Source organism: Sphingomonas sp. Leaf5 (genome assembly GCF_001421155.1).
GTDB lineage: Bacteria > Pseudomonadota > Alphaproteobacteria > Sphingomonadales > Sphingomonadaceae > Sphingomonas.
Map to the genome: position 1 here is coordinate 1 of NZ_LMJZ01000005.1, position 57,671 is coordinate 57,671.

The window sequence follows — 57,671 nt, forward strand, 5'->3', positions numbered from 1 at the left end:
CGGCGCACGATCCAGAATCGTGTCGTACAACCGCATCACCTGCGCACCCGCACTGTCCGCATCCGTTACGAACACACCATCGATAAATTGAAAATATTCCATTTCTTCGGCAACGTCGTTGCCTTCCGGGCCGTTAATCCAGATCGAAATATCGTCAATACGCACTATATTATTCGTGAAAAAACTCTCGAACATTCCAGTATCGACATCGTCACCACCGACTAGCAGATCATCCCCGATACCGCCGTACAGAAAATCATTGCCACCTTGTGCTTCAATCTCGTCATCCCCGACCCCGCCCCAAATCGTATCGTTTCCTTCGGAACCGTATAAGCGATCGTCCAGGTCAGATCCGAATAACCTCATGTCCTCGGAAAATATTCTTTCCAGGATTTCATCGTACGAACTCGTCTCGACTAACGTCACGAGATCGACAGCAGGAAAATTCAAACCGCTGATAGCGAACATTTTGGTACCGTCGCGGTATTCGACGATATCCGTGATCGTACCGGCAATGATTGCTCCGTCTGATCCGATGGCCATTCCGGCTACCAGCATTTCATCATGAAATCCGCCATCGAACCGCAATTCGATGCTGTTCGCCGTCTTCACAGCCAGGACAGGAGCCAGGTAACCGGCGAGTGCCGTCTCGTACATATCCAACGCAACGATCGGGTTCGCGATGATACTGATCATGCTGTCGCTTTCGCCCTACGCACAGGAACTACATGCACGTCCCTGGCTATTTTATTTGCAATTTTTTGTCATAACAAATGGTTACGAACGGCCGACATATGTGAAAATCAAATTTCACACTGAATCTGACTAAACCAATGAGTATCAAATCAAGGTACCCGCTCCTACCCCAACCAGGTCGCTACCTTCGGCAAAGAACCTCCCGCGCCCTGCCTCGCTTTCGAACCGACAGCGACACGAGCCTCCGTGACCCCGGCAACGACGCCCATACCCGGCAACCCACGCTCGCCGGTCGCCGGGCACCTCGGGGTCGAGACCTACGTCCTGGGCACGTTCCATCCAGCGCTGACGCGGCTGCCGAACGGCAATCTGCTGATGATGGTCTGCATTGCCGAAGCGCTGAAGAAACCGAAATTTGACGGCCGTATCCACAACATCCGCTGGTGCGACGGCGCGTATGTCCTCGACGCATGGCCGCTCGACACCAGCGATCCGCGCAAGTTCCTTCCGAACGACGGGCGGTGGCGGGTCATGGCGCTGACCTCGCTGTCGTGGCTGTTGCCGGTCGGACTGACGTCCGACGGGCTGACGGTCGTCGCGTTCCTTTACGGCCGAGCCGTGCACCACAGGGTGATTTCCAGATGTACGGCGTCGAGGATGCGCGGATCAGCAAGGTCGGCGGTCATTGGCTGATGACGACTTGTTCGGTTAGCCCGGAACGCCCTTCGACCACGCTCTACACGTCGGACAACGGCCTCGACTGGACCTTTGCCGATATCGTGCTCGACCATCAGAACAAGGACATGCTGATCGTCGAAAGACAGATCGATGGGCACTATTGGGCGCAGACCCGACCCTTGGGCGACCTCTATTTCGCCTATCCACCGGCAGCGAGTGGCACCGGGCCGCCGATCAACCTCGCCTTTTCACCCGATGCACGCCACTGGACGCCGTGCCTGCGCCCCGGCATCCGTCCGCCCGACGCGATCATCGCCACCGCGCGCATGGGCTGGGAACGCCGCCGATCCCGACCGATCGGGGCTGGCTGACGCTGTGGCACGGCGTCTATCGCACCTGTTGGTCGACCCTCGAGCCACTGACCCGAGCCGCACCATAGCCACCGACCATGCCCCGCTGCCCGAGGCGAACTCCGATCCGACCCGAGATATGGAAGGTCAGATGTACGTCCGCGATGAGGTATTGCCGATGGTGGCGACCATTATGTCGTTGCGTCGAGCGAGGCGGACCTCGCGTGCCGGATCACGCATATTCCAAAGAGCCGGTTCGCGTAGACTGCCCTCGATCGCCCCTGCGGTCTCCCCCCCCCCCAAGCAAAACTACCCCCGCCCTAAATCCCCACTCTATTGATCGGCAATACGATCCCGGCCATTCTCCCATCAATTACAGGGAGATTACGCATGGCATTGTCGTTGGCGCTGATTCTGGCGCAGGTCGCCACGCCGGTGGCACCCGAACCGGTCGCGCCCGCTACCGCCACGCCCGCACAGGCCACACCCACCCAGGCCACGCCCGAGACCGACGCACCACAGGACCCGCCGCGCGCCGATACCGGCCGCCTCGCCCCCGCACAGGGTGGCGGGGACATCGTCGTCACCGCGCGGCGCCGGGTGGAAACGGTGCAGAGCGTGCCGATCGCCATCTCGGTCATCGGCGGCACGACGCTGGCCGATACCGGGGCATACAACGTCAACCGCCTGACCCAGCTGCAACCGACGCTGCAATTCTATTCGACCAACCCGCGCAATTCGGCCGCCAATATCCGGGGCTTGGGCGCGCCCTTTGGTCTCACCAACGACGGTATCGAACAGGGCGTCGGCATCTATGTCGACGGCGTCTATTACAGCCGCATCGCATCAGCCACGTTCGACTTCACCGACACCGAACGGATCGAGGTCCTGCGCGGACCGCAGGGCACGCTCTACGGCAAGAACACCACGGCGGGCGCGATCAACATCACCACCCGCAAGCCGAGCTTCACCCCCGAAGCCCGCGTGGAACTCACCACCGGCAACTACGACTTCATCCAGGCCAAGGCATCCGCCTCCGGCCCGATCGTCGATGGCAAGCTGGCCGCGCGCCTCTCCGCCTCGGTCACCTCGCGGCGCGGCACGATCCGCAACACCGTCCTTGGCGGCTATGCCAATGCACAGGACAACCAGAGCGTGCGCGGCCAGTTGCTGTGGACGCCCGCGCCCAGTCTCGACGTGACGCTGTACGGCGATTATGGCCATCAGAACCCCGATTGCTGTGCGCAGATCTATGTCCGCACCGGCACGACGCAGCGCCCGCTGAACCGGCAATATGCCGCGCTCGCCGCCGCGTTCGGCTATGCGCCGCCCTCGACCAACGCCTTCGACCGGCTGACCGACCTCGACACGCCGCTGCGGGCGCGACAGGAGCTGGGCGGGGTCTCGCTGGTCGGCAATCTCGATCTGGGCGGGGCGACGCTGACCTCGGTCAGCGCGTGGCGTTTCTGGAACTGGGACCCGTCGAACGACCGCGATTTCACCGGCCTGCCGATCACCACCGTGTCGGCCAATCCGTCGCAGCAGCGCCAGTGGAGCCAGGAACTGCGCATCGCGTCGAACGGCAAGCGTGCCGTCGATTACGTCGCCGGCCTGTTCTATTTCCACCAGACCATCGATACGCAGGGGTTGCAGGTCCAGGGGCCGGCCGCCTCGCGCTTCCTGCTCAACCCCGGCAATGTCACCCCCGGCAGCGCCGGCTGCGCCACCGCGACGACGGCGGCGTGCAACCCGGCGGTGCTGAACGGCCTGACCGCGCGCAACACCATCGGCTTTTCGAACACCAGCGCGGCGGTGTTCGGCAAGGCGACATGGCACATCACCGACGCGCTCTCGATCGCGCCGGGCGTGCGCGTGAACTATGACAAGAAGACCGGCGATTACGTGTCGGTCGTCACCACCGGCAGCGGATCGACCACGCTGACCAACGACCAGCGCGGCGTGCTCGCCCCGCAGTCGTATCGCCCCGATTTCGACGACTGGAACGTGTCGGGCGACGTGACCCTCGCCTATGACGTGGCGCGCGACGTCCATGCCTATGCGACCTATGCCCGCAGCTATAAATCGGGCGGCATCAACCTGTCGGGCCTGCCGCTCGACGGCAGCAACAACCCGATCCTTGCCGCCGCGCAGGTAAAGCCCGAACGGGTCAATCACTACGAACTGGGGCTGAAGACCCAGTGGCTCGACCGGCGGATCACCGCCAACCTCGCCGCCTTCTGGACCGATATCGGCGATTATCAGGCGACGGTGACCAACGGCCAGCTGGGCGTACTGCGCGGCTACCTCGCCAATGCCGAAGCGGTGCGGACGCGCGGGATCGAGCTCGACACCGCCTTCCGCCCGACCGAGCGGCTGAACCTCTATGCCAACGCCGCCTATACCGATGCGAAATATGTCCGCTTCATCGACGCCCCCTGCCCGCCCGAATTGTCGGGCGGCAGCGCGCCGGCGGCGGGGCAGCAGACCAGCCCGGCGGGCACCGCTGGCGGCATCAGCCCGTCGGCCTGCGACGTATCGGGACAGCGGCTGCCCGGCATCTCGAAATGGGCGTTCAGCTATGGCGCCGAATACACCCTGCCGGCCAGGATCGGGGCCACCGACGGCAACGCCTATCTCGGCTTCGACGGCAGCTATCGCTCGCGCTTCTCGTCCAACCCGTCGCCCTCGGCCTATACCTATATCGACGGCTACAGCCTCGCGAACTTCCGCCTCGGCTACCGCGCCGATGCCGGGTGGAACGCGTTCCTGTGGCTGCGCAACGCCTTCGATCAGAATTACTACGAACTGCTCGCGACCCAGTCGGGCAATACCGGCCTGATCGTCGGCCAGCCCGGCGATCCGCGGACATACGGCGTGACGATCTCGGCGTCGTTCTGAGCGAGACCCCATGCGTACCCCCGCGCAGGCGGGGGTACGTCGATATGCGACAAAGCCGGTTATCCCTTTTGCGGCGCGATCGCGCCGCAAAGGGGATAACCCGTCACCGCTCGGTCAGCGCATAATCCTGCACCAGCAAGCCCGCAGGGACATGCCACGCTTCCGAAATCGTCCGGATCATCGGCAGCGTCAGTGCCCGACGGCGGTTCATGATCTCGCTCGCGCGCGACGGACCGATCAATGCGGCGAGTTGCGCACGGGTATAGCCGTTCATCTCCATCGCCGCCTCGATCGCCCGCACCGGGTCGAGCGGCTCGATCGGCCAGCGCCGGCGTTCATAGGTTTCGACCAGCGTCACCAGCACGTCGAGCCGGTCACCGGCTTCGGTTCCGTCCTCGGCACCCCACAACGCTTCGATCTCACGAAGCGCGTCTTCATGATCGGCATCGCTCCGGATCGGGCGAATATGCATGGTCGCATTTCCTTCCATCAAAACAGGTTCACCGTCAGGGCGTCGATCCGGTCATACTCGGCATGGGTGCCGATGAACTTCACGAACGCGATCGACCGTCGCCAATCGAACGCGACGATCATCCGGTAATTGCCGCCGGCGATTTCGAACCGCACCCGTTCCCCGTTCAGCGCCTTTGCCTTCGCGAAATCGGCGATGACGTCCAACGGGTTCTGCCATGCCGCAGCAGCGGCCACTTCATGCCAATGTTTCAACGACGCTTCCGTGGTGGGATGCCGTTCCCAGAACGCAATCAATCGATTCCGGGCGATGATCCGCATGAGGAAGCCATAACATTTCCCAATTTGGGAAACAAGCAAATTTCCCAATTTGGGAAATTTGTTGTCGATCCCCCCGTCCCCCACGCACCGGAACCCTTGCGCCACCCCACTCGCTCGGCCTCCATGACCGACGAACCCACCCGCCCCGGCCGCGCCGTTCCCTCTGGCCGTCTGTCGCGCCTGTCCGGCTTCGGGCGTCTGGCCGGCGGCATCGCCGGGGGCGTGCTGGCCGAAGGGGCGCGGCGCCTCGCCAGCGGCGAACGCCCGCGCATGGGCGACCTGATCCTCACCCCCGCCAATGCCAAGCGCATGGCCGACCGCCTGTCGCACCTGCGCGGGGCCGCCATGAAGCTCGGGCAGATGATCTCGATGGACGCGGGCGACCTGCTCCCGCCCGAACTGGCCACGATCCTCGCCCAGCTGCGCAATCAGGGTCAGCCGATGCCGCCCGCGCAGCTCGACCGGCTGCTGATCGCCGAATGGGGCCCCGACTGGCGCGGCAAGCTCGCGAAGTTCGACGCGAACCCGATCGCCGCCGCCTCGATCGGGCAGGTCCATCGCGCCGAATTGAAGGACGGCCGACGCCTCGCGATCAAGGTGCAATATCCCGGTGTCCGCGAGAGCATCGACGCCGATGTCGACAATGTCGCGACGCTGCTGCGCGTCTCCAACCTGTTGCCGCGCGGCCTCGACCTCAAACCGCTCCTCGCCGAGGCCAAGCGCCAGCTGGCCGACGAAGCCGATTATCTGCGCGAGGCCGACGCCATGCGCCGCTATGGGCAGCGGCTTGCCGGCGACCCGCGCTACGTCGTCCCCGCGCCGGTCGATGCGCTGACCACGCCGCGCATCCTGACCATGGACTATATCGACGGCACCCCGATCGAGGGGCTGGCGACCGCGCCGCAAGCCACGCGCGACGCGGCGATGACCGCGCTGATCGATCTATGCCTGCGCGAACTGTTCGACTTCGCCGAAATGCAGACCGATCCCAATTTCGCCAATTATCGCTGGCAGGCGGACGGCGGGCGCATCGTCCTGCTCGATTTCGGCGCGACGCGGGCCGTCCCGCCCGACACCGCCGATGCGTACCGCCGCCTGATCGCCGCCGGCCTGGCGCACGACCGCGACACGATCCGCGACGTGGCGGTCGAAACCGGCTTTCTGGGCGCAGCGGCGGTCGCGGCGCATCGTGGCGCGGTCGACCGGATCATCGCCGCGATCGACGACGCGATGGCCCGCCCCGGCCCCTTCGACTTCGGCGACCGCGCCTTCGTGCCGGTGGTCCGCGAGGAAGCCCGCACCCTCGCCACCGACCGCGCGACGTGGCACGTACCGCACGTCGAAACGCTGTTCGTGCAACGCAAGATCAGCGGCACCGCCCTGCTCGGCGCACGGCTGAAGGCGCGGGTCGACGTGCGGGGCATGGCGGCGAAGGCGACGGGTCTACCTGTCGACATGTAGACTGTTCGACCAGAGCGGTTTCCGATCGGCTTGGGATGCTATTTCGGAATGTCCGGAATGGAGAGGATAGTGGACTGCGTGACGATACCGACTCTCGGGAAAGGAATCGTGTTTCGGGACCAGCCATTTTCAATCCGTTATACCATTTCAATACGGCAGGTTATGCGGTTGGACAGTGGCCCACCTATTGCGAGGCTCCGGACAGAAGGATCGATCCGAAGGAATCGGCAGGCAAGACTGTCTCAACGATCGCTTTTCCTACGCCGATACGTAGCGGCATGGGTGCATTGGTCGGATTACGTGCCATGATCGCAAGACTGCCATCAAGGTTCTGGAATGCCAGTACGTCATCATAACCTGTCCAGCTGACTGCCGATACTCGTCGTGCGCCAGCACGTACCAGGCCCGCCAGGTGCTTCAGCAAATAATACTCATGATTCCATTTATAGGTCCGCGTCGACTGATCTACACTGAGCAGTGAGTTCTGTGCCCATCCCCAGCGACTGATACCGCCATTCACTAGAGCGACGTTCCAATAATTGTACCCGCTGCACCCGTTCGTCAGATAATGTTTCATAAGATTCCACGCGTAACCCGCGTAGCGCCAGTCGTTCTTTCCGTCCCCGCATTCCTGCTCGCTCATATAGAAACGTAGCGTAGGATGGTTATGGTTCAGGAACGGAATGGCACCCCGCCCGGCCCATTGGACGCCAACTCCGCGGATGACGGCTGCTGCGGCTTGGTCCTCGTAGACAGCCTCGAACAAACGATCGTCGGGACGTTCCAAAGTCCCGAAAAATACCTCTACGCCCCGCCGCTCCATCTCGCGTCCCAGATGCGGCAAGAAGCGGGCGAGACCTGCAGGTGTCCAGCAACAGCTGGGGAATGGTTGCGCGGAATTGAACTCGTTCTGTGGCATGACCATGCCGATCCGGATGCCGCGCTTGGCATATTCGTCGATGAATTTACCGAAGTAGAGAGCGTAGGCCGCGAGGTAGCGATCGTCCTGAATGAACATATCGGTGCCCTCGGCCCCACGCTGCTCGGGCCGAAGACCATTGTCTGGCCTACCGGGTCGATTGGGGATGGAAGCATAGTGCCCGTTGACTTTCATCCACGCTGGCGGGCTCCACGGTGATGCCCATAGTTTAAGATCCGGACGTACCCGCTGTGCTCGTTTGATAAACGGAACAAGCGTCGTATCGTCGTGCGCGACACTGAAATTCTTCAGTGCGAAATCATTTGGAGTTTCGTCGTAGGAATACCAATCACGCGCGAAGTCATTGGCACCGATTGGCATACGGCAAAGTGAGAACCCCATGCCGGAGTCGCCGAAAAGTTCTGCGAAGATCGCGTCTTGATCGCTTCGCGGTAGAAGGCTGATCGCATCCCAGCCCATTTCGTTGAAACAGGCGCCAAAACCCTCCATCGCCTGCAGCAACGTATCAAGCTGCAACTCGACATCACCCGGCTCGTCCGTTCGGGCGGAAATTCGGACCTGATCGGCCAAGCGCCATGGCTGCGATTGGTTAGTTACCACCCAACGGTTCATCGGAAGCGCATATGTCGGGTTGATGCGCGTGTCGGCGACGGCAGGTTTCGGCAATACGGCTGCAATGCTGCCCGCAGCAGCGCCAGCGACGAACGTCCGGCGATCAATGCCTGAGGTGCGTTCCGTACCAGACATCTTTTTACTCTGTGTCGTCAGATATTTAGGAATCGTCGCGGCCAGATGTCATCTGACCATATTTAAGAACCGGGTCAATGAACATACCGGTACGGCGAGCAGAGGCGGCGTGGGAAAATTGGACATGCTGCTGGAACGGTTTCCGATCAGGCTGGATCACCGGCACGGAGGCGATTTCGGTTCGTGGCAAGGCGGAGAAGGGCGCGATGCCGAAGCATCGTAACCGACGGGCAACGCCGCCCCGGACGACATCCTTATACCCCGCCAATCCATGCGGCGGCAGGGCCAGTTGAAGCGTGTGAATCGCTGCTACGTCAGGAAACGTCAGCCATAACGGCTCAACGTCCAGGATAGGACAGGCTGTTCCTGTACCGGTCGTCGATGTCGGCTCGCAAAGCTTCCCGATCGATATCGGGACGTGGTTTCGCCTTGAACTTGCGGTGCTCCTCGACCGGAGCCCGGTATGCAGTCGCCATCACCGTCTCCTTTCGGTCATGCTGTATCTCGTCGCCATGATGAACACCTCGACAAAAGGTCGAAACTGCCGACAGGGCGATCGCCAGGGCCTGCAGGTTCGGATCGGTCGAATTTTTCGAAAAGGCTTTTCCTACACGCCCGATCCGCGTCATGCTCGCCCGGCCTGCCGGTCCGCCCGCCCCCGCACCGGCCACCCGCACACCCTGCGTTACGTGGCACCTTCGCAACCTTCGCCCGCCCAACCGCTTGCTGGACGGTCCATGGCGTACCCGGTATCGAGTAGGGATACGCCGGACGACGGACAAACCGGGGGGGGGGGCGATATGACGGGGCAGGTCGGGGAACCGGCGCGACGGATCGAGGGGTGGAAGTCGATCGCCGCCTATCTCGGCCGCGACCGCTCGACCGCGATCCGCTGGGCACGCGAACGCGCCTTGCCGGTCCATGCCCTGCCCGGTGGCCGCGCCCGCAGCGTCTATGCGCTGGCCCATGAACTCGACGCCTGGATTTCGGGACAGGAGGCGCTGCCGCCCGACCCGGTGCCCGGTGCCGTCGCGGACCCTCCCTCCAAACCGCCCCGCACCCCGCCACCGATCCCCGCCATTGACCCGCTGGCGCTGCCCCGCCCGGCCCCGCCGCGCCGCTGGCCGATCGTGCTGGGCGCGCTGGCGCTGCTGGGGGTGAGCGTCGCCGGGATCGGGTGGATCGGCCCCTCGCCCGACCGGCTCGACGCGCCGACCCATGCGCGCTTCGTCGCCGCCCGCGACGACGTGGCGATGCGCAGCGCCGCGCGCCTGCACGCCGCCACCGCCACGCTGACCCGCCTCGCCCACGACCATCCTCGCAATGTCGAGGTGCAGGAGGCGCTGGCCGAGGCGTGGGTGCTGACCCGCGAATTCGGATCGGCCTCCGACACGCTCTGCATCGGCCGGGCCCGCGCGGCGGCGGCGGCGGCCCGCGCCATCGATCCGCACTCGGCGGTCGCCGACCGGGTCGACGGGGTCATCGCCTATTGGTGGGACGGCAAGCCGCAACTGGCCGGCAAACTGTTCCGCCGTGCGATCGCCCATGCCCCGGGCGATCCGCTGGCGCATCTATGGTATGCCAATATCCTTGCCGACAATGGCGAAGACGCCGCCGCCCAGCGCGCGTTCGACGCCGCGCGGACGCTGGCGCCGGGCGCGCCATGGCTGCTCGCCGATTATGGCTGGGGCCTGTGGTCGGCGGGGCGGACGGAGCAGGCGCAGGCGCTGCTCACCACCGTCGCCACCCAGTATCCGACGCTGGCCAGCGTCCACGACGCGCTGAGCGTCACCGCGCTCGCCGCGGGTGATCTCGCCGGCTATGCCCACCACCTGGCCATCCGTGCCCAGGTGCGCGGCGAACCCGAACTCATCGCCTATAGCGCCGCGCTCCGGCGCACGATCGACAGCGACCGGCGCGCCGGCATCGGCCCCGGCGCGACCTATGCGGTGATCCTCAGCCGTGCGGTGTCGATCACCCAGAATGACGACCTGCCCGACCATAGCTGGCCGGCCTTCGTCGCCGCGGTCGCGGGCGACCGGGCGGCGCTGGTCGCGATCCTCGACGATGCGCGGGCGCGTGGCGAACGATGGGGATCGGCCGGATTCGTCCGCCGCATCCGCGCGCATTTTGCCGGCGACGCGCGGATCGATGCCGCGCTGCGGGCACTGGCACAGCCACGGATCGACACCGCCTGACCGGTCGATCCACCTGATTCCCCACCGATTTCGCGGTATCACCACCCGATGCGACGCTTTGCGACATCTTGCCACCGGACGATTCCGGTGCGGCGGGCCTAGCATCGAACCGTTCGGTAACGACCGGTTCAGGGGAGCGATATGGCGGGGGTACGCACGGTCGTTTCGACCGAATGGGGGAAGGTCGCGGACCATGGATCGGGGGATCCTGGCCGCGACCTGTATTGGCAGGGCCGCGTCGATCAGGCGGACGAAGCCGCCGCACTGATCGACGCGGGCGGTCGCATCCTCCGCACGACGGCGGCCTGCGACGCGCTGCTGGTCACCGGTGGCGACGGCGTGGCGCGCTGGACGCTGCTGCCGTGCGAACAGGCGCGGGTCGACACCGTGCTTGCCCGTGCCACCGCGCGGATCGCGCCGGAGGCGGCGGCGTTACGCTATCACGCCGCCCCCGATCGCGCGCCGCTGATCCTGATCGCGCGGCCGGTGCCATGGGCGATGCGGCTGCTGCACGCCACGCCCGGCGCGGCGGTGGTGACGCTGATCGACCCGGCCGAGCGTCCTGCGCCGGCACCCCAGCTGTGGCGCGAGGCGTTCGACCTGACCCCCAGCGAGGTCGCGCTCGCCGCGCTGCTGATGGCGGGCCATTCGCTGGAATCGGCGGCGGCGGCGCGCGACTGTCGCCAGACGACGCTGCGCGTCCATCTGCGCCACATCTTCGCCAAGACCGGCGTATCGCGGCAGGCCGATCTGATCAGCCTGCTGGCACGGATCGGGCGGGGATAGGGGCGATATTCGATCCACCAGCGTGGATGCGGCACCGGCCCGCTCCCCCACCCGGCCACCCATTCAGAATATGCTGTGGGTGGCCGGGTGGGGGAGCGGGCCGGTGCCGCTTTGATCCAGCTTCGCTGGATCAGATCAACGATCTCAGTCCGAACCGAAGATGTCGCGCGTGAACAGCTTGTTGCCGATATCGGCCAGTTCGGGCGCGGCGCGGTTGGCGATCACCACGTCGCACTCCGCCTTGAACGCGTCGATGTCCTTCACGACCTTCGATCCGAAGAAATTGTCCTCGTCGAGGCTCGGTTCGTACACGACGACCTCGATCCCCTTCGCCTTCACCCGCTTCATGATCCCCTGGATCGACGACTGGCGGAAATTGTCCGATCCGGCCTTCATCGTCAGGCGGTACACGCCGACCTTTTTCGGGCGGCGGGCGATGATCTGATCGGCGAGGAAATCCTTGCGGGTGCGGTTCGCATCGACGATCGCGCGGATCAGGTTCTGCGGCACTTCCGAATAGTTGGCGAGCAGCTGCTTGGTATCCTTGGGCAGGCAATAGCCGCCGTACCCGAAGCTCGGATTGTTGTAGTGCATGCCGACCCGCGGATCGAGGCCGACGCCCTCGATGATCTGCTTGGTGTCCATGCCGCCGGCGATCGCATAGCTGTCGAGTTCGTTGAAGAAGGCGACGCGCATCGCGAGATAGGTGTTGGCGAACAGCTTGATCGCCTCCGCCTCGCGGCTGTCGGTGAACAGCACGGCCACGTCCTTCTTCTCCGCACCCTGCAGCAGCAGGTCGGCAAAGATCTTCGCGCGTTCCGACCGTTCGCCGACGATGATCCGCGACGGGTGGAGATTGTCGTACAGCGCGCGGCCTTCGCGCAGGAATTCGGGGCTGAACACCACGTTCGGGGCGTTCAGCCGCTGGCGGACTTCATCGACGAAGCCGACCGGGATGGTCGATTTGACGATGATCGTCGCCTGCGGCGCGGCGGCCGCCGCCTTGCTAATGACCGCCTCGACCGAGCTGGTGTTGAACTTGTCGGTTTCGACGTCGTAATTGGTCGGGGTGGCGACGATGACATAGTCGGCACCGTCCAGCGCCTGCGCGGCATCGGTGGTCGCGGTCAGGTCGAGCGTGCGTTCGGCGAGGAAGCGTTCCAGCTCGGCATCGCCGATCGGCGACTTGCGGTCGTTGACCAGCGCGACGCGGTCCTCCGAAATGTCGACGGCGACGACATTGTTATGCTGTGCCAGCAGCACCGCGTTCGACATGCCGACATAGCCAAGTCCGAAAACCGCGATCTTCATGTTCGTAGCACCCTTTGCCCGCCCGGCGCATCGCCGCATGAGGAAACCGCCTAGCCCCGGAACGGGCACGCAACAACCCCCCTGAACGCGGGGTCACGGACGGCGAAGCGCTTCGATCCGGGGCAAATTCCGGTTTTCCGGATCAAAAAATGTTGCATTGCAAAAAAGCGGTGCCGGCCGGGGCGGCCGGTGCCGTGACAGGCACCGACCGCCAGCAAGCCGCTACAGCACGAAATCGCCCGCGCCGAGCGACGTCGCGTACACCAGGAACGCGAAGTCGGCGACGCCGTCCCGGTTGCTGTCGCCCTGTACCAGCAGATAGCCGTCGGCCGCGACCTGATACCGTAGTTCATAGGTCGTGTGGGTCGTCGTCGTGAACGCGGCGGTGCCGATGAAGGTGAACGCCTGGTTCCCGCTGGCGCTCGACGGGTCGATCGTCGCGAGGTCGATGCGATCGCCGTCCGCCGCGACGAAATCGGTGATCCGGTCGAGCAGATCGGCCGTTCCGAAGTCGCTCACCTTGGTAAAGACGAAGCGATCCGCCCCCGTACCGCCGGTCATCACGTCGCCGCCGGTGCTGCCGGTCAGCACGTCGCTGCCCGTACCGCCCTCCAGCGTATCGTTGCCGCTGCCCGACGACAGCGTGTCGTTGCCGTCGAGGCCCCGCAGCAGATCGGTGCCGCTGCCGGTTGTGATGACGTTGTTCAACGTGTTGCCGGTGCCGGTGAAGGCCTTGCTGCTGGAATAGGTCAGTTTTTCCAGATTGGCACCCAGCGTGTAGCTGACCAGCGAGGTGGTGACCGTATCGGTTCCCTCGCCAACCGCCTCGACGATCACGTCGCCGATATTGTCGACCACGTACGCGTCGTCGCCGGTGCCGCCGGTCAGCGTGTCGACCCCGGTCCCGCCACTGAGCGTGTCGTTGCCGGCACCCCCGGTCAGCGAGTCCGCATATTTGCCGCCGGTCAGGGCATTGGCGAGGTCGTTGCCGATGCCGGTGAAGCCGGTGGTGCCGTTGAAGCTCAGGCTTTCGAGCGTGGCGGCGAGCGTGAAGCTGGCGAGCGAGGTGACGATCGTGTCGGTGCCGCCGCCGGCCGCCTCGACGATCACGTCGGCGATGTTGTCGACATAATAGGTGTCGTTGCCGATGCCGCCGTCCATCGTGTCCACACCGACCCCGCCGTTCAGCGTGTCGTTGCCGACCAGGCCATAGAGCAGGTCGTTGCCGCTGCCCCCGGTCAGACCGTTGGCCAGTTCGTTGCCGGTGCCGGTGAACGCCCCGGTGCCGGTGAACGCGACACTCTCGAAATTGGCGGCCAGCGTATAGCTGTTCCGCGCCGTACGCACCGTATCGCGGCCGCCATTCACCGCCTCGATCAGCAGGTCGTTGCCGTCGAGGACATAGACGTCGTTGCCCAGACCGCCGTCGAGCGTATCGTCGCCCGCGCCACCGTCGAGCGTATCGTCGTCGCCCTCCCCGACCAGCGAGTCATTGCCCGCACCGCCGACGAGATTGTCGTCGCCGGCACCGCCGCGCAGCGTATCGTTGCCGCTGCCGGCGGTCAGGGTGTTGGCCGAAGCGTTGCCGGTGCCGGTGAACGCCGCGGTGCCGGTATAGGTGACCGCTTCGAAATACAGCGCCAGCGTCCAGTTCGACAGGCCGGTGACGATGGTATCGGTGCCGCCACCCGACACTTCGACCAGCGTGTCGGTGGTGGTGTCGACGAGATAGGTGTCGTTGCCCGATCCTCCCTCCAGACGGTCGACGCCCGCGCCGCCGTCGAGCGTATCGTTGCCCGACCCGCCCGACAGCGTGTCGTTGCCCGCCCCGCCGGTCAGGCGGTTGCTGGATGCGTTGCCGGTGCCGACGAAGCCGGCGGTGCCGGTATAGACGAGGTTTTCGACGTTCGCGAACGCGGCGATGGTCAGGCTGCCGAGCGCGGTGCGGACCGTGTCGCTACCCCCGCCCGACGATTCGACGACGATATCGGTCGACAGATCGACTTCGTAGGTGTCGTCGCCGGTGCCGCCGATCATCGAATCCGCACCCGTGCCGCCGATCAGCGTGTCGTTGCCCGACCCGCCGCTCAGGGTATCGGCCAGCGCACCGCCGGTGATGACGTTGGCCAGCGCATTGCCGGTGCCGACGAAGCGCAGGCCGCCGGTATAGGTCAGGTTTTCGACATTGGTCAGCGACGCGATCGAATAGGTGCTGATCGTCGCCACCGATCCGCCGGGCAGGTCGGCCTCGACCGTGTCGATGCCGCCGCTCGCCGCCTCGACGATCATATCGGCCGCATCCTCGACCCGGTACAGGTCGTTGCCGGTGCCGCCGGTCATCGTGTCGATGCCGTCGCCGCCATCGAGAATGTCGTTGCCGGTGCCGCCGATCAGGATGTCGTTGCCATTGCCGCCGTCGAGGCTGTCATTGCCCGCCGGTCCGCCGTCCAGCGTGTCGTTGCCGCCGAAGCCGCGCAGCGTGTCGTCGCCCTCGCCGCCCGTACGGTTATCGGGGGCGTCGTTGCCGTCATAGACGATGCCGGTATTGCCGTCGCTGGGCACCAGATCCTGATCGGTGAAGCGCAGCAGTTCGACGCCGGTGATCGTGTCGTCGCCATCGGGGCCGAGGCCGCCGCGATTATCGACGACACGGAACACGCCCGGCGATTCCTGGGTGATGGTATAGTCGGCGCGGACCGAGGAATAGAGGGCGATATCATAGCCATTGCCGCCGTCGATCCGGTCGTTGCCGCCGCCGCCGACCAACCGGTCGTCGCCGGCCCCGCCCAGCAACACGTCGTTGCCGGCCCCTGCGTCCAGCGTATCGGCACCGATGTCGTCGCCGCCGGTCAGCGTGTCCGCCCCCGACGATCCGGTGATCCGGTCGTTGCCGTCGCCACCATAGAGGTTCGCGCCGCTGCCGCCGATCGTATCGTCGCCGGCCCCGCCGTCGAGCCACGCATCGGCGGTCCCGCCCAGCTGATCGTTGCCGAGACCGCCGAGCAGCGTGCCCGACCCGGACAGCGTGTCGTTGCCGGCACCGCCGTCCATCCGGTTGGCGCCGTCGCCATCGTTCAGCACGTCGTTGTCGGCCCCGCCGTCGAGCGTGTCGTCGCCCGACCCGCCGGTCAGCGTATCGCTGCCCGCGCCGCCCAGCAGACTGTCATGGTTGGCGTCGCCCGCCAGCACGTCGTTGCCGGTGCCGCCGTCGATGGTGTCGTTGCCGAAGCCGCCGGTGACGGTGTCGTTGCCGGTCCCGCCCACCACGCTGTCGGCCCCGTCGAAGCCGTCGATCAGGTCGTCATTGTCGCCGCCATCGACGGTGTCGTTGCCCGCCCCGGCGAACAGCGCGTCGTTGCCGCTGCCGCCCGCGATCGAGTCATCGTCGTTATAGCCGAAGATGCGGTCGTTGCCGGCCGCGCCGATCAGCGTGTCGTTGCCCGATTCCCCGAGCAGATAGTCGTCGAGCGCGGTGCCGGTCAGCGCATTGGCACCGTCGTCGCCGCGCAGCACGCTGCCGCCGACCGCCCCTTGCGTCACGTCGGCGAACTGGATCGTTTCCATGCCGGTCAGGAAATCGGTGCCGCCGCCGCCGCGATTGTCGATGACGTACACGCCGCCATCGCCCGCCGCGACGGTGAAGTTGGCACGCGCTCCACCGATGATCGCCCGGTCGGTGCCCGCCCCGCCGATCAGCGTGTCGCTGCCTTCGCCGGCGGTCAGCATATCGTCGCCATCGCCACCGTCGAGCAGGTCGTTGCCGCTGCCCGTGGTCAGGATATCGGCCCCCTCGCCGCCCGACAGCGTGCCGCCGCCGGTCAGCGTATCGTTGCCGGCATCGCCCGACAGGACACCGAAGCCGGTCAGCGTGTCGTTGCCCGCACCGCCCGACAGCGTATCGACGCCCGAACCGCCGGTCAGGATGTCGTTGCCATCCTCGCCATACAGCGCGTCGTCGCCGGTGCCGCCGTCGATCGTGTCGGCATCCATGCCGCCAAAGATCAGGTCGTTGCCGGCATCGCCGGACAGGCTGTCGAGGCCCGATCCGCCATAGATGCTGTCGTCGTCGTCCCCGCCGCGCAGCGTGTCGTTGCCGCCGCCGATCGTCTCGACGCCCAGCACCGGACCGCCCACCGGCAAACCGGTGACCGGATCGACCGGTTGGGTGATGGTCAGGTCGCCGCCGGCCAGAATATCCTCGCCGATGCCGCCGAGGATCGAGTCATTGCCGGTGCCGCCGACGACCAGATCGTCGTCGTCGCCGCCGTCGAGCAGGTCGTCGCCCGCCTCGCCATAGATCCGGTCGGCCTCGGTCCCGCCGTCGATGCTGTCGTTACCCGCGCCGGCAAGGATGCTGTCCTCGCCCGCCAGACCGCGGATCGAGTCATTGCCGCCCTGCCCCTCCAGCGTGTCGTCGCCCGATCCGGCGAAGCGCGGCCCCGACGGGTTGGTGACGTTGACCACGCCCGACGACGAACCGGTGGTGATGTCGCCGATCGTGTCGTTGCCCGATCCGCCGCGCAGATACACGCCGGGATTGGCCCGGGCGATGTAGTCGGCATCGTCGAAGCGCAGCACGCGGACATCGGTCAGCGTGTCGGTGCCCTCGGGCGATCCGGGGCGGTTGTCGGTCACGGTGACGACGCCATTGGTCTCCGTCACGGTGAAGTCGTTGCGATTGCCGTAATAGCGGACGATGTCGGGGGTCAGCGCGCCCGACCCGCCGCCGTCGATGGTGTCGTTGCCGCCATTGCCCGCGAGGAAATCGCCGCCGCTGCCGCCGTCGATCACGTCGTTGCCGGCACCGCCCGAAATCCAGTCGGCACCGCCGCCGCCGAGCAGCGAATCCTCGCCATAATTGCCATAGAGGACGTCGTCGCCCTCGCCACCGTCGAGCGTCTGTGCGCCGTCGATGCCGAAGGGCGCGGTGCCGGTCAGCGTGTCGTTGCCGGCATCGCCATAGCCGATCGCGCCGGTATAGACGCCGAGCGCGTCATTGCCCGCTTCGCCGCGCAGGATGCCATAGCCGGTGATGGCGTCGTTGCCGTCACCGCCCAGCGCGTTGCCCGATCCGATGGTGATCGTGTCGTTGCCGGCATCCCCCAGCAACTGGCCGCTGCCCGACAGGACGTCGCCGCCGTCGCCGCCGCTCAAGGTGCCGTCGCCATAGAGCGCGTCGCGACCGGCGCCGCCGACCAGTTCGTCGGTGCCGCCGCCGCCGGTGATGGCGTCGTCGCCATCGCCGCCGAGCGCCCGGTCGTTGCCGGTGCCGCCATCGATGGTGTCGTTGCCGATGCCGCCGTCGAGGCTGTCATTGCCCGCGCCGCCGAACAGCTGGTCGTCGTCGCTGCCGCCCAGCAGCGTGTCATTGTCGGCCCCGCCGTCGAGCACGTCATAGCCGACGCCACCGTCGAGCAGGTCGGCCCCGCGCCCGCCAAAGATGCGGTCGTTGCCGCCCAGACCGAACAGGCGGTCGTCGCCCCGGTCCTGATCGGGATCGTCGATGCCGGTATTGGGCGCGGTGACCCCGGCCGGCAGTCCCGCGCCGCTGATCGAATCATCCAGTTCGGTGCCGGTCAGCGTGTCGTTGCCCGCCGTCCCGTTGAACACCATGCCCGCCGTCGCCGCCGACAGGGCGAAGGCGGCGTTGGCGAAGGTCGCCCGTTCGACGCCCGACAGGCGATCGGTGCCGAGGTTGCGGCGATTGTCGACGACGAAATAGCCGCCATTGCCGTCGCGGACGACCGACGCGGTCTCGCGCGCCATTTCGAACGAGGCGGTATCCTCGCCATCGCCGCCGACCAGCGTGTCGCTGGCATCGCCGCCCGACAGCCAGTCGTTGCCGGTGCCGCCGATCAGGCTGTCGGCACTCCAATTGCCATAGACGACGTCGTTGTCGGCCCCGCCGTCCAGCGTCTGCGCGCCGTCATAGCCATAGGGCTGCCAGCCCGACAGCGTGTCGTTGCCCGCCCCGCCGGTGCCGGTGCCGCCGGTCCCGACCAGCAGCGTGTCGGCACCGATGCCGCCGTCCAAGGTGCCATAGCCGGTCAGGCTGTCGTTGCCGGCATCGCCGGACAACAGGCCGGTCGTATAGAGGTTGCCGGTGATCCGGTCGTCGCCATCGCCGCCATAGAGCGATCCGTTGCCGTTCAGCGTATCGTTGCCGGTGCCGCCGAGGATGCGGTTCAAACCGCCGACATCATCGACATAATCGGCGTCCGCCCCGGCATCGATCGTATCGTCGCCAAGACCGCCATAGACGGTGTCGTTGCCGTCGCCCGCACTGATCGAATCCGTGCCGGTGCCGCCGTCGACATAATCGTTGCCGGTCCCGCCGGTCAGCGTGTCCGACCCGGAATCGCCGGTCACCACGTCGTTGCCCGCCCCGGCATCGATGATGTCGTTGCCGTCGTCGCCGCCGAGGCGGTCGTTGCCGGCGAGGCCGGTGATGGTGTCGTTGCCGCTGTCGCCGATCAGGATGTCGTCGAACGCGGTGCCGGTCAGCACCAGCCCGACATTGCTGCCCGGCAGCGTCTGTTCGTCGCCGCTGTCGAACTGGAGCAGCTCGACGCCGTATACCCGGTCGGTGCCGTTGGGGCTGCCGCCGCGCAGGTCCTGCACGGTGATGCTGCCGTCGCTGTTATTGACGATGCTGTAATCCGACCGGCGGCCGTTATAGATGAGTTTGTCGAAGCCCGACCCGCCATAGACCGTGTCGGTCCCGCCGCCGCCCAGGATGGTATCGTCGCCCGCACCGCCCAGCAGCGTGTCGCTGCCGCTGCCGCCCGAGATCGAATCCGCGCCCGATCCGCCGTCGAGCAGCAGGTCGCTGGCATAATAGCCCGACAGCGTGTCGTTGCCGTCATTGCCCTGTCCGCTGCCGCTCGACACATAGACGACGTCGTTGCCGTCGCCGCCGCGCACCAGCCCCGATCCGTTCAGCGTGTCGTTGCCGGCTTCACCGTCGAGCAGCCCGCTGCCGCTGATGCTGTCATTGCCGAGGCCCCCGGTCAGCGTGCCGTTGCCGCCGATCGTGTCGTTGCCGTCGCCGCCCGACAGGACGTTGCCGTTGTCGTCATAGTCGGTGATGCGATCGTCGCCCGCGCCGCCGTCGATCGTGTCGGCCCCCGCGCTCTGGACGATGGTGTCGTTGCCGTCGCCGCCGGCGATGCTGTCGCCATCCGCGCCGCCGTCGATCCAGTCGGCCCCGATGCCGCCGTCGATCGTGTCGACCCCGGCCTCGCCATAGATGACGTCGTTGCCGGCGCTACCGGCCACGCTGTCCGCACCGGTGCCGGCGACGATCCGGTCGTTACCCGCCCCGCCGTCGATCGTGTCGTTGCCGTCGCCGCCGGTGACGCTGTCGTCGAACGCGGTGCCGGTCAGGCGGTCGGCGGCGGTCGTGCCGCCGATGACGATGCCGGTGTTGGCGGCGGTCACGTCGAAATCGAGGTCGGTGAAGCGCAGCGTGGTGATGCCGCGCACCTGATCGGTGCCGTCGACGCCGCGCCCGTCGCGGTTGTCGGCGACGATATAGCCGCCATTGCCGTCGCGGATCACCGATGCGAAAGCGCGCGTCCCGCTATACAGCGCGACGTCGTAATCGCCGCCGCCGACGATCGTGTCGTCGCCATCGCCGCCGTCGAGCGTGTCGTTGCCCGCCCCGCCGTCGAGGCTGTCGTTATCGGTCGACACGCCCGGATAGCGCCCGCCCGACAGCGTGTCGGACCCGTCGCCACCCAGCAGCGTCTCGCGCGTGCCATAGAAGCCGGTCAGGCGATCGTCGCCCGCGCCACCGTCCATGGTGACCGGCCCGCTCCACGGCCAGGCGGTGGCGATGGTGTCGTTGCCCGCCTCGCCATAGGCGGCGCCCGACACGATGTTGATCGCGTCGTTGCCGATCCCGCCGAGCAGCGTTCCCGACCCCGACAGCGTGTCGATGCCGTCGCCCCCGATCAGCGTGCCTTCACCCGACAGCGCATCGTTGCCGACGCCGCCATCGAGCAGCCCGCTGCCCGAGAGCGCGTCGTTGCCGATCCCGCCCTCCAGCGTGCCGGTGCCGATCAGCGTGTCGTTACCGGTATCGCCGTACAGGCGGTTGCTGCCGAGGCTGTCCTCCAACCGGTCGTTGCCGGTGCTGCCGCGCAGCGTGTCCGACCCGCCATCGCCATACAGCCAGTCGGCATCGTCGCCGCCGTCGAGCACGTCCTGACCCGTCCCGCCCCACAGCGTGTCGTCGCCCTCGCCACCCTCCAGCGTGTCGCGGCCCGACTGGCCATAGAGCACGTCGTTGCCGACGCCGCCACGCACCGAGTCATTGCCGAACCCGGCATCGATGATGTCGAAGCCCGAATTGCCATAGAGCGTGTCGTCGCCGGCCAGCGTGGCCGAGGTCAGCGTCGCATTGGGAATGCGGTCGTCGATGCCGGCCGAGTCCTGCCAGAAGATCCCCGGCGTGCTGACCAGCGCATATTCGTCGTCGTCGAACTGGAGCAGCTCGACCCCCGACAGCGTATCGGTGCCCAGCGGGCTGCCGCTGCGCAGGTCGGTCAGGATCGTGGTGCCATTGGCCCCGGCGGTGATCGAGAAATCGGCCATCCGCCCGGCGACGCGGACCATGTCCGATCCGCTGCCGCCGTCGATGCTGTCGGCACCGGCCCCGGCGAACAGCAGGTCGTCGCCGGTGCCGCCCAGCAGCGTATCGGCCCCCGCGCCACCGTCGATCGTGTCGGCGTCCGCGCCGCCGTCCAGTCGGTCGGCCGACGCCGATCCGCGCAGGCTGTCATTGCCGGCATCGCCGGTCATCTGCACGCCCGCACCCGCCGACGATGCGTCGAGCGTGTCGGTGCCGGCACCGCCCGTCGCGGTGCCGCTGTACAGCGACATCGCGTCGTCGCCGTCGCCGCCGTCGAGCGATCCCGACCCGAAGAGCTGGTCGTTGTCCGCCCCGCCCAGCAGGGTGCCGGTGCCGCTCAGATAATCATTGCCCGCGCCCCCTTCGATCCGGTTGGTGCCGGTCACGTCGGTGATGGTGTCGTTGCCGGCATCGCCGCGCAGCGTGTCGTTGCCGGTATCGCCCTCGATCCGGTCGTCGCCGGCCCCGCCCGAGATCGAATCGTCGCCGCCATTGCCGTCGATGGTGTCGTTGCCGCCCAGCCCCTCGATCGTGTCGTTCGAGTTCGATCCCGGCAGCGAATCCGCCGCCTCGCTGCCCTGGATCAACAGGCCGATGCCGCTCGGCGAGATCGACGGCGTGAAGTTGTAGAGGGTCAGTTCCTCGGACACCGACGTGTCCATGCCCCGCAGGATCGCGATCGTCTTCCAGCCCGTGGCGGTGCCGGCGGCGTCGAAATCGGCCTGGAGGAACAGCTCGCCCGCCGCGCCCAGCAGGCGCATATGCCCGGTCAGGAACGGGTTCTGGCCGGCGGTAAAGTTGGTGAAATAGGCCACGACGTTCGACACGTCGAGCACGTCGCCGCCGGCCCCGGCGGTGAAGTTCTGGATGACGTCGGCGGTGCCGTCGCCATAGCGCAGAGAATAGCCGTTCAGGCGGAACACGTCCTGCCCGGCACCACCGTCGAGCGTGTCGACAAAGGCGTCGTAACCGGCATTGTCGAAATAGTCGTCGCCGGCATCGCCGGACACGACGCCGCGGACATAGCTGAACGTATCGTCACCATCGCCGCCCGACACGGTGTTCTGGCCATATTGGTCGTTGAACCAGTCGCTGCCGTCGCCGCCCGAGAGGCTGTCGTCGCCCTGCCCGCCATCGATCCGGTCGCGGCCCGCGCCGCCCGTGATCGTGTCGCGGCCCAGGCCGCCATCGATCGTGTCGTCGCCACCCAGCCCCTCGATCCGGTCGGGGCTGCCGGTACCGTCGAGATCATCGTCGAACTGCGTACCGGTGCGGGTAACGCCGACCGGGCCGACGCCATTCGCGAAATTGTCGTAGTTGAGCGCCGTCGCGACGACATTCTGCAACCGCGCCACCGTCTGCCAGCCAAGCGTGGCGGCGGTGCCGTCATGATCGACCTGCAACAGCGTGTCGGCACCGTCCTGCAACAGCCGCATATGGCCGGTTTCGAACGGATTGCCGCCGTCGACGCCGGACATATAGCCGGTGCCGAGGTTGATGACGTCGCCACCGGTGCCGGCGGTGAAATCGGTAATCGTCGTTATGCCGGAACCCGCCACTGGATAGCGGATCGAATATTCGTAGAAGTCGTACGTGTCGCGCCCAAGACCGCCCGTCAGCGTGTTCGTGACGGCTTGCCCCTGCCACGAGCCGATATTGTAGAACAGGTCGTCGCCATCGCCGCCATCGATGACGTTCGTACCACCATAGTCGGACAGCCGGTCGTTGCCGGCACCGCCGCTGATCGTATCATTCCCCCCAGTGCCTTCGATCGTGTCGTCGCCAAGCCCGCCGCTGAGGCTGTCATTGCCATCGCCGCCATCGATCGTGTCGTTTCCGGCATCGCCGACGATGGTGTCATTACCGCCATCCCCGGACAGATTGTCGTTGCCCGCACCACCGGCGATGCTGTCGTTACCGTTGCCGCCGCTCAGCGTATCGTCGCCAAGGCCGCCGGTCAGCGTATCGCGATCGTTCGACCCGGTGACCCGGTCGTCGCCGTCGCTGCCCTGCTGTAACTGGCCCGCGCCGTCGATGCTCCACCCACCGGTGAAGTTCGCGGTCTGGAAGGCGGCGGGCAGGACGTTCTGGAACCGGATCAGCGTCGTCCACGCATTACCGCCACCGTCGCGGTCCCATTGCAGCAGCGTGTCGGTGCCGCCATCGGCGGTCAGCCGGAAATGCCCGTCGGTCCACGGATTGACCGTGCCGGTGTAATTCTGAAGCTGCCCAAGCAATTGCGCTACATCGACGACGTCACCGTCCCCACCGGTCGCGAAGTCGGTGATGGTCGTCTGGACCTGTTGCCCATAGGGATAGAAGACATAGCTGTCGCGACCGGCACCGCCGGTGATGGTATCCGCGCCGGTATTGTACCCGACATAGTCGAACCGGTCGTCGCCGGCCCCGCCGTCGATGCTGTCGGCACCGGTATAGTCGCGGAATATGTCATTGCCGTCGCCGCCGAGCAGCGTGTCGTTGCCGTCCTCGCCGTCGATCGTATCGTTGCCGGTGCCGCCATCGATCCGGTCGTTGCCGCTGCCGCCGCTCAGATTATCGTTGCCGGCCCCGCCCGCCAGCGTGTCGCCGTCTTCCTGCCCGCTCAGATTATCGTTGCCGTCCCCGCCGGTCAGGCTGTCGTTGCCGATCCCGCCTTGCAGTTGGTCGTTACCGGCATCGCCCGACAGCGTGTCGTTGCCCTGTTCGCCATAGAGCAGGTCGTCGCCGTCACCGCCCGCGACGGAATCATGCCCGCCATTGCCATCGACCGTGTCGTCGCCCGACCCGCCGGTGACGCTGTCGGCATCGGCCGTTCCGGCGATACGGTCGTCCTGCGCCGATCCGGTAACGGTCTGGCCGACCCCGGCCGGGTCGATACGCACGTCGCCGATGACGAAATTGTCGCGGGTGAAGGTCGCGCCCGCCTTTCCGGCGAAGGTGATGAGGTCGACCCACGTCGCCCCGCCGGTCGCGCCGTTCCAGTCGACCTGCAACACCCGGTCGCTGCCGCTGACCACCAGTCGCAGATAGCCCGACGCGAACGGATTGGTGCCGGCGACATAGCCGGTCATATAGCTGCCGAGCGACGCCAGCGAGACGACATCGCCGTCCGCCCCGACCGCGAAATCGGTGATGCGATCGGCGGTCACGTTGCTGGACGAAACCGACGTCAGTTCATAGGTATCGCGCCCGTCGCCGCCGGTCAGCGTATCGGTGCCGCCGCTATAGCCGACATAGCGGAAATAATCGTCGCCGGCCCCGCCGGTGACGCTGTTCGCGCCCTGATAATCCTGAAACCGGTCGTTGCCGTCACCACCGGACAACGTGTCGTTGCCGGCACTGCCGTCCAGCGTATCGTTGCCAATCCCGCCATCGAGACTGTCGGCCTCGCTATTGCCCGACAGATTATCGTCGCCGCTGCCGCCGATCAGCGTATCGAGGCCAGCGCCGCCGTCCAGATAGTCGTCGCCCGCACCACCCGACAGCAGGTCGTTGTCGCCCTCGCCATAGAGCGCGTCGTTATCGTCGCCACCATCGAGCGTGTCGTTGCCGGCACCGCCCATCAGCTGGTCGTTGCGCTCGCCGCCGCTGATCGAATCCGCGCCGTCATTGCCGTACAGCGTGTCGGCACCCTGCGCGCCGTTGATGGTATCGTTCCCGGCGAGGCCCGAATAATTGTCGTAGCCGGCACCGGTAAAGCTGTCGGCGCCGGCCGTACCGCTCAGCGTCACATAGGTGCCGGTCGAGCGCAGGTCGGGGGTGAAATTGTCAGGCGTCAGTGCGGTCGCGGTGACGTTCTTGAGCAGCAGATATTGCTGGAAATTGTCGCCGCCGCCATTCTGGTCGAAATCGACCGCGGTATCGCTGCCGACCTGGCGCAGCCGCATCCAGCCACCCGAGATCAGCTTGGTCGCATCCATCTGCTCGCCGCCGAGCGCCAGCCCCGCCTGATCGAGGACGATCAGGTCGCCGCCGCTGCCGGTGGCGAAGTCGGTGATCGTGCTGACGATCGGCGTCTGGTTGAACAGGTAATAGAGGTTGTAGCGATCGCGGCCGGTGCCGCCGCCATAGCTGTCATTGCCTTGACTATGGCCGACATAGTCGAACCGGTCGTCGCCGGCACCGCCGCTGAAACTATCCGCGCCGGCATAGTCGCCGAAACTGTCGTCGCCGTCGCCGCCGACGAAGCTGTCATCGCCCTGCGAATAGCCGAAACTGTCGTCGCCTGCCCCGCCGTCAAGCGTGTCGTTGCCGGCGTCGCTGGTACCGAACACGTCGTCGCCGTCGCCACCGGACAGGCTGTCATTCCCGCCCTGCCCGATCAGCGTGTCGTTGCCGGCCCCGCCGACCAGCGTGTCGTTGCCCTCACCCCCGTCGAGATAATCGTTGCCGGTGCCGCCATCGATGCTGTCGTTGCCGGTGCCGCCATAGAGCGAGTCATCGCCCCCCAGCCCGGAAAGGGTGTCGCCCATCGGCGTCCCGTCGATCCGCTGGCTGTTGGCATCGCCGGTCAGGGTCGCGCCGACAAAGCCGGGACGATACCAGGTCGTGAAATTGTCGGCGGTGAAGGCGGCCGGGTTCGTCACCCCTGCGAACCGGGCGATCGTCCGCCACGCATAGCCGGTGGCGCCGGCGTCGTTGTCGACCTGCAATATGACCGCGCCGCTTTCGGTCGTGAAGCGCAGATAGCCGGCGGTGAACGGGTTGGTCGACGGGTCCCAGTTCTGGAAATAATCGGTGTCGATCTGGAGCCGGTCGCCACCCGCGCCGGTCGCGAAGTCGGTGATGACGGTCAGGTTGGCCGTCGTCGTCGGATAGGCCGACAGGATATAGGTATCGCGCCCGGCCCCGCCGGTCACCGTATCGACCGACCCCCCATAGCCGATTTCGCTGCTGAACGTGTCGTCGCCATCGCCCAGATCGACCGTCGCGTTGCCGGCATAGTAATAATAGCCGCCCCGGACACTGTCGTTGCCTGCACCAGCGACCACCGTGTCGTTGCCGTACACCGCCTCGATCGTGTCGTCGCCATCGCCGCCGATCAGGCTGTCGTTGCCGTCGCCGCCATCGATATAGTCGTTGCCCGCATCGCCGGCCAGCGTATCGTTGCCGCCTTCGCCATACAGCCGATCGTCGCCCAAACCGCCCTCGACGTCGTCGTCGCCTTCATTGCCGTTCAGATAGTCGTTGCCGTCGCCGCCCAGCAGCGCGTCGTTCTGCCCGCCGCCATACAGGCTGTCGTCGCCGGTGCCGCCGTCGATGCTGTCCGCGCCGTAATTGCCGTTCAGCGTGTCATTGCCGCCGAGGCCGGTGATGGTATCGCCGTCGTTGCTGCCGTTGATCTCCTGCGCCAGCGCACTGCCGGTCAGCACCAGTCCCTGCGCATTGGGTGCGAAACCCAGCGTGAAATTGTCGCGGGTGAAGGCCGCGGGCGCGATCCCTTCGAACGTCAGCCACGTCGCCCAGTTGTTGGCACCGCCATCCTGGTCGATCTGGAGCAGGGTGTTGCCGCCGCTGGCGATCAGCCGCAGATGCCCGGTCGTGAACGGGTTCGCGCCGGTGGCGAGGTTCGAGAAGTTCCAATAGCCGTCGACGATGTCGCCGCCCGCGCCGCCTTCGAACCCGGCGATCGTGTCCGCGCCCTGATTGGCGTAGTAATAATAGGTCTGGAACGTGTCGCGCCCTGCCCCGCCGACGAAGCGGTCGGTACCGGCACCATAGCCGACATAGTCGAACCGGTCGTCGCCATCGCCGCCCAGCAGCGTATTGTTGCCTTCGGTATCGCTGAAAACATCGTTGCCCGCCCCGCCCAGCAGGCTGTCGTTGCCGGCATTGCCGTACAGCGTGTCGTTGCCGTCGCCGCCCGCGACCGTATCGTTGCCGGCATCGCCATAGAGCTGATCGTTGCCCGCCCCGCCGTCGAGGCTGTCATTGCCCGCAGCGCCGCGCAGCACATCGTCGCCCACGCCGCCCGACAGGGTATCGGCGACCAGCGACCCGTTCAGCACGTCGCGTCCTTCGCCGCCGGTCAGGACATAGCCCTTGTCGGCGGGCGCATAGCCGATGAAATTGGCGGCGGTCATCGCGGTCGCGGTCACGCCGTTCAGTTGCAGCACCGACACCCAGCCATAGCCGGTGCCCGCCCCGTCGCGGTCGTATTGGAGCAGCGTGTTGCTGCCCGACTGCAACAGCCGCAGGAATCCGGTCGCGAACGGATTGGTGTTCGAATCCCAGCCCGACAGATAGGAGGTGACGTCGTTCAGGTCGATGACGTCGCGGTTCTCGGTGCTGCCGGCCACGAAGTCGGTGACGATATCGGTGTGCTGGTTCGACGGATACGCATAGAGGCCATAGCCGTCGATCGTCAGCGTATCGTTGCCCGCGCCCAGCGTGATCGTGTCCGCGCCGCCCGCTTCGTTCCGGCCGCTGCCGACGAAGCGGATCTCGTCGTCGCCCGCCCCGGCATCGATGATGTTGGCCCCGGCATTGTCCTCGAAAATGTCGTCGCCCGCGCCGCCGATCAGCGTGTCGTTGCCGGCCCCGCCCAGGATCGAATCACGCCCGTCGCCGCCATCGATCGAGTCATTGCCATATCCGCCGATCAGCGTGTCGCCCATCGATCCGCCCCGGATCGTGTCGTTGCCGCCGCCGCCGTCGATCCGGTCGGCAAAGGCCCCGCCATCGATCAGGTCGTTGGAATCGGTACCGGTCAGCGTATCGGCCAGCGGGGTGCCGGTGATCGTCTCGCCCACCCCGGTCGGGCTCCAGCTCGGCGCGAAATTGCTCGCGACCAGCGCAGTGGCGGTGACGTTCTTGAGCACCAGCAGCGTCTTGATGCTGTGCGCGGTGGCACCGGCATCGATATCGATGCGGATCAGCGTGTCGCTGCCCGACTGCACCGCCGACAGGAACCCGGTGAGGAACGGGTTGGTGCCCGCGCTATAGCCGATCAGATCGTTGACGACCTCGGACAGGTCGATGACGTCGCCCGACGCGCCGGTGGTGAAGTCGGTGACGGTGTCGGCGAGGAAGCTCAGCGGGAAATTGCGGACGCCATAGCCATCGACGCGCAGCGTGTCGCGACCCGCGCCGGTGGTGATCGTGTCGGCACCGCCGGTGCTGCCACCGTCCATATAGCCGACGCCGTTGAACGTGTCGTTGCCGGTGCCGCCGTCGAGGACGTTGCTGCCGCGATAATCCTCGATGACATCGTCGCCCGCCCCGCCGCGCACGGTGTCGTTGCCGTCATTGCCGTACAGCACGTCGTTACCGTCGCCGCCGTCGATGCTGTCGTTGCCGGCATTGCCGTACAGCGTATCGTTGCCGCCATTGCCGGCGATGCTGTCGTCCGTGGCGGTGCCCGAGTAATTGTCGCCACCGGTGGTGCCGCTATAGTTCGCCATCTGTCATCCCCCCACGTCCGACGGCGCGCCCCTCGCCATCGTCGTCAACCACCCGACCCATTGTCGGAAATGCGCGACATAATGGTTACTTGAACGTAAATACTCAATAGTTTTACCAGTCTATTGACAGACAGTTTACGAATATTCTCGCCTACCCCGAATGGAGTATTGCGGTTGGACATATTGTTTATTCACCAGAACATGCCGGCGCAGTTCAAGAACCTTGCGCCGGCGCTGGCGGCTTCGGGAAAACATCGCGTCGTCTTCGTAACGCGTGGCAAAGGCGTCGATATTCCCGGCGTCCGCTGTGTCGGCTATGAAGCGCCGCGTCCGGCCAATCCGACCACCCATCATTATGTCCGCCTGTACGAAGCCAGCGTCCGCTACGGGCAGCAGGTCGCGCGCACGCTGCTCCAGCTGAAACGCGAAGGGTTCGTGCCGACGATCGTCATCGGCCATCCGGGCTGGGGCGAGATGATGTTCGTGCGCGACGTGTTCCCGCGCGCCGTCATCCTCAGCTATGCCGAATTCTATTATCATGGCGCCGGGGCCGATGTCGGTTTCGATCCGGCGCAGCCCGCCGATCTCGACACCGTATGTCGCACGCGGGCGCGCAACGCGCATCTGCTGCTCAGCCTCGACATGGCCGATGCCGGCATCGCGCCGACCGAATGGCAGCGCAGCCGCCACCCCGACATCTATCAGCCCCGCATCCGCACCATCTTCGACGGGGTCGAGACCGATGTGGTGAAGCCCGATCCGGCGGCGCGCTTCCGCCTGCCCGACGGGCGCACGCTGTCGCGGCAGGACGAGGTCATCACCTATGTCGCGCGCAACCTCGAACCCTATCGCGGCTATCCGTCCTTCATCCGCGCGCTGCCCGCCATCCTGACCGCCCGGCCCGACGCGCAAGTCGTCATCACCGGCGGCGATCAGGTCAGCTATGGCGCGCCCGCCCCCGAAGGGCGATCGTGGCGCGAGCAGATGGAGCTGGAGGTGCCGCTGACCACCGGTCCGTTCGCCGATCGCGTCCATTTCACCGGCAAGCTGTCCTATGCGAACTATCTGTCGCTGCTGCGCGTCTCCAGCGTCCACACCTATCTGACCGTGCCGTTCGTGCTGTCTTGGTCGTTCGTCGAGGCGATGGCGACCGGCTGCGTCATGGTCGCGTCGGATACCGCGCCGGTGCTCGAATTCCTCGAACCCGGCATCAACGGCCATCTGGTCCCCTTTCACGACCCCGCCGCCATCGCCGACCGGATCATCGCCACCCTTGCCGATCGCGGCGACCATTTGCGCCTGCGCAAGGCAGCCCGGGCGACCGCCGTCGGGCGGTGCGCCCTGTCGGTCTGCCTGCCGCGGCAGATGCAACTGGTCGAACAGTTGACGGGTGTGTCAGTTTAGGAGTCCGTTTGAAAATGCGCCGTGGCGCATTTTTGCGGTGCCGGCGAAACTCGCTCTGCCGCGAGTTTTCAAACAACCTCTAAGCCGGATCATCCTTGGCCGGCGGCAGGAAGCGATAGACCGTGCCGCGCGAAATCCCCAGTTCGCGTGCGATATGCGCCGGGCGTATGCCCTGTGCCGCGCGGCTGCGTACCGCTTCCGGGTCGATGCGCGGTTTGCCGCCCTTGTAGACGCCGCGCGCCTTGGCCGCCGCGATCCCCTCCGCCTGGCGTTCGCGGCGCAGGTTGGTTTCGAATTCGGCAAAGACGCCGAGCATGTCGAGAAACGCCTTGCCCGCCGCGGTGCCGGTATCGATCGGCTGTTCGGTCGCCCTCAGCGTGATCCCCCGGCCTTTCAATTCGTGGACGATATCCTGCAGATCCTTCATCGACCGCGCGAGCCGGTCGATCCGCGTCACGACCAGCGTGTCGCCGTCGCGCAGGAAGTCGAGCAGGATCTGCAACTCGCTGCGCGCCGCACGCGACGACCCCGACTTTTTTTCCGACCGGATCGTCTGACACCCCGCCGCGCGCAGCGCCGTCAGCTGGATTTCGAGGTCCTGATCGTCGGTCGACACGCGGGCATAGCCAAACAGGGCCATATTTCCCCCTTTCTGTTCGATCGGGGTCTAGACCCTTGGCGGCAAGTGTTCAACTTGTCTGCAACCGACCCTGATCGGACGGACGGAGCGTTCCAGAACTGACGTATTATCAGGGTATACCCATATCGACCGTATTTCTGGGCGAGTTTGCCAAAGACAGTGCCCTTATGGCATGTTTGAACCGATAAGCCATATTGACGCTATCATACCATTTTTCTCGGTGGATCCATCGCATGACATTACAGGTTGCGGTAACTGCTACTGGCCGAATGAGCCTGCCGGCGGACATTCGGAAGCGTTTGGGTCTTGCGAAGGGCGGCGCGGTATATGTCGAAGAGACGTCGGATGGCGTCGTCCTTCGTACCGCTGAGCAACTTCTGGCACATGCCCGATCGCTGGCCAGACAATATGACAAGGTGGACGGCGGCAGCGTCGACGACTTTCTTGCCGCCCGTGTGGCCGAGAGTGGCCTGTGAGTGCGGTGATCCTTGATGCGTCGGCGCTGCTGGCGCTGCTCCGGGGCGAGGCCGGTGGCAAGAAGGTCGAAGGCGCGCTTGGTGACGCCCGCATGTCCGTAGTCAACATGGCCGAAGTCGCATCGCATTATTCGAAGCTCGGCATGCCCGACGACATGGTGACCGCCATGCTCCGGCCGCTGCCGATCAAGCTGATCGATGCCGATGCCGGGCTGTGTTGGGAGGCGGGCCGGCTGCGCGGATTGACGATCGAGGCTGGTCTGTCGCTAGGCGATCGCTTCTGCCTCGCCTTGGCGAAGCGTGAGAAACTGCCCGCATGGACCGCCGACCGAAAATGGCGCGACATCGCCGACGCGGCCGGCGTGAAGGTCGTCGCCATTCGGTGAGGACTCTCATGCTTCGAGTAGGACGACCTGCAGACGCGATACCGTTCCTATGCTGATCCTGTTGATTGACGGCGAGTTTTACATCGGCTCCGTTGGCGACCTCTTTGTCAGATGAGGTCCCGATGCCGCACGCGATCGATCGACGTTCCATGCTCGCCGCCGCCGCGGTCGGTGGCATAGCATTGGCCGGCACCGGTGCCGGCGCGCAATCGCGGACGGCCGGGGGCGGCCCCGAACTCTACGAGCTTCGCACCTATCGGCTGATCGGGTCGATGAAGGAGCGACTGGACGGGTATCTGGAAAGTGCCTTCCTTCCCGCCGCGCGCCGTGCCGGATGCGGGTCCATCGGCGCCTTCACCACGGCAATCGGCATGGGCAGCGCCAACGTCCAGCTCCTGATCCCCCACCCCTCGATCGCCGCCTTTCTGGAACTCCCCGGCAAACTGGCCGCCGATCCGGCCTATGCCCAGGCCGCTACGGCCTATTCCGACGCGCCCCTCGCCAGCCCGCCCTATGTTGCGCTCGAGGTGAAACTGATGCGGGCGTTCGGGGGATTTCCCCGCATCGAGGCGCCCGGCCCCGGCAAGGGACGCATCTTCGAGTTGCGAACCTATCACAGCCATAGCGAAAAGGCGGGCGCGACCAAGATCGGCATGTTCGATACCGGCGGCGAGATCGACATCTTTCGCCGCACCGGCCTGACCCCGGTCTTCTTCGCGCAGGACCTGACCGGCACGCACCTGCCCAGCCTGACCTATATGCTGACCTTCCCCGATCTTGCGGCGCGCGAGCGGAGCTGGAAGGCGTTCGGCGCGGACCCGGCATGGCAGCGACTGATCGCCATGCCCGGCCTTGCCGAGACGGTGACCGATATCGACAACCAGATCCTCAATCCGACGCGCTATTCGCAGATTTGATGGATCACGGCCCTATGGTCGGCCCCCCGATCACCGGCTCGTCCCATGCAAAGTCGATAGCAAGCTGCCCTGCGGGACGGAAAAATGGTGACGCTGGACACCGCTTCGATAGAGTTCTGGATCACATGGTTCCAAGGTCACCGGTAGCGATCGCCCGCAACCGGTCGATCGACTGGGTGCGGGCGCATGGCCGGCGGACGATGCGTCCGATCGAGGACGCGCTGGACGTGGCGGGCGATACGCCGGACCAGACGGTGGCGGCGGAACAGGCCGAAACCGCGCAGCGGCTGTACAAGTGTCTCGAGGAATTGAATGCGCCGTAGCGCGACGTCATCCGCACCGCATTCGTCGACGGTGCATGTCGATTTAAATCTGTTGTTCGGCGATGTGATTACAATCGGTATGAATGTCACACTACATGATCGATGCTTAATTCAATGCCAAGAGATTGTCCCATCATCGTCATTAACCATTATTTTCAGTAATATGCGTATCATGGACATCGCAATACGCCACTCGACCGCGGCAACAGCAACCGGTTCGCTCGATTGTACACGGCTTGATTGCCCCTGCCGCTAACCATAGCCGACTAGCCCCCAATCAATATCTCGCTGTCGAAATGTTGGCGCACTGCAGGTGCGGAATAAAGCCGGAAGGATAATGTCGGCTAAGGACTGTTGGCGGGAACTTCACTGGACGTTTCAACTGCCATCACATAAGCAGCCTGTCCGGCACGGAGGCCGCATTAGGGGGAATTTCTGGATGGTACGCCATGGTTCGGTGCGTTTGCGCCGGTGGTCGTTCGCGATCGGTACGAGCATCGTTGCAATGGCGGCGTCCTCGGCGGCGAACGCGCAATGTTCGCCCAAGCCGGTAAGCTCGTCGACGACGACCAACTGCACGGGCACCGAAAATGGCGGGCTGATCGCCGATGACTATGGCGTCCGCGTTGTCGTGCAGGAGAATGCGATCGTACGCGGCGGGTTCGAAGCTGCGATCGATACCCAATCACAAAGCGCGACCTTCACGATCAACGGCCGGGTCGATGGCGAAAACCGGACCGGCTTCCTGGTCACCAACGGAGAACCGTATCTGGCACCATGCGATCCCTATGCAGGTGCCACACCGATCGTCTGCCCCCCGGGACTGCAAACCTATTATCCATGGGCCAGCGCCACCATATCGATCGGTGCGCAAGGGACGATCACGGGCGGGCAAGCGCTGGTGAGCCGCCAATTGCCCAACAATCGCTTTGGCAGCATCGATGTCCGCATCACCAATCAAGGTCTGATTGAAGGAACGAGTGGCACCGCCATCCGCGATGCCAGCTCGCTTCTGAGCATCGGCAACCGGGTCGGTGCCACGATCCGCGGCGTCGGCAATGCGATCGACACCGATGGGGCATTGTCCATGACCAATGCCGGGACGATCGACGGATCGGTGGTGTCGCGCCGGACCGCGAACGATGGCAATACGAGCCGCATCGTCAACGAGGCTGGCGCGACGATCAGCGGCGTCGGCAATGCGATCGACGTCAGCGGTTCGCTGTACCTGACCAATGCCGGGACGATCACCGGATCGGTCGTGTCGCGCGCCGCCGCGGGTAGCGTCAGCAGCATCGATACCCTCGCCGGCACGATCATCGGCGACCTGACCCTCGGCGCCGGCAACGACACGCTGGCGGCGCGCTATGTCGCCGGACAGATCGTTACCGGCATTACCGGAACGATCGACGGCGGTGCGGGTGTAGATACCTTGGCGCTCCGTCTTTCCGAAAACGCCGATTTGACCACTTTCCCGCTGCTGACCGGATTCGAGCAGCTTGGCCTGCGCCTCGAAAATACTCCAACCGTAACCCTCGGCGCGGCAGGTAGCGCCATTCGCGGCGAGCTAGGCGTGAGCGGCGGCGGCACCGTCACGCTCAACGGTACCTTGCGCGGAACCGGAGAAGTTCTCAGCACCGGCTATTCCGATGGCGCACCCACCATCGTGAACGCGGGCACCATCGAAGGCACCGCTGCCGATAATGGTTACCTGGTTCGCATCTATTCTGCCAACCGCTTCCAGAATGATGGCGCGATCAATGCGGCCGGCAACGGCGCATCGATCATCGCGCAAGGCATGTTCGTCAACACCGGGACGCTGCAGGCGAGCGGAACAGCGCTGGAACTGTCGGGTACCAGTTTCACCAATAGCGGTACGATCCGCTCGACCGCCGGCATCGGCGCCACCATGCGTGGTTCGTCGGGGATGAACTGGACCAACAGCGGTACCATCGAAGGCGCGATCGCCGGGGTCCAGCTCTCCAGCAACCTTACCAACACGGGCCTGATCACGTCGCCAGCGCTGGCGGTCGACCTTGGCTATTACGGTATCCTGTTCAATGGTGCCGGAGGTCGGGTCGTCGGCGATGTCCGTCCGCAGACGTCCGGTATCGGCCTGTTCAATGCAACCATCGCCAATGCGGGGACGATCGACGGCAACGTCTCGTTCGGTGGTGTCGGCAACGAATACAGCTATGGCAGCAACCGGTATTTCGCCTTGCCGGGCGGCGTGCTGAACGGAAACCTGACGCTGGGCCGCAACGAGACGCTCGTAACCTCGTTGGGCGATGCGGGCAGCAGCGGCTTTGCCGGCATCAACGGGACGGTCACTGCGACGAATGCGTTGCTGCGCTATCGCGTCACCGCCGACACGACCACCTCGGCAACGGCGCGTCCGGGTTTCGCCGAGATCGGCTATGATCTGTACGATGGTGCCAAACTGACGCTGACCAGCGCCGGCACGCCGTTGATCGTGGCAGGCAAGGGCAGCGTCGACGTCAGCGGCGACATCGTCGCCACCACCCGCTCGGCTATTTCGGTGTCGGAGGTCCTGACGGCACCCGACGAGACCCGGAGCGATCAAACCGGTCTCGCCATCATCAGCCGCGGAACCATTACCCTCGACAGATCGAGCGGCAGCGAGGGTCTTGCCTTCGCCGCGGTGCAGACCGGACGCGAGCATAGCTTCACCAACGCCGGCACGATCCTCGTACGTGGCGGAACCGGGCCGCAGACCACGACCGGCATCTACGCCTCCAGCCAGGGAACGGTCGTCAACGACGGGACGATTTCGCTCGATGGCGCGACCGGCATCTCGGAAGCCTTGAAGATCACCAACAACGGTACGATCAGCCAGATCGCTGGCGGTCGTGTATCGAACGGCATCTTTTCCTGGAGCGGCTTGGACCTCACCAATCTCGGTTCGATCGAGGTCGCCGGAAACGCCGTCAGCAGTTCGTCGTCGATGACGATCGACAATGCCGGCCGCATCGCCAGCACGAACGACGCCGCGATCGGGGGTGGCCAATATAATCCGCAGGCGATGATCACCAATCGCGCCGGCGCCACGATCGCCGGCAACGGCACCGCGATCCGGGTCAGCGGCGGGACGCTGGTCAATGCCGGTACCATCACCGGCACCGTCGATCTCGGCTACAGCAGCTATACCTACAACAACCGATCCTATGGCAACGCGACCTATGACGGGTTGGGTGGCACGATCACCGGCGACCTGCGGTTCGGCGACGGCAACGACACGCTGATCGTCTATGACGACGTGACCGGCGTCAGCGGCACGATCGATGCCGGCGGCGGTACCAACACCTATATCCATGCCCGTTCCACCAACGGCACGGTGACGCTGGGCCGGGATCTGCCGACCGGTTTCGCTGTCGAAGGCGTGCGTGCCACCGGACCGGATACGCAGGTGACCATCGCCGCTGCGGCAACGGTCGCGAACACCCTGAAACTGTCGGGCACCGGCAATATCATCAACACCGCGACGATCGACGGCATGGTGACCACCGACACCGATCGGTGGGAGAACGGGATGATGGTGGTTCCGCCGCTGCTCGCCTCGTTCACCAACCAGGGGCGGATGAACGGCGGCTTCGATGGTCGCGTCGGACGCTTCGTCAATGCCGCCACCGGCATCGTGACGACCCAGGATTCGCAAGTGTCGGCGGTACGGATCCAACAGCCCGGCGCGGTCGACTTTGCGAACGCCGGCACGATCGACATCGGCGGAGGAAATCTCGCCGTTTCGCTCTCTTCGAACAGTGCGGTGACCGCGGCGAACGACGGATCGATCACCGGCAAGCTGAGCATGTCGGCGCAGAACTTCACCGACGTGATCGCCGCCGTGCCGCTGACGGCAGCGTTGGTCAACCGTGGCACGCTGACCAACAGTGGTATCGCACTCGAAATGAGTGTGATTGATGCGGCCGGCGGCGTATCGTCGATCACCCTCGACAATCGCGGCACGATCGAGGCGACGGGTAAGGGCGCAATCGCGACCTATCTGGAGGCGCGGGACTCGTTCCGGTTCGACACGCCTGTCAGCGGCACACGACAGATTACCGTCACCAACAGCGGCATGATCCGTGCCAATGCCGGCGGTGAGAATGGCACTTATACCTATTGGGGCTACAATCCGTCGACCGGTCTGTTCGAGGAACAGACATACAGCTATACCAACATTGCATCGGGGCTGACCCTGCTGACCGACGCAGCGCATTCCATCACGCTGAACAACAGCGCGACCGGCAGGATCGAGGCGACGGGAGTATTGTCGACCGCCGTGACCGCGCTCGGTACGCTGGATCTCACCAATGCCGGTACGATCCAGGGAGGGGCAAGCTTCACGGTAAACGGCGACACCTTTGCCGGCGCGATCCGGTCCGATGATGCCAACGACCGGATCATCAACACCGGCACGATCATCGGATCGATCGACACGGGCGCGGGCGACGACCGTATCGAGAATTACGGCACGCTCGACGGCGATGTCTTCCTGGGCGCGGGCGACGACACCTTCCTGCATCGTGTCTCGGCCATGCTGTCCGGTACCGTCGATGGTGGCGCGGGCACCGACAGCCTGATCATCGACGCCGCCGGCGGTGGCACGGTACGCGGCAACCAGTTCGTCAACTTCGAGCGCTTCAGCCAGACCGGCAGCGGCACGGTCAACTATATCGGCGCGTTCCGGGCCACGACGCTCGACGTCAGCGGCGGCACGCTGAACGTCGGCGCAGGCGAAACGTTGAGCAGCATCGGCCCGGTCACGATCACCGGCAGCGATGCTGGCGAAACCGTCGACAATGCCGGTACGATCGCCGGCTCGGTCGCGCTGGGCGCGGGCGACGACATTTTCATCGATCGCACGGGCAGCAGCGTCGCCGGTGAGGTCGATGGCGGCGCGGGGGTCGACCTGTACCGCGTCGTCCTGTCGGGCAACCGCAACGCGATCGGCACGCGCAGCGGCTTCGAACAGCTCGCCGTCACCGGCAACGGCACGCTGGCGCTGACCCTCGACCAGAGCTTCGACAGCGTCGCCCTCTCCGGCACCGGCCTCACGCTCGCGCTGAACGGCAACAGCGTCGGCACCGTCACCGGCAGCGACGCGGCCGAAATGCTGAGCGTCGACGGCGATATCGGCCGCGCCGCACTGGGCGGCGGCAACGACATGCTGGTGCTGGGGATCGCGGTCGCCAACGGCACCTATACCGGCGGGGCGGGTAACGACACGCTGCGCTTCTCTGGCAACGCACCGGTAACGCTGACGGGCAGCGCCAACGGGTTCGAGACGATTGCGCTCACTGGCACCACACTCAATATCGGCGGGACGCTCGGCGCGGCCGGCGACCTGATGACGCTGGGCGATGGCGCGCAGACGGTGGCGCTGGCCAATGGCGGCACGATCAACGGAACGCTCGATCTGGGCGCTGGCAATGACAGCTTCAGCCTGGTCCCCGGTGCCACGCTGAACGGCATCGTCGCGGGCGGCGCGGGGGATGACCTCGCCACCGTGGCGCTGGCCGGACTGCGTACGCTCGACGCCGCCACGCTGACCGGTTTCGAAACGCTGGCGAGCACCGGCACCGGCACGCTGACCCTGACCGGCACACAAAGCTATGGGCAGGTGGTCGCAGCCACCGACCTGACCGTCGCCAGCGGCGCATCGCTGACCGCCGGTACCGTGCGCTTCGCCGGTGGCAACGAACGGCTGACGATCGCAGGCGGCTTTGCCGGCGCGGTCGATGGCGGTGCGGGCAGCGACACGATCGCAGTGTCGGGCGGCAGCGCAAACGCGCCGGTCGCCTTCACGAACGTCAGCAATGTCGAGACCTTCGGGATGACGGGCGGCTACGCCACCGTTTCGGGCAATGCCGCGCTGGGCAATGCGGCGCTGACCGGCGGGCGTCTGGTCGGGCTTGCCAACTCGACGATCGCGGCAAGCCGCATCGACGTCGGCACGGGTGCGACCTTCGGTTCGGCAGGTACCGTCAACGGCAACGTCAATGTCGCCGGTACGCTCAGCCCGGGTGCATCGCCGGGCGTGATGACCGTCAACGGCAATGTCGCGCTGGCCAGCGGTTCGCTGTCGGTGTTCGAACTGACCCCGACCGTCTCCGACAAGCTGGTCGTCAACGGCGCACTCTCGATCGCCAGCGGTGCGACGTTGCAGATCGTACCGGTCGGCACGCTGCGTGCCGGCACCAGCTACGACCTGATCACCGCCAGCGGCGGGATCACCGGCGGGTTCACGACCATCAACAAGCCGTCGAGCCTGTTCGGCGTGATCGTCCAGCGCACCGACCGCATCCAGCTGCTCGGCCAGTTCCTGACCGACCCGCGCTTCTCGCCGCAGGTCGCGCGCAGCATCGCCTATGCGAACGCCACGCTGGCGGTGCAGCCGGCGACCAGCACGCTGTTCGACAGCCTGCCGGCACTGGTCGATACGTCCGGGGCATCGAATGCGCGCGGCTTCGCGCAGTTGACGCCGGAAGCCTATGCCTCGGCGACGCAGCTCGGGGTCGACCATGCCCTGTCGCTGACCCAAGTCGCCCGTGGAAACGCGTTCGCGACCGACCGGCAGGATGCGGGCGCGTTCACCTTCGCGCAGACGATCGGCCAATGGCACACGCTGCAGGGCGATGCCGCGGAAGGCAGCAACACCGCCCGTGCGCAAAGCTATGGCTTCCTCGGCGGGGTCGGATATGGCGACCGCAGCTGGATGATCGGCGCGTTCGCCGGGTACCTGAATGGCCGGCAGCAGATCGGCGCACTGGGCGCGCGCACGCGTGCCGATGGCGTGGTGGCGGGCGTTCATGGCCGCTACGGCGCGGACAGCGGATGGGGCTTCAGCGCCTCGCTGCTGTACGATGGCGGCACGGCGGATACGGTGCGCGCCTTGCCGACGGGACGTGACGGGATCGGCAGCTATGCCCTGCACAGCTGGGCGAGCGATGTCGCCGCATCCTATGGCATCGACGTAGGGGATGGCTGGTCGCTACGCCCGCGCGTCGGCGTAACGTACATCCGCACCTCGCGCGAAGCGGTGCGCGAAACCGGGTCCAGCCCGTTCGCCCTGACCGTCGCTGGCAACCGGCACGTATCGGGCTTTGCCGATACCGGTGTGACGCTGGCGCGCAGCGATGCCTCGGACGCACCGTTCCGGCCGTTCGTGTCGCTGGGTGCCCGCTACCAACTCGAAGGCCAGCGCGCGACGGCACTGGCGGGCTATGCCGGCAACGGTCCGGGGCTGGTCGCGGTCGGCGCAGGCCGTACCGAACTGGTCGGCACCGCAGCGGGCGGTGTCGCCTATCGCCTGCCGAGCGGGCTCGACATCTTTGCCTCCGCATCGGCACAGACCGGTCGTGACGATCATCAGGAAACGATCAGCACCGGCGTACGGCTGCGCTTCTGATCGCACCGTATCGCTGACCCGTACGAAAAAACTGCCGCCATCCATCAGGAATGGCGGCAGTCGACCCGACCGAACGGGCTCCGACCTTCCGCAAGGTCGGAGCCCGCCCCCTCAATCGTGCCGCAAGGCCCAGGCCGGAGCCGCGCGGCTTGCGCGCAGCGACTGGCCGAGCACGGTCAGCACCGCGACCGCCACCGCCACGACACTCGCCCCGATGAAGAACAGCGGTGACAGCGGGATCGCATCCTCGAACCCGGCCAGCCACGTCCGCATCGCGAAGAACGCCAGCGGCCACGCGACGAGGTTCGCGATCAGCACGGGCCGCAGGAACTGCCCGACCAGCAGCTTGACGATATCGCCGGACGACGCGCCCAGCGTCTTGCGGATGCCGATTTCGCGGGTCCGCCGCGCGGTGTTGAACGACGCGAGGCCCCATAGCCCGACGCAGCCGATCAGCACCGCCAGCCCCGCCCCGATCCCGAACAGCCGCGTAGCGCGGTCGTCGGCCTCGTAGAAATCGGCGAGGCGTTCGTCGGCGGTCTGTCCGGCGAACGGCACCTGCGGCACCATCCGCTGCCACAGGTCGCGCACCGCCGCCAATGCGGTGCGCGGATCACCGCTCACCCGGATCGCGATGACCGAGGTGTCGATCGCTTCGGGCGTGCGGTAATAGATGTAATAGGTCGGCGCGACCGGACTGCGCGGGGTGTCGAAGCGCAGGTCGTCGACCACGCCGATGATCGTGCGGGGCCGGTCGCCGCCCACCGTTTTGCCGATCGCATCCTGCGCCGATGCGAAGCGCAACGGGGTCAGCGCACGGCGGTTGATGACGATGTTGGTCGGATCCGTCCCCTTGCGTCCGGTGACGTCGTCCGCGCCATGCGCGTCGTCGAACCACCGCCCGGCGATCAGCCGCGCGCCATGCGTTTCGAAGAAGCGTGGGGATACCCGCACCCAGGTCAGTGACGGCCCCGGTCCGGCGACGCCGGGCAGCGGCACGTTGTTGTTGTTCCCCTCGCCACTGCCGCCCGGCGTCGCATTGGCGATGGTGGCGTCCTTCACCTGCGGCAGCGCGCGGATCGCGGTGAGGATCGCGGGCTTGCGATCGCGGGGCACCGCCGGGTCGACGGCGGCGGTCACCACCAGCAGCCCGTCACGCTGGAACCCCAGATCGGTCGAGCGAACGTGCCGGGTCTGCGCGACCAGCACCGCCGTCCCGATCATGAAGGCGATGGCGAGGCCGAACTGGCCGATCACCAACGCCTCGCGGACCCGCGTCCCCGTCCGCCCGCCACCGGGCGAGCGCGCCGATGCCAGCACGGCGGCGGCGGGAAAGCGCGACAGCAGGATCGCGGGATAGATCCCCGCAGCCACGCCGACGATCACCGTCAGCAGCGCCAGCGCCGGCACGACCACGCCGTACGGGATGGTCAGCGACAGCCCACCCGCCGCATTGACCAGCGGCAGGCCCAGCTCGGCGAGGATCAGCCCGCCCAGCGCGGCGATGGCGACGGTCAGCACCGCTTCGCCGAGAAACTGGCGGATCAGCGTGCCGCGATCGGCGCCCAGCACCTTGCGCATCGCGACTTCGCGGGCGCGCAGGCCGGCGCGGGCGGTGGCGAGGTTCACGTAATTGACCACCGCGATCAGCAGCGTCAGCACGCCGACCAGCCCCAGCGTGACGACGGTCGTCTTCGCACTGGCGCTCTCGGTTCCCTGCGGGGTCAGGTGCAGGTCGGCCAGCGGCAACAGGTCGAGATGCTGCATGTCCGACGGCTTGCCGCCGCCATCGGTCAGTTCCCTGCCGCGCCGGTCGACGAACGCGGTCAGCTTGCCCTCGAACGCGCGCGCGGCGGCGGGCGTGTCGAACCGCAGGAAGGTGGCCAGCGACACGCTGCCCCAGTGATACCAGTATTCGTTCGCCATCTCGCGGGTGAGCGGCATCAGCACCGACAGCTTGAAATCGCTGTTGGCGGGCAGGTCGCGGAACACGGCGGCGACGCGGTAGGTCCGCACCTTGTCCATCGACACGACCAATGTCTGTCCGATCGGATCGCGGGTGCCGAAATAGGCGCGCGCGGTCTTCTGGTCGATCGCGACATTGCCCGGCTGCGCCAGCGCGGTGGCGGCATCGCCCGCCACCATCGGCAGGCGGAACACGTCGAAAAAGCTGGCGTCGACCTGTGCCGCGTCGACCCGCGTCGCGCGCCCGTTCATCAGGATCGTGCCGGCCTCCTGCCCGCCACCGATCCGGGTGCCGACGACGCCCGGAAAATCCTCGCGCAGCTGGTCGAGCAGCCCGCCCATCGTATAGGCAAAGGCACCATTCGCCGGGCTGTCGGGCATGGTATAGACCGTCTGCACGACCCAGGTCTTGTCGTAATCCGGCAGCCATTTCTCATAGCTGGTTTCGAACCGGACATAGAGGCCGAGGATCAGGAACACCGCGATCCCGACCGCCAGCCCACCGATGTTGAGCGCGGCATACAGCTTGTGGCGCACAAGCGAGCGATAGAGCGACAGCAGCCCGAAACGGTTCATCGATGTTCCCCCAGGATCAGCCGCAGGTGACGCGGGCCATGCCGCTCCGCGACACCGCGCATTGCGGGCGGCCGGTGACGGTCACGCGGGCGATGCCGCCGGCGTCGATACTGGCGGGACCATTGGCCTGCGCGCGGACCGATCCGGTGCCGCGCGCCTCGACCGACAAGGTGCCGGTGGCGAGTGTCGAGGTGTCGACATGTCCAGTCCCGCTGGCGTCGATCGCCAGTGCGTCCGCCCGGCCATCGGCGACGATGCGGCCGGTGCCGCTCAGCGCCAGCGACAGGCGCGCGGCGCGCACCCCGCGCAGCGTCGCGGTGCCGGTGCCCGATACGGCGATCGTCGTGCGGCTCGTGCGCAGGCCGTCGATGGCGAGGGTGCCGGTGCCGCGCAGCTTCGCCTCGAACGTCGGGGCGTCGAGCGTGGCGATGCGGACCGTTCCGGTGCCGCTGGCGGCGATCGCAGCAAGGCGCGGCAGGGTGACGGCGATCGTCGCCGCGGGCTTGTTCCGGCGACTGTCGCAGCTGCCCGGTGCCCGCAGGAGCGTCAGGACCCGGCCACGCACCGCGACGCCGATCGCCGCCAGCGACCCCGCCTGCCCCTGCGCCCGCACCGCGAAGCCCGCGCCGAAGGTGATGGCGACATGGTCGCAACCGCGCAGGTCGATACGATCGAAATCGGCGGCGGCGAAGCTGCGCGTTGTTCCCTGCGCCAGCGCCGGGGTCGGCACGGCGGAGGCGAGCAGCGCGAGGGTGAGGAATTTCATGCGGTGGTCTCCGATCGGGAGGAATTGCTCCCCTCCCTGACAAGGGAGGGGTTGGGGGTGGGTCGGCCGGGGGCGGGCGTTACGGTCCCTCGCGGGCCGACCCACCCCCGTCCCCTCCCTTCCTGGGAGGGGAGAAGAAGGTCACATCGCCCGCATCGCGCTGGCGACGATGCGGCCATCCAGCATGTCGATGCGCCGCCGCGCCATGTCGGCGTGCGCGGGCGAGTGGGTGACCATCACGATCGTCGCGCCGTCGTCGTTGAGCGCGCCGAGGATGTTCATCACCTGCTCGCCATTGGCGGTGTCGAGATTGCCGGTCGGTTCGTCCGCGAGGATCAGTTTCGGATCGCCGACGATCGCGCGGGCGATGGCGGCGCGCTGCTGCTGCCCGCCCGACAGCTGGTGCGGGAAATGGCGGGCACGATGCGCGATGCCGACCTTGTCCATCGCCGCGGCCACCCGGCCCTTCCGATCCCCGGCATCGCTGCGATAGGCGAGGCCGAGCGCGACATTCTCCTCGATCGTCAGCTCGTCGATCAGGTTGAAGCTCTGAAACACGAAGCCGAGCGTCGATCCCCGGAATTTGGCGAGATCCTTTTCGTCCAGCGCCGCCAGATCGCGCTCGCCGAACAGATACTTGCCGCCGGTCGGGCGATCGACCGTGCCAAGCGTGTTGAGCAGCGTCGACTTGCCGCAGCCCGACGGCCCCATGATCGCGACGAACTCGCCCGCTTCTACTGCCAGATTGATGTCGACCAGCGCGGTCGTCTCGACCTCGTCGGAGACATAGCGGCGCTGGATATTCTCTAGACGGATCATCGACCTGCCCCCTTAGTTGATGTTGATGGTGTCGCCCTTCACGGTCGACAGATTGCTGGTGACGATGCGGTCGCCGGGGTTCAGCCCCGACAGGATTTCGACCACTTCCGGATTGCGGCGGCCGATCCTGACCGCGCGGCGCGTGGCATGGGTGCCATCGCCGTCGAGGACGAAGGCGAACGCGCCATTCTCCGCCGCCACCCACCCGCCGACCGGGGCAACGACCGCCTTGGACGCGGCACCCAGCGTGATGCGGATGTCGATGGTTTGGCCGCGATTGAGGTTGGGTGGTGTCCGGTCGAACGTCAGTTCGACGCGGAACCGCCCGTCCTTCACTGCCGGCAGCACCTTGCTGACGGTCAGCGTCGCGCCGTCCGTCCGCGCGCGCTGCCCGACCGCGACGCGACCGAGATAATATTCGTCGACATCGGCCTCCAGCTTCCACGATCCTTCGCTGTCGACCTGCCCCGCCGGATCGCCGGCTTTCAGCGTCTGGCCCGGTTGCAGCGTGAAGTTGGTCAGCCGCCCGGCGGCGGGCGCGCGGATCGTCAGCGCCGACAGCCCGCCGCGCACTGCCGCGAGATTGCCGGCGAGCCGCGCCTGCGTATCGGCAAGGCGCGCGCCCTGCGTCGCGGTGATCCGCGCCTCGGTGCCGGCACCGCTGCGCAACTGCGTCAGGCGGCGCGCCTGATACTCCGCCTCGACGCGATAGCCGGCGACGCCCGCTTCGGACACGATGCCCTTGTCGAACAGCTGCTGGCGGATGGCGAGGTCGCGGCGCGCCTTGATGAGATCATATTCGGCCTGCGCGACCTGTGCCGAGCGGTCGAGCCGGCTGCGCTCGATCCCCAGCCCCTCGCCCGCGACCGCGCCGAGCTGGCCGGCGATCGCCGCCTCGCGCGTCAGCACTTCGAGCCGCAGTTCGGGATTGGCGAGCGTCGCCAGCTTCTGTCCGGCGGCGACCATCGCCCCGTCCTGCACCAGCAATGTCTCGACCTGCCCGCCCGACAATACCCCGACCAGCGTGGTCAGGCGCGGGGCGACGGTGCCGCGCACCGGCAGGTAATCGTCGAATGCGGCGCGGGTCACCTCGCCGGTCTCGATCCGGTCGGCATCGATATCGGTCGATCCGGCGGCGGGCAGGAAGCGCCACAGCGCCACCGCCGCCAGCACCACCGCCACCGCAATCCACAGCGGCCGCCGCCGCCACCAGCGCGCGCGGGGTTTTTGGACGCGGCGGTCCATCGCCGCGCCTGGCGGCGCGCTGGCCATCGCCGCGCCGGGGGCGCTCCCCTGCCCTGTCGTCGTGCTGCTTGCGCCGTCGGTCGGTTCGGTCATCATGGACACAGTGTCACCGATCCGGGCGGAAAATCCTAAGTGCCTGCAAACGAACGAACTTCATCCGATCTGCCGGCAAGTGACCGTCCATGTCCGGACGCACTGTCCGAAAATGGACAGGAAGCGGGCGCGTCAAGCGGCCTGACCGTGCTGCTGATCGACGACAATGCCAGCGTCGCCGAATCGATCGCGCTGGCGGTGCGCCTCAGCGGCCACCGGATCGATGCCGCCGCGACGCCCGAAGAGGCGCTGTCGCGGCTCGCCGCCGGACGCTACGACGTGGTGCTGCTCGACATGAACTATGCCGCCGGACGCACCGATGGCGCGGAGGGGCTGGCATTGCTGGCACGCATCCTGTCCGACGATCCGGGGACGGCGGTGGTGGTCATCACCGCGCATAGCGGCGTGCGGATCGCGGTGGAGGCGATGCGCGCCGGCGCGCGCGATTTCATCATGAAGCCGTGGCGCAACGCCGACCTGCTCGCCCGCATCGCCACCGCCGCGCGGGCACGAACCCCGGTGGCGGTGGTGCCGCAGCCGATGGCGACCGAACCGGCGCGGCTGCTGGGCGACAGTGCGGCGATGGCGGCCCTGCGCGACCTGATCCGCCGCATCGGCCCGACCCGGGCCGGGGTGGTGGTGACCGGTCCGGCGGGATCGGGACGCGCCCTGACCGCCGCCGCGCTCCACGCCGCGTCGGCCGATGCCGGGACGGCGATGCCGGTGATCGACCTGCGCGACGATGCGGCATGGGGTCGACTTGTCGACACGTCGACAATCCTGCTGCGCCATCCCGATCGTCTGGGCGAAGTGGCGCAGGCGCGGTTGCTGGCGCACTTGCCCGCGACCACGCGCTGCATCGCCATCGCCGACAGCGCGAACGGCATCCTGCCCGCGCTCGCCCGCCGCATCGCCACGGTCGAGATCGCGGTGCCGCCATTGGCCGCGCGCGGCGACGACGCGCTGCTGCTCGCGCGCCATTTCCTGCGGATCGCGGCGGCGCGGCATGGGCGGCCGGTTCCGACCCTCACCCCCGCCGCCGAAGCCCGCATTCTGCGCGGGCCATGGCCCGACGAGGTGCGGGGCCTTGCGGCGGCGATCGAGCGCGCGGTGCTGCTGGGCGATGGCGGCACGATCGACACCGCGCTGCTGGCACCGGAGACGGCGGCGATGGTTGCGGCCGACGCGCCCGCGCGCTTCGACCTCGACGAAAACGAACGCGCGGTGATCGAGGCGGCGCTGCGCGAACATCGCCACAATGTCAGCCATGCGGCGGCGGCGCTCGGGTTGAGCCGGGGGGCACTGTACCGGCGGATGGCGCGCCATGGGTTGTAGGGTGTCTATGGCGCCTGGCACCGGGCGCTCCTCGGCGCAGTCGTTCTGGGCCCCCCCCTCGCTGGAAGCGAGGGGCTGGGTTGGCCTGCGCGGGAATGCCACGTTCGACAACGGGCCAACCCACCCCCGACCCCTCCCTTCCAGGGAGGGGAGCACGTCGCAGCCATCTCGAAGCAGGTCGATCGACCTCAGCCGTACCCCCGCGCAGGCGGGGGTCCAGGGCCGCACGCACAAACCGTTGCTCTGCTTGTCTCTGGACCCCCGCCTGCGCGGGGGTACGGGCAGGGATCGGCACCTCCCACCCCATACCCCGGCGAAGGCCGGGGCCCAGTTGGGAAGGCTTCTCCGTAGGGTACCAACGTCCCCCAACTGGACCCCGGCCTTCGCCGGGGTACGGTCAAGGTACTTTCGCAAAGGTCTCGCCTGCGCCGGGGTACGGGTTGGTGGCTTGCACAGGGGTCTCGCCCCCGCCGGGGTACGGGTCCGTGGCGTTCGCACCACACCCGCCTCCGCCGGAGTGCGAAGATGGCGCGTGGCACGCACCCCATGCTGACCCCCGAACGCCGCCGCACCCTCGCCGCGCTCGGGTCGGGCGTCACCCTCACCCTTGGCGGCGCGGGGCTGGTGCTGGCGTGGCGGGCGGGCATCTGGGGATCGCTGCTCGGCACGCTCGCCATCGTCGTCTGGGCGCTGGCGCTGGGGTGCTGGATCGCGCTGCGCCGGGCATCGGCCACCCCCGCCCCGCGCACCTCGGCGCACGACACGCTGCCGATCGCGGCGTTGCTCGATCAGGTGCCCGTCCCGCTGCTGCGCATCGATGCGGCGCAGGTCCGTGCGATCAACCGCGCCGCGCGCGCGCTGTTCGTCGCCGACGACCGGCTGATCGCCCCGCCCGCAGCCCTGACCGATCCCGCCGCGCGGCACCTGCGCCATGCCGGGCGGCGCTGGCGGATCGATGCGGTGACGCTCGGCCCCGACACCCGCCTCGCCGCGCTGATCGACATCGCTGCCGAGGAACATGCCGCGCAGGAACGCGCCAGCGACGAGATGATCGACATTCTCGGCCATGAGCTTCTGAACGGCCTGTCGCCGATCGTCTCGCTGGCCGACAGCGCGATGACGGCGCATCGCCAGGGCGACGCGATGCTCGGCGACATCCTCGCCACCCTCGCCCGCCGGGTCGAGGGGCTGGAGGGCTTTACCCGCGCCTATCGCCAGCTCGCCCGCCTGCCCGATCCGGTGCCCGCCCCCGTCGCGCTGGACGAACTGGCCGACGATCTCGCGCGGCTGTTCCGGGGGCGGTTCGGCGACCGGGTGGCGCTCACCGCCGATGGCCGCGGCATCGCGCAGGTCGACCATGACCAGATGGTGCAGGCGCTGTGGGCGCTGCTCCAGAACGCTGCCGAAGCCGCCCTTGCCGCCGATGCGCCGGCGCGGGTCGCGCTGACCCTGACCGACGAAGACGGCTTTGTGGCCGAGATACGCGACAGCGGCAGCGGCATCGCCGCCACCGATCGCGCGCGCATCTTCCGCCCGTTCCACACCGACAAGGCGGGTGGTTCGGGGATCGGCCTGACCCTCGCCCGCCGCATCGCCCGCGCGCATGGCGGCGAGCTGACGCTGCTCGACACGCGCGAGACGTGCTTTCGCCTGACCCTGCCCGACATGTCGACAGGTCGAGGTGTCGAATGAGCGACTTCGAACACGTATCGGCGCGGTTTCCCGACATGTCGACACGTCGAGATGTCGGATGAACGACAGGTCGAACGGCTATGAGGCGATCGCCGACCGCTTCATCGCCGCCCGTTCCGACATCGGCATCGACGTCGTCCGCGAATGGGCCGCCACCCTGCCCGCCGGCGCGGCGATCGTCGACATCGGCTGCGGCAGCGGATGGCCGGTCGCGACGACCCTGGCCGCCGCCGGGCATCGGGTCGCCGGCATCGATCCCTCCCCCCACGCTGCTCGCCGCCTTTCGCCGTGCGCTGCCCCACGCCGATGCCGCGTGCGAGGCGATCGAGAACAGTTGCTTCTTCGACCGCAAATTCGATGCGGCGGTCGCGATCGGGCTGTTGTTCCTCCTCCCCGAACCGGCGCAGGCGGCTTTGATCGCGCGGGTCGGACGGACCCTGAAACCGGGTGGCCGCTTCCTGTTCGGCGCACCCCGCATCGCCTGTACGTGGCGCGACACGCTGACCGGTCGGACGTCGCGATCGCTGGGCGAAACCGCCTATCGCGCGCTGCTGGCTGATGCAGGACTGCATCTCGCTGCAAATTATCGTGATAATGGCGGTAACGATTACGGGATGGCGGTTGCCGGGCAGGGGGGTGAGGCCTAGGGTAGGGTCGCATTCGCAACGAGGATCGTAACCGCCCGTGGAGCACCGCCGGCTAGAAGCGCACAGGCCGGACAGCGGCACGACGCACGAGCGGGTAACCCCGTCCGGCCGTCCGGCGCGGGCCAGCGCGCTGCCGCCCGGCGATCTGGGCCAGATGCGGCGAACGCTGGTGCGCCACGAATTGATCGGCCGGCCGATCGATCCGCCGTCCGATCACACCATCCGGCGGCTCGCCACCTGCCGCTGCGGCACGGTCCGCGCCATCTGTACCGGCGAACCGCTCCGCGTGTCGGTGTGCCATTGCCATGATTGCCAGCGGCGCAGCGGCAGCGCCTTTGCGGTCGACGCCCGCTTTGCCGAGGATCGCGTATCGTTCGACGGCCCGACCCAACGCTGGTCGGCGCGCGGCGGCAGCGGGATGCGATCGACCTATCATTTCTGCGCGACCTGCGGATCGACGGTCGCCTACACCACCGACACCCGGCCGGGGCAGATCGCGATCCCGGTCGGTGCCTTTGCCGACCCCGCCTTTCCCCCGCCGACGGTATCGGGGTGGGAACAGATGCAGCAGCCGTGGGTGGCGATCACCGGCGACGATATCGAGCATCGCGATTAGGCTGGATCGAAGAGCGCAACACCTCGCCGCGATTTTGTCGCTGCGATAGCGTTACCGGCCCGTGGAGGTTCCTGTTCCCATATCGCGGGTCGAAAGGTCGAGCCTGTCGAGCGACAGGCTACCCTCTTTGTCTCGGGTCAGGATGACGGCGGCATCGCGTGCTGCGGCGATTGGCCAGCCATCTACTGTCATCGCGCCTTTCCCGTCTTTCAGGTCGATCACCTGCGTCTTGCTGCGATCGCTGGTTTTGGCGAACAGGGCATAGCGCCCACCAGCAAAACCCATCACCCTGGCAAAGTCACCAACGATCAATTGATCCTCGAACCTTGCCGGCAGCTTCGCCCTGATGGTCCATCGCTCCTTGCCATTGTCATCGAAGGCGCGGAGATATGTCATCTCCTCCGCAACCCGAAACGCACCACCGAATGAAACGATGACAGACGTATACGCGGGTGAGTAGACGATATCGCTTGCTCTTCCCTCGGCATCTTCGACCACAAGGCTCGGGCTGGGAAGGCGGACCATGGTCGACGATCGGCCATTGAGCGTCATGGTTTGCAGCGCTTCAGGGCGTTTCTCCCCATCTATCAGATATATCTGAAGCGGCCGGTCATCTCCGGGTCGAAACGGCCCAAACCGTTGCCAGGAGGTACTCTCGCGCAAGATCTTCGGACCCGCGACGACATAGAAATCCGTGCCCGCGGGGTCGCCAAGCACATAGGTCTTGCCCGTACTGTCATGGTCGATGACGTCACAATCGGCATCGGCTTCCATGTCCTCGCGCACCGACGAGGGCCACGGGCACAGCATATCGACAGGCAGAATGCCCTGTTCGCGTGCCGCACGGAACAAGGGCACCTTGCCAATACGCGTAAAGGCTGCGGCACCCGATTGCCAGAAGCGGACGGTGCCATCACCGCATTGTACAACGATTCTCGACCCGTCGTCGGCGATGATGGCGCGGTCAACGATCATCTCACCATCATCGAGGGAAGGAACAGGGCATTCCTGCACCGTCAGTCTGGCAATTGTTACCGGCGCATTTCCGCCCGGTGCAGACGCCAGAAGCGCAAGGACAGCAAAGACCATTTAACGAGCCCGTCATTCTTGTGTCGAACCGTCGACGTGTCGACAGGTCGACGATCAATGGCCGTAGCGTTTGATCCCGCGCTGGCGCAGGCGGCGGCGCTGGCGGCGGCGATAGGCGACGATCGCCCAAGGGATCACGATCAGCGCGACGACGCCGATGATCGCATAGGCGATGAGTTCGCGGGACAGGTCCATTACGGTTTCTTGCAATCTCAAACGAGCCCTGTCCATCATCGCGATCGGCACAGGGCGGAAATTTCGGTTCCTACAGCCCACCGACCATAGCAGGATCGATCGACGTGTCGACAGGTAGAGCCGTCGACAGGCTATTCGCCGATCGGGCTCTCGCCATATTTGCGCAGCACGTCGTTGAACGCCTCGGCCATCAGCGCCTGCAGGCTGCGGTCCTGCCGCCGCGCCAGCATGTGCATCGCCAGCGACATGTCGGGGGTGAAGAAACCAGCGATCTGCTTGCGGCCCTGCCGGCTCGCCGGACCCTTGGCATCGGACGCGACGGCCGTAGCGGGCGCGGGTGCCGCCGGGGCAGGGGGCCGCGGGGTCGTGCGATCGCGCAGATTCGCGAAGGACGGTTTGCGGCTCATGGCGTCACTTTCCGGAAACGGGGGGCCGGCATGTCGAGCTGTCGACATATCCACTTGTAGAGTTCGCGAACCTCCTCGGCGGCCTTGCTGGCGGGTTCGCTCTCCATGACGGTGCGCCCCTCGGCACTGGCATGGCGATAGGCGGCACGATCGGGCAGCAGCACCGGACAGGGCGGGGTGCCGAAGCTGTCGACCAGTTCGCCCGCCTCCTGATACACTCGCGGCGCATTGGGCGGGCCGGCGGTGAACACGACGAACGCCGGGCGGCGCAGCAGCTGCACCAGCTTGGCGGTGGTCTGGATCGCCGACAGGTCGAAGGCGCTGGGCCGGCACGGGATCAGCACGAGGTCGGCCGCCTCGACCGCGGCGCGCGCCGCGCTGTCGGCATGCGGCGGGGTGTCGATCACGATCACCTCGGCCCCCTGCGCGCTGGCGGCGGCGATCTTGGCGGCAAGGCGGGGCGGGGGGCTGTCGATCACCTCGGGCGGTGCCTCGCCGCGCCACGACGCCCATTGGCTGGCGGTCGCCTGCGGATCGGTGTCGACGACCAGCGCGACGCGGCCCGATGCCTGTGCGGCGGCGGCGAGGTGCAGCGCCAGCGTCGTCTTTCCCGCGCCGCCCTTCTGGCTGATGATGGCTATGGTCGGCATGTCGGGGTATCTACGTGTCGACATGCCGACAGGTCAAGCTGTCTAGGTGTCGAAACAGAGCATCTTCGAAGTGCCGAGCACCCTATCTTCGCAGGCTGCTGCCCATGGGAAACGTGGCACGTATGCGAGGCTTCGAAGACATCGGGCTTTGGTGGAAAGCGGAACGGCCGCTTTCGGGACCTCGCTATCGGAAAGCCGACACTGGGTGCCGCGTGGGACGCATCAGAGTTTTGCATGGGCGGACGGCGCGGCTTTCTGGCGTTCGTTGGACGATGCAAAATCTGTGAGTTTTGCATCATCTGAAAAGCTGTGCATTGTAGGCCATGCCCGCGTAGGCCGATGCTATGGCCGACAATGAAATGCTGACCACGATCGACGGACCAACGCTCGCAGCAGCGTTCCCGGTCGAACATCGCGCATCGGCGACGCTGGCAGGTATGGACGTCGCTAGGCGGCTAGCACCACGGCAATGGACAGAGCGCTTCGCCGTACTAGTCGGGCGCGAGACGGTCCTGATCCCAGCTCGGCTGCACATTGCATCTCATCGATCATCCTTGGCGGAAGACGTTGACGCATGGCTGTTCACTCGTGCCTTACAGACGCGAAGCAACGACGGATTTGAGCGTCAGCGGGCCTTACGCGATCTACTCGCAGACGCTCAGCCTTGGGCGGCCCCCTTCATCGTCGCGCTAATCGGGGAGTACGTCGTTGAAATACTGGATGACATCTTTGCTGCAATGACGACCGAGATAGAGCAAATTATCGGTACGTTCATTGTCTACAATCCAAATTATTGGAACACGATCAAACGACGGGTCACCAGCTACTGGAATGTCTACTATCGAGCGAGATGGCTTGGCGGTCCAAATCGCGCAGAGCGACGGGACGAATACGTTGGCTTTAGATTGATCCAGCAGATCGAAGCCGCCGCTTACCGGTATGTGCCAACGGCAGATGAATAACTCACCGGCCAACTGCGACCGCTCGCTCGGCCGCGATGATGATGCAAAACCTTTGATTTTCGCATCACGGCCGGCAGGTTTCGGGATCGGCGGGACAAGCCTCGAATGACCGACTTTGGGCGGCAGCGGTTGCGAGGGTATGACCGGGCAGATTGCGGGTATCGGCAATTACAGGACCGGCAGATCAGGGAGGCGGCGGCGGACGGAGTGTCCGGCGCTAGTATCGGAACTGGCCCGCTTTCGTCGCGTGCTGGATGAGGCGAATTATCGCCTCGCCAGCAGCAGTCGGAATATAGCCCGCACCCCGGCAAGGCTGGCATAGCCCGCCATCATGCGTCGTTCGGCCGATCATGCGCGGCCGCACCATTCCTGCACCGCCGCATTCGGTGCACATCTCTTCTAGAACCGGCAATTCATTCGACATTCGAATCTCGATTGTTGTTGGCCACCGTTCACGCGGCCTGGACCTGACGCTTGATTACCTGCGCGCTGAAGCCAAAGGCGTTGAGCACCTTCAGCAGCGTCTCCAGCGTCGGGTTGCCTTCGGTGCTGAGCGCCTTGTGCAGGGTCATGCGCGGCATGCCGGTATCGGCTGCGAGCTGGGCAATGCCGCCACGGGCGCGGGCAACGACACCGAATGCGTGCCCGATATAGGCGCGATCGCCGCTCTCCAGTGCGTCGGTCAGCAGGTCGATCTGCGCGTCATCATCCCCGATGAGGTAGGCGGCTGTATCGAATGGCTTGAGTTCGATGGCCATGGCTTCGTTCCTTCGTTCAGTACCATGCCGGTCAAGGACCGGCATGGATTTCAGTGGCCATATCCTTGGCCAATTGGATGTCCCGATCCTGCGAACCCTTGTCGCCGCCCACCAACAGGACGATGAGCTTCGCGTCCTTGATAGTGAAATACAGGCGGTAACCTGGGCCGAAGTTGATCCGAAGCTCGCTGACCTTGTCGCCGACCGATTTGCAGTCGCCGAAGTTACCTGCTTCGATCCGGGCGATCCGGGCGGTGACGATGCCGGCCGCGCGGCGGTCCCGCAGGCCGGTATGCCATGCTTCGAAGCGGGTGGTCTGGAGCGTCGTGAACATGTGTATTGTATAGTTTACGCGGTGAGGCTTGTAAACTAAAATATACACGCCGTGCCTGATTTCCGGTTGCGGGTATCGTGCGGGTATCTTCGGCAAAAAACCGCACGAGAACGGCGGTTTTCTGCGGTCCTGCTGGATCCATGACGGACGGTGCGTCCGCCGCTAGAACGGGTGGGGTGAGTGGGTAGCGGGCAACACTGTTAATGGAATCGGACAGGGCTATCCTCATACTGCTGACGCTCGGCGATCCAGCAGTCATCTAGTAGGTTGGTACGCATACGTGCGTCGAACATCTCGAATGAGACCTCGTCGCGATAAACGAGCCTCTCTGAGACTGAACGCTCTGCGACCGCCCAAAGAGCTTGATGGAACGACCAATTAGCCAGACCCGTCCACTCGTCTTCGTCCGTCCGCTCTCCTGTCGGCTCACAAGCTGCTTCGATCGCCTGATAGACCTCAACAAGGCAGGGCTTCGCGGCGAATGGAGGGCTGCCGTTGGTCGGGGTCACGTGGACGGCCAGCGGCCACCGCTTTCTAGCACGCTCGAACAATCTCTCTTTTTCGATAGCCACTCGTCATTTGCAGCGGAAAGCTGAATGCGTGCAAGAGGGTGTGGGTATCGTGCGGGTATGGTTCGTGGAGCGGATCGCTGCAACGTCCTGTTTGTGCGGCTCGTTTTATGCACCGGCGGAGCGTACGTCCGCCTTCTCGGGTGTCTAGGCAGGCCGGGAAGTGGCACAGATCGCGCACCGGATGCTTTACCTGTTCCGCCGCCTATCAGGGACGAATGTCCAGATCCGAATCATCAGAAAGCCAGAGGCGGTTATAAATCCCGCGCCGGCAGCGTAAACGAGCGCGCTTGGCACCGCAGATTTGATTTTGAAGATCCAAGCGATGGCGACCGCCGCAGCCAATACGCACAAGCTTGGCAGGGTCATGCCCTCGAACCAAAGCAGCTTTCCCCGCCGTTCTGCGAAATAGATTAACGCAAGTGGCAGCAAGGGCAAGGCCGACCAAAGGCTTGCGATTTCTGTCACGCCCGCCCAGTCGAGGACAAGCCAGCCTGCGCTGGCAATAAGGAACAACGCTGCGACCTTCGGGCTATTCGTAGCGTCTCGGGCGAGTAAGCGTTGCGAAGTTTCAATTACGCTCATCTGCTTGGCATCCAAGGACTGACCAAACCCACGATACGGTCACCATACCCATGCTCGCAACGGTTATAGCGATGCGCGGGTATCGCGGGACAACCTACGGGTATCGCCTGCCTCGGAAACGGCAGATATCCGCGCCCGCGGCGGGCGGTACGTCCGCCGTAAGACGAGCGAAACTTGAGGCGAGGAGAACGCTTTGGTTACCGATCAATGTGACGGGTTAAATGAGAAGAGTGCAGCACCTGCAACTGCCAATAAACCGAATGCGGCAGCAGCGATGATAAGTAGGCAAATACCAATCTTAATGAACTTTTGAACCATCGCATCACCTTCCATCTAACGGGAAACCCCGGGGTCGTACGGTGGCGGAATGTCCGGGAATGGTGGGAAGCGGACATAACTCGTCGCTCTTACCGCTTTCTGATGCTCACGAGCTTTTCGATCAGGACGGTGCGGGTTGCGTCGCCTAAATACCGTTTCTCATGCCGAGCGTTGCTTACCCGGCCTAAAATCTCGACCGTGAACGTTCCCCAAACCGGCTCGGGCTTCTTCCAACGAACCGTCTCCCTAGCGGCGACGTCAAGTTCCTCACAGCGCTGCCCTACGCAATCGATGGACGCACCGTCGTCTAGAAGAGGCGCGGTGCCTCCGACGATGTGGCACTGCTCAAACCTGCTGTTCTCAAAATTCGTGAACCACTCGCAAACGAGGTGTTGCCGTGGACCAAAGGCCGTCCCCTTGACCGTCACGGGTTGGCTTGCCTGAATGGATGCCGATGCCAGAACGGCTGCGATGACCTGCCACATGCCCACACCATAATGCGGACGCGAACGTCCGCAATTGGCGAAACCGGACATTCCGACCGGTCATCAATCCGACATGTCGACACCTCTACAGTTCGTCTTTTCTACCCTCGCCAAGAAAACCGTACCACCTCCGCCAGTTAGTAAGCGCGTGCCGATCGCGACGAGCGTGACCGGCACCGCCGCCAACCGCCACCCTCACCGCAACAAATTCGCCTTGGCCAGTTCCACCACCTCATCCCCGCGCCCGCTCATGATCGCGCGCAGCGTATAGAGGCTGAACCCCTTGACCTGCTCCGCCTGGATCTTGGGCGGCATGGCGAGTTCGAGCGTCTCGGTCACCACATCGACCAGCGCCGGGCCGTCATGGGCGAAGGCGGCGCGCAAGGTCGCTTCCAGTTCGTCCGACCGCGTCACCCGCGCGCCGAAAAAGCCCATCTGCGCCGCGACCGCGCCGAAATCCGGGTTCTTGAGGGCGACATTGGTGTCGACATAGCCCGCCGCCTTCTGCTCCAGCTCGACAAAACCCAGCGTCGAATTGTTGAAGACGACGATCTTGATCGGCAGCCGCATCTGCACCGCGGTCAGCATGTCGCCCATCAGCATGGTGAGGCCACCATCGCCCGACAGCGACACGACCTGCCGCCCCGGATAGGCCGCCTGCACGCCCAGCGCCTGCGGCATCGCGTTCGCCATCGACCCATGGTTGAACGATCCGATCAGCCGCCGCCGCCCGTTCATCGTCAGGTAGCGCGCCGCCCACACCGCCGGCGTGCCGACGTCGGCGGTGAACACCGCATCGTCGGTGGCGAGGCAGTCGACCACTTTCGCCACGAACTGCGGATGCAGCGGCTTGTCGCCGTCGCGGGCGGTGGCGAGGTCGTCCAGCCCCTCGCGCGCCGTGGCATAATGCGCCCGCGCCCTGGTCAGGAAACGGTCCGACCGGTCGGGCGCGATCTGCGGGGTCAGCAGCGCCGCCGCCTCGCGCACGTCGCCGACGATGCCGATATCGATCTGCGCCCGCCGCCCCAGCGCCGACGGATCGCGGTCGATCTGCGCGATCTTCGCCTTTTCGGGATAGAAGTTGCGATAGGGGAA

37 protein-coding genes and 2 pseudogenes (1 of these 39 running past the window's edge) are annotated in these 57,671 nt (G+C 66.0%); 17 read left to right on the top strand and 22 right to left on the bottom strand.

Features of this window, described 5'->3' with window-relative positions:
• On the bottom strand, nucleotides 1-696 hold a 696-nt coding region (locus ASE50_RS05585), incomplete at its 3' end, for a calcium-binding protein (RefSeq protein ID WP_162236161.1).
• 246 nt (nucleotides 697-942) lie between these two features.
• Here ASE50_RS05585 and ASE50_RS05590 point away from each other — a divergent pair.
• A pseudogene (locus tag ASE50_RS05590) lies at nucleotides 943-1,988 on the top strand (glycosidase).
• Nucleotides 1,989-2,114: 126 nt separating this feature from the next.
• Complete coding sequence (locus ASE50_RS05595; RefSeq protein WP_056396863.1) at nucleotides 2,115-4,622, top strand: TonB-dependent receptor; 2,508 nt, start codon at nucleotides 2,115-2,117, stop codon at nucleotides 4,620-4,622.
• Between the two features lie 103 nt (nucleotides 4,623-4,725).
• Here ASE50_RS05595 and ASE50_RS05600 read toward each other — a convergent pair whose 3' ends face one another.
• Nucleotides 4,726-5,094 (bottom strand): helix-turn-helix domain-containing protein, encoded by a 369-nt coding sequence (locus ASE50_RS05600; protein WP_056397121.1) that lies wholly within the window; start codon nucleotides 5,092-5,094, stop codon nucleotides 4,726-4,728.
• A gap of 17 nt (nucleotides 5,095-5,111) precedes the next feature.
• Nucleotides 5,112-5,348 carry a type II toxin-antitoxin system HigB family toxin gene (locus ASE50_RS05605; RefSeq protein ID WP_235512202.1) on the bottom strand — a complete coding sequence of 79 codons (237 nt, stop codon included), beginning with the start codon at nucleotides 5,346-5,348 and terminating at the stop codon, nucleotides 5,112-5,114.
• Between the two features lie 189 nt (nucleotides 5,349-5,537).
• On the opposite strand from ASE50_RS05605, the gene ASE50_RS05610 reads away from it, so the two are divergent.
• Entirely contained in the window at nucleotides 5,538-6,875 is a 1,338-nt protein-coding gene (locus tag ASE50_RS05610) for an ABC1 kinase family protein (protein WP_056396868.1), read from the top strand.
• Between the two features lie 184 nt (nucleotides 6,876-7,059).
• On the opposite strand, the gene ASE50_RS05615 is transcribed toward ASE50_RS05610, so the two are convergent.
• Nucleotides 7,060-8,562, bottom strand: coding sequence for a glycoside hydrolase family 30 protein (locus tag ASE50_RS05615; protein WP_200909489.1), 1,503 nt, complete (start codon nucleotides 8,560-8,562; stop codon nucleotides 7,060-7,062).
• Between the two features lie 338 nt (nucleotides 8,563-8,900).
• Nucleotides 8,901-9,191, bottom strand: a complete 291-nt coding sequence (locus ASE50_RS18510; RefSeq protein WP_156347321.1) for a hypothetical protein — start codon at nucleotides 9,189-9,191, stop codon at nucleotides 8,901-8,903.
• Nucleotides 9,192-9,362: 171 nt separating this feature from the next.
• On the opposite strand from ASE50_RS18510, the gene ASE50_RS05620 reads away from it, so the two are divergent.
• Together ASE50_RS05620 and ASE50_RS05625 are read left to right on the top strand one after the other, a co-directional pair.
• Nucleotides 9,363-10,760 (top strand): tetratricopeptide repeat protein, encoded by a 1,398-nt coding sequence (locus ASE50_RS05620; protein ID WP_056396874.1) that lies wholly within the window; start codon nucleotides 9,363-9,365, stop codon nucleotides 10,758-10,760.
• A gap of 141 nt (nucleotides 10,761-10,901) precedes the next feature.
• Nucleotides 10,902-11,546 (top strand): helix-turn-helix transcriptional regulator, encoded by a 645-nt coding sequence (locus ASE50_RS05625; protein WP_056396878.1) that lies wholly within the window; start codon nucleotides 10,902-10,904, stop codon nucleotides 11,544-11,546.
• A gap of 144 nt (nucleotides 11,547-11,690) precedes the next feature.
• Here ASE50_RS05625 and ASE50_RS05630 read toward each other — a convergent pair whose 3' ends face one another.
• Nucleotides 11,691-12,857 (bottom strand): nucleotide sugar dehydrogenase, encoded by a 1,167-nt coding sequence (locus ASE50_RS05630; RefSeq protein WP_056396881.1) that lies wholly within the window; start codon nucleotides 12,855-12,857, stop codon nucleotides 11,691-11,693.
• A 222-nt stretch (nucleotides 12,858-13,079) separates the two neighbouring features.
• Nucleotides 13,080-28,895, bottom strand: coding sequence for a calcium-binding protein (locus ASE50_RS19405; protein ID WP_056396883.1), 15,816 nt, complete (start codon nucleotides 28,893-28,895; stop codon nucleotides 13,080-13,082).
• Nucleotides 28,896-29,069: 174 nt separating this feature from the next.
• On the opposite strand from ASE50_RS19405, the gene ASE50_RS05640 reads away from it, so the two are divergent.
• Nucleotides 29,070-30,299: a glycosyltransferase family 4 protein gene (locus tag ASE50_RS05640; RefSeq protein ID WP_056396887.1), complete on the top strand. Its 1,230-nt coding sequence runs from the start codon at nucleotides 29,070-29,072 to the stop codon at nucleotides 30,297-30,299.
• Between the two features lie 79 nt (nucleotides 30,300-30,378).
• Here the strand turns inward: ASE50_RS05640 and ASE50_RS05645 are convergent, their stop codons facing one another.
• Complete coding sequence (locus ASE50_RS05645) at nucleotides 30,379-30,939, bottom strand: recombinase family protein (protein ID WP_056396890.1); 561 nt, start codon at nucleotides 30,937-30,939, stop codon at nucleotides 30,379-30,381.
• Nucleotides 30,940-31,172: 233 nt separating this feature from the next.
• Between ASE50_RS05645 and ASE50_RS05650 the strand changes: the two genes are divergently transcribed.
• From ASE50_RS05650 to ASE50_RS05670, 5 genes are all read left to right on the top strand, one after another.
• Nucleotides 31,173-31,415 carry an AbrB/MazE/SpoVT family DNA-binding domain-containing protein gene (locus tag ASE50_RS05650; protein WP_056396893.1) on the top strand — a complete coding sequence of 81 codons (243 nt, stop codon included), beginning with the start codon at nucleotides 31,173-31,175 and terminating at the stop codon, nucleotides 31,413-31,415.
• Complete coding sequence (locus ASE50_RS05655) at nucleotides 31,412-31,801, top strand: type II toxin-antitoxin system VapC family toxin (protein WP_056396895.1); 390 nt, start codon at nucleotides 31,412-31,414, stop codon at nucleotides 31,799-31,801. The genes ASE50_RS05650 and ASE50_RS05655 overlap by 4 nt, the downstream gene beginning before the upstream one ends.
• A gap of 149 nt (nucleotides 31,802-31,950) precedes the next feature.
• Nucleotides 31,951-32,718: an NIPSNAP family protein gene (locus ASE50_RS05660; protein ID WP_056396900.1), complete on the top strand. Its 768-nt coding sequence runs from the start codon at nucleotides 31,951-31,953 to the stop codon at nucleotides 32,716-32,718.
• 125 nt (nucleotides 32,719-32,843) lie between these two features.
• Nucleotides 32,844-33,041, top strand: coding sequence for a hypothetical protein (locus ASE50_RS05665; RefSeq protein ID WP_056396904.1), 198 nt, complete (start codon nucleotides 32,844-32,846; stop codon nucleotides 33,039-33,041).
• A gap of 439 nt (nucleotides 33,042-33,480) precedes the next feature.
• Complete coding sequence (locus ASE50_RS05670; RefSeq protein WP_056396907.1) at nucleotides 33,481-40,470, top strand: autotransporter outer membrane beta-barrel domain-containing protein; 6,990 nt, start codon at nucleotides 33,481-33,483, stop codon at nucleotides 40,468-40,470.
• A 111-nt stretch (nucleotides 40,471-40,581) separates the two neighbouring features.
• Here the strand turns inward: ASE50_RS05670 and ASE50_RS05675 are convergent, their stop codons facing one another.
• The 4 genes from ASE50_RS05675 to ASE50_RS05690 form a co-directional block, all read right to left on the bottom strand.
• Nucleotides 40,582-43,011, bottom strand: a complete 2,430-nt coding sequence (locus ASE50_RS05675; RefSeq protein ID WP_056396910.1) for an FtsX-like permease family protein — start codon at nucleotides 43,009-43,011, stop codon at nucleotides 40,582-40,584.
• Nucleotides 43,012-43,027: 16 nt separating this feature from the next.
• Nucleotides 43,028-43,777, bottom strand: coding sequence for a GIN domain-containing protein (locus tag ASE50_RS05680; RefSeq protein WP_056396913.1), 750 nt, complete (start codon nucleotides 43,775-43,777; stop codon nucleotides 43,028-43,030).
• Nucleotides 43,778-43,918: 141 nt separating this feature from the next.
• Nucleotides 43,919-44,596: an ABC transporter ATP-binding protein gene (locus ASE50_RS05685; RefSeq protein WP_056396916.1), complete on the bottom strand. Its 678-nt coding sequence runs from the start codon at nucleotides 44,594-44,596 to the stop codon at nucleotides 43,919-43,921.
• Nucleotides 44,597-44,608: 12 nt separating this feature from the next.
• Entirely contained in the window at nucleotides 44,609-45,937 is a 1,329-nt protein-coding gene (locus tag ASE50_RS05690; RefSeq protein ID WP_235512204.1) for an efflux RND transporter periplasmic adaptor subunit, read from the bottom strand.
• 36 nt (nucleotides 45,938-45,973) lie between these two features.
• Between ASE50_RS05690 and ASE50_RS05695 the strand changes: the two genes are divergently transcribed.
• From ASE50_RS05695 to ASE50_RS05710, 5 genes and pseudogenes are all read left to right on the top strand, one after another.
• A complete protein-coding gene (locus ASE50_RS05695; protein WP_235512207.1) occupies nucleotides 45,974-47,269 on the top strand; it encodes a sigma-54-dependent transcriptional regulator in 1,296 nt (431 codons plus the stop codon).
• Nucleotides 47,270-47,794: 525 nt separating this feature from the next.
• Nucleotides 47,795-48,961: a sensor histidine kinase gene (locus ASE50_RS05700; RefSeq protein WP_156347322.1), complete on the top strand. Its 1,167-nt coding sequence runs from the start codon at nucleotides 47,795-47,797 to the stop codon at nucleotides 48,959-48,961.
• Between the two features lie 58 nt (nucleotides 48,962-49,019).
• Nucleotides 49,020-49,202: pseudogene (locus ASE50_RS19730) on the top strand (SAM-dependent methyltransferase); the annotation flags it as partial.
• An 82-nt stretch (nucleotides 49,203-49,284) separates the two neighbouring features.
• A complete protein-coding gene (locus ASE50_RS19735) occupies nucleotides 49,285-49,608 on the top strand; it encodes a class I SAM-dependent methyltransferase (RefSeq protein ID WP_327196513.1) in 324 nt (107 codons plus the stop codon).
• A gap of 37 nt (nucleotides 49,609-49,645) precedes the next feature.
• Nucleotides 49,646-50,224 carry a GFA family protein gene (locus ASE50_RS05710; protein WP_235512209.1) on the top strand — a complete coding sequence of 193 codons (579 nt, stop codon included), beginning with the start codon at nucleotides 49,646-49,648 and terminating at the stop codon, nucleotides 50,222-50,224.
• Nucleotides 50,225-50,275: 51 nt separating this feature from the next.
• Here ASE50_RS05710 and ASE50_RS05715 read toward each other — a convergent pair whose 3' ends face one another.
• From ASE50_RS05715 to parA, 4 genes are all read right to left on the bottom strand, one after another.
• A complete protein-coding gene (locus tag ASE50_RS05715) occupies nucleotides 50,276-51,313 on the bottom strand; it encodes a hypothetical protein (RefSeq protein ID WP_156347323.1) in 1,038 nt (345 codons plus the stop codon).
• Nucleotides 51,314-51,367: 54 nt separating this feature from the next.
• A complete protein-coding gene (locus ASE50_RS19205; protein WP_200909490.1) occupies nucleotides 51,368-51,508 on the bottom strand; it encodes a hypothetical protein in 141 nt (46 codons plus the stop codon).
• A 131-nt stretch (nucleotides 51,509-51,639) separates the two neighbouring features.
• Nucleotides 51,640-51,915 carry a ribbon-helix-helix domain-containing protein gene (locus ASE50_RS05720; RefSeq protein ID WP_056396922.1) on the bottom strand — a complete coding sequence of 92 codons (276 nt, stop codon included), beginning with the start codon at nucleotides 51,913-51,915 and terminating at the stop codon, nucleotides 51,640-51,642.
• The gene (parA, locus tag ASE50_RS05725; protein ID WP_056396925.1) at nucleotides 51,912-52,565 is read right to left on the bottom strand and encodes a ParA family partition ATPase; all 654 of its coding nucleotides are present in this window, start codon (nucleotides 52,563-52,565) and stop codon (nucleotides 51,912-51,914) included. Before parA ends, ASE50_RS05720 begins: the two co-directional genes overlap by 4 nt.
• Nucleotides 52,566-52,909: 344 nt before the next feature.
• Here parA and ASE50_RS05730 point away from each other — a divergent pair, with 344 nt between their 5' ends.
• Entirely contained in the window at nucleotides 52,910-53,527 is a 618-nt protein-coding gene (locus tag ASE50_RS05730; protein ID WP_056396928.1) for a hypothetical protein, read from the top strand.
• A 217-nt stretch (nucleotides 53,528-53,744) separates the two neighbouring features.
• Here ASE50_RS05730 and ASE50_RS19740 read toward each other — a convergent pair whose 3' ends face one another.
• The 6 genes from ASE50_RS19740 to poxB all read right to left on the bottom strand — a co-directional run.
• Nucleotides 53,745-53,951, bottom strand: coding sequence for a hypothetical protein (locus ASE50_RS19740; protein ID WP_082438831.1), 207 nt, complete (start codon nucleotides 53,949-53,951; stop codon nucleotides 53,745-53,747).
• Nucleotides 53,952-53,979: 28 nt separating this feature from the next.
• Nucleotides 53,980-54,285, bottom strand: coding sequence for an addiction module antidote protein (locus ASE50_RS05735; RefSeq protein WP_056396931.1), 306 nt, complete (start codon nucleotides 54,283-54,285; stop codon nucleotides 53,980-53,982).
• A gap of 31 nt (nucleotides 54,286-54,316) precedes the next feature.
• Complete coding sequence (locus ASE50_RS05740) at nucleotides 54,317-54,619, bottom strand: type II toxin-antitoxin system RelE/ParE family toxin (protein WP_056396934.1); 303 nt, start codon at nucleotides 54,617-54,619, stop codon at nucleotides 54,317-54,319.
• 758 nt (nucleotides 54,620-55,377) lie between these two features.
• Nucleotides 55,378-55,788 carry a hypothetical protein gene (locus ASE50_RS05750; protein WP_056396940.1) on the bottom strand — a complete coding sequence of 137 codons (411 nt, stop codon included), beginning with the start codon at nucleotides 55,786-55,788 and terminating at the stop codon, nucleotides 55,378-55,380.
• A 392-nt stretch (nucleotides 55,789-56,180) separates the two neighbouring features.
• Nucleotides 56,181-56,576, bottom strand: coding sequence for a hypothetical protein (locus ASE50_RS05755; protein WP_056396943.1), 396 nt, complete (start codon nucleotides 56,574-56,576; stop codon nucleotides 56,181-56,183).
• A gap of 195 nt (nucleotides 56,577-56,771) precedes the next feature.
• On the bottom strand, nucleotides 56,772-57,671 hold the 3' portion of the coding sequence (poxB, locus tag ASE50_RS05760) for a ubiquinone-dependent pyruvate dehydrogenase (RefSeq protein WP_056396947.1). The gene runs 819 nt beyond the window's last position; 900 of the gene's 1,719 nt are visible here — the last part of the coding sequence; its start codon lies beyond the right edge, outside the window — the gene reads right to left on this strand; its stop codon occupies nucleotides 56,772-56,774.

Bases quoted from the DNA above. Each gene is read 5' to 3' on its own strand.
- parA (WP_056396925.1), bottom strand. From the start codon at position 52,565: ATGCCGACCATAGCCATCATCAGCCAGAAGGGCGGCGCGGGAAAGACG.
- ASE50_RS05610 (WP_056396868.1), top strand. From the start codon at position 5,538: ATGACCGACGAACCCACCCGCCCCGGCCGCGCCGTTCCCTCTGGCCGT.
- ASE50_RS05630 (WP_056396881.1), bottom strand. From the start codon at position 12,857: ATGAAGATCGCGGTTTTCGGACTTGGCTATGTCGGCATGTCGAACGCG.
- ASE50_RS19405 (WP_056396883.1), bottom strand. From the start codon at position 28,895: ATGGCGAACTATAGCGGCACCACCGGTGGCGACAATTACTCGGGCACC.
- ASE50_RS05740 (WP_056396934.1), bottom strand. From the start codon at position 54,619: ATGTTCACGACGCTCCAGACCACCCGCTTCGAAGCATGGCATACCGGC.
- ASE50_RS05675 (WP_056396910.1), bottom strand. From the start codon at position 43,011: ATGAACCGTTTCGGGCTGCTGTCGCTCTATCGCTCGCTTGTGCGCCAC.
- ASE50_RS19205 (WP_200909490.1), bottom strand. From the start codon at position 51,508: ATGGACCTGTCCCGCGAACTCATCGCCTATGCGATCATCGGCGTCGTC.
- ASE50_RS05665 (WP_056396904.1), top strand. From the start codon at position 32,844: ATGGTTCCAAGGTCACCGGTAGCGATCGCCCGCAACCGGTCGATCGAC.
- ASE50_RS05735 (WP_056396931.1), bottom strand. From the start codon at position 54,285: ATGGCCATCGAACTCAAGCCATTCGATACAGCCGCCTACCTCATCGGG.
- ASE50_RS05720 (WP_056396922.1), bottom strand. From the start codon at position 51,915: ATGAGCCGCAAACCGTCCTTCGCGAATCTGCGCGATCGCACGACCCCG.
- ASE50_RS05690 (WP_235512204.1), bottom strand. From the start codon at position 45,937: ATGATGACCGAACCGACCGACGGCGCAAGCAGCACGACGACAGGGCAG.
- ASE50_RS05650 (WP_056396893.1), top strand. From the start codon at position 31,173: ATGACATTACAGGTTGCGGTAACTGCTACTGGCCGAATGAGCCTGCCG.
- ASE50_RS05685 (WP_056396916.1), bottom strand. From the start codon at position 44,596: ATGATCCGTCTAGAGAATATCCAGCGCCGCTATGTCTCCGACGAGGTC.
- ASE50_RS05625 (WP_056396878.1), top strand. From the start codon at position 10,902: ATGGCGGGGGTACGCACGGTCGTTTCGACCGAATGGGGGAAGGTCGCG.
- ASE50_RS05755 (WP_056396943.1), bottom strand. From the start codon at position 56,576: ATGTGGCAGGTCATCGCAGCCGTTCTGGCATCGGCATCCATTCAGGCA.
- ASE50_RS05595 (WP_056396863.1), top strand. From the start codon at position 2,115: ATGGCATTGTCGTTGGCGCTGATTCTGGCGCAGGTCGCCACGCCGGTG.
- ASE50_RS05730 (WP_056396928.1), top strand. From the start codon at position 52,910: ATGGCCGACAATGAAATGCTGACCACGATCGACGGACCAACGCTCGCA.
- ASE50_RS05700 (WP_156347322.1), top strand. From the start codon at position 47,795: ATGGCGCGTGGCACGCACCCCATGCTGACCCCCGAACGCCGCCGCACC.
- ASE50_RS05620 (WP_056396874.1), top strand. From the start codon at position 9,363: ATGACGGGGCAGGTCGGGGAACCGGCGCGACGGATCGAGGGGTGGAAG.
- ASE50_RS18510 (WP_156347321.1), bottom strand. From the start codon at position 9,191: ATGACGCGGATCGGGCGTGTAGGAAAAGCCTTTTCGAAAAATTCGACC.
- ASE50_RS05600 (WP_056397121.1), bottom strand. From the start codon at position 5,094: ATGCATATTCGCCCGATCCGGAGCGATGCCGATCATGAAGACGCGCTT.
- ASE50_RS19740 (WP_082438831.1), bottom strand. From the start codon at position 53,951: ATGTCGAATGAATTGCCGGTTCTAGAAGAGATGTGCACCGAATGCGGC.
- ASE50_RS05715 (WP_156347323.1), bottom strand. From the start codon at position 51,313: ATGGTCTTTGCTGTCCTTGCGCTTCTGGCGTCTGCACCGGGCGGAAAT.
- ASE50_RS05645 (WP_056396890.1), bottom strand. From the start codon at position 30,939: ATGGCCCTGTTTGGCTATGCCCGCGTGTCGACCGACGATCAGGACCTC.
- ASE50_RS05680 (WP_056396913.1), bottom strand. From the start codon at position 43,777: ATGAAATTCCTCACCCTCGCGCTGCTCGCCTCCGCCGTGCCGACCCCG.
- ASE50_RS05660 (WP_056396900.1), top strand. From the start codon at position 31,951: ATGCTCGCCGCCGCCGCGGTCGGTGGCATAGCATTGGCCGGCACCGGT.
- ASE50_RS05670 (WP_056396907.1), top strand. From the start codon at position 33,481: ATGGTACGCCATGGTTCGGTGCGTTTGCGCCGGTGGTCGTTCGCGATC.
- ASE50_RS05615 (WP_200909489.1), bottom strand. From the start codon at position 8,562: ATGTCTGGTACGGAACGCACCTCAGGCATTGATCGCCGGACGTTCGTC.